The organism is Pantoea sp. KPR_PJ (genome assembly GCF_041386365.1).
Taxonomy (GTDB): Bacteria; Pseudomonadota; Gammaproteobacteria; order Enterobacterales; family Enterobacteriaceae; genus Pantoea.
In genome coordinates this window covers 57,672-115,342 of the sequence record NZ_JABMIK010000009.1, presented here as the reverse complement: position 1 = coordinate 115,342, position 57,671 = coordinate 57,672, and the positions used below count along the sequence as shown (strand labels likewise).

Sequence of the window (57,671 nt, the reverse complement as noted above, 5' to 3'; positions counted from 1 at the left end):
CCTGGGTGATGGGTCAGACAACCCATTTTGCCACGCTGTTTATCAGTCTCGGCGTGGTGGGCATGATGGCTGGCAGCACGCTGGCGAAACTGCTCACCGATCGCTGGTGCAAGCTGAAAGTCTTCTTCTGGACCAATATCGCGCTGGCGCTCTTCTCCTGTGGCTTTTACTGGATCGATCCGCACGCAACCCTGGCGGTCATCGTCGCCTATTTCCTGCTGAACCTGTTGCATCAGATTCCCTCACCGCTGCACTGGTCTCTGATGGCTGACGTTGATGACTATGGCGAATGGAAAACCGGTAAGCGTATTACCGGCATCAGCTTTTCAGGCAACCTGTTCTTCCTCAAGGTCGGGCTGGCAGTGGCAGGCGCAATGGTTGGCTTTCTACTCTCGCTTTACGGCTATGACGCGGGTGCGAAGCAGCAGTCTTCACAGGCGGTCAACGGCATTATGCTGCTGTTTACCGTGATCCCTGGCGTCGGCTATCTGATTACCGCTGGCGTAGTGCGCCTGCTGAAGGTCGACCGCACGCTGATGCAGACCATCCAGCACGATCTTGCCCTGCGCCGCGCTCACTTTCGCGAACGGCATGACAGGCCTCAGCACGACGATATGGTGACCCAACCCGGAGAAGCAAAATGACCACACCCTGGCTGAACCCATTTATTACGCAGCGAGCGGATCCCTTTATTCTGCGCCATGAACAGCACTATTACTTTATCGCTTCCGTGCCCGACTATGACCGGCTGGAGCTGCGTCGTGCCAGCACGCTAATGGATTTGCGTCGGGCCGAGCCGGTGGTGGTGTGGCGTAAGCCGGACACTGGCCCCTGTAGTGAGCTGATCTGGGCACCTGAGTTGCACCGCATCGACAACCAGTGGATCATCTATTTCGCTGCCGCGCCAACGCGCGATATCAAAGATGGCCTGTTCCAGCATCGTATGTACGCGCTGGTATGTGATAACGCCGATCCGCTGAGCGGACGCTGGCAGGCTCCGCGCCGCGTCTTTAGCCAGTTTGACAGCTTCGCGCTGGACGCAACCCACTTCGTACATCAGGGCAAAAACTGGTATCTGTGGGCGCAAAAAGATCCCGCCATTCCGGGGAATTCAAATCTCTATCTGGCAGAGCTGCTCAATCCCTGGACGCTGAAAAGCACGCCGGTCATGTTAAGTCGCCCCGAGTTTGAGTGGGAGTGTGCAGGCTTCAGCGTCAATGAAGGACCCGCGGTGATTAAGCATGGCGATCGACTGTTCGTCACTTACTCCGCCAGCGCGACGGATGAAAACTACTGCATGGGGCTGCTGTCAGTCGACGGCCATCAGGATCTGCTCAATCCCGATAACTGGCACAAATCGGCGCGGCCGGTGTTTACGTCAAACTGGGATAATCATCAGTACGGGCCGGGACACAACTGTTTTACGCAGGATGAAAAAGGTGGGGATTTACTGGTCTATCACGCGCGCAGCTACACGGAGATTGAAGGCGATCCGCTGTGGGATCCTAACCGTCATACACGGCTGAAAAACTTTGGCTGGCGCGATGACGGCACGCCCGACTTTGGCGTGCCGCCTGCGGATTACACCAGCGTCCCGTAAATGGTCAGCAGCGCCACCACCACCACCAGCACCAGCGAGATGCGCTTTGCCAGCGCTACCGCAATGCGTGGCGTTTCAACCTTATCCAGATGCGGATCGCGTTCCAGTGAGAACTGCGCCAGGCTGGTCAGCACCTGATATTGCGAGCGGTGGCGATCGGTCAGCGCAGCAAACCAGGCTGGCAGCGCCTTCTCACCGTGACCCAGCAGTGCATAGGCTACGCCAGCCAGCCGCGCCGGGATCCAGTCAATCACGTGCAGCAGGCTGTCAACGCCTGACTGTGCACGCTCAAGCGGCGTATGGTGTTTTGCCAGCCAGCTCTGCCACGCGCGCAGAAAGGCATATCCGACCAGCAGCACCGGTCCGTAAGGTCCGCCCACTACAAACCAGAACAGCGGCGCCAGATAGTAGCGGAAGTTAATCCAGATCAGTGCATTTTGCAGCTCCCGCAGGAATTCGCGCTCGCTGCACTCCACCGGCACGCCGTGGATTAAGGTCAGCTCTGCCGCCATCGCCTGATGGGCCGCCACCTCATCGCGGCTTGCTGCTTTCAGATAGGCGTGATAGTGCAGACGTACCGAACCGGCACCGATGCAGAGCAAACCGATAAGAATCCACAGCAGCAGCTGTGCGACGCCAAACAGAATGCCCTTCATGCTCCAGATCAGCAGCGCCGTTATCGCCATCGCCAGCAGGGTCATCAGCAGCGTGCGCAGCAGTGAAAAGTGGCGTCGGCGTCGGAACAGCGGCTCCAGACGATGATCGAGCTGCCAGTGCTCGCCCAGCTTAAACAGGCGTTCCCAACCTAAAACCAGTAACAAGGAAAACAACGTCATACCCACTCCGGGAAAGTCAAAATGAAGTCTGCGCCAGTAGCCGCTGATAGTGCTGCCAGTCAAAAGCGGGCCCAGGATCGCTCTTGCGTGCCGGGGCAATATCGCTGTGTCCGGTAATGCGGGAAGGCGTTAAGGGATAGTGCTGTAAAAGCAGCTGCGTGACGGTGGCCAGCGCCTGATACTGCGCCTCGCTGTAAGGCAGCTCGTCCGTCCCCTCTAATTCAATGCCAATAGAAAAGTCATTACAGTTTTCACGCCCCTGGTAGCAGGAAACGCCGGCATGCCAGGCGCGGTTATCAAAAGAGACATACTGGACGATCTCACCATCACGCCGGATGAGACAGTGCGCAGCGACTTGCAGATGGGCAATATCAGCAAAATAAGGATGCGCATCGGGCGGCAATGTGCCGGTAAAAAGCCGATCGATCCATGGCCCGCCAAATTCGCCGGGCGGCAGGCTGATATTGTGGATGACCAGCAGCGAGGGGGCCTCGTCATTGGGTCGTTGATTAAAATGCGGTGACGGCACCTGACGCGTGTCAGTCAGCCAGCCCTGTTCCAGTTTCATGCCGGTTTTTCCTTAGCGAAGTCGGGCTGAGAATAGCATGATTTATGACAATTTTTTGCAGGTTAATGCCCTGAGGGCTGCTCAGGCTAGCCATTGAGTTAAGGATACTAAACAAAACGGTCATTTCAGCTGGCGAAACGCCTTATTTACGTCTATTGTGGCTTCCTCTTTGTTCAGGTCTTCAGGAGCGAAATCGTTATGCCAACTCGTCGTTATGATGTCGACAGCCGTCGCAAGATGCTGATTGCGCGTATTGAACAGGATATCCCCGCCGCCGTCGCGCGCGCCTTGCAGGAGGATCTCGGCGGTGAGATCGATGCTGACCGTGACATCACTGCGCAGCTGCTTCCTGAAGAGAGCCAGGCGCATGCTCAGGTCATTACGCGCGAGGCGGGTGTTTTCTGTGGTAAACGCTGGGTGGAAGAGGTATTTAATCAGCTGGGCGGCCACGTTACGCTAAGCTGGCAGGTGGAAGACGGCGATAAGGTGATGCCCGATCAGCAGCTGTTTACGCTGGACGGCCCCTCTCGCTGCCTGCTGACCGCCGAACGCACGGCGCTCAATTTTGTTCAGACTTTGTCAGGCGTGGCAACCGAAACCAGCCGCTATGTAAAACTGCTGGAAGGCAGCAACACACAGTTGCTGGATACGCGCAAAACTCTGCCGGGACTGCGCACGGCGCTGAAATATGCTGTGCTATGCGGCGGCGGCGCAAACCATCGCCTTGGACTCTCCGATGCCTTCTTAATTAAAGAAAACCATATCATTGCCAGTGGTTCAATTCGCCAGGCGGTGGAAAAAGCATTCTGGCTGCATCCGGACGTGCCGGTTGAGGTGGAGGTAGAGTCGCTGGATGAGCTGGATCAGGCACTCGCGGCCGGTGCCGACATTATTATGCTGGATAACTTCACGCTCGATGAGATGCGCGCTGCCGTAACACACACTCAGGGGCGCGCGCAGCTCGAGGTTTCTGGCAACGTCACAGAAGCGACGCTGCCGCAAATTGCACAAACCGGTGTTGACTACGTCTCGGTTGGCGCTCTCACCAAGCACGTTCGCGCACTCGATCTCTCCATGCGCTTTACCACGCTGTAAACCTGAAACGCCGTGTGGCTGCACACGGCATTCTTGCGTTTCTGCTCCCATATCGTTGCTTTTCCTGCTGCAATACAGATCGTTTATTGCGACGCCTTTTCCACACGGCTGATTCGCCGCTGGGTTTATGCGCTTCCCTTTTTTACTCTGCTGCCTCTTATCCAACACGGAGGCGATGTAATGACAAATCAGCAGGGATTTACGCTTATCGAACTGATGATCGTGGTGGGGATCGTGGCAATCCTCAGCGCTATCGGCTTACCGGCTTACCAAAACTATCTGCAACGTGCGGCGCTCACCGATATGCTGCAAACCATGGTGCCGTATAAAACCGCCGTCGAGCTGTGTGCCATGGAACACGGTGGGCCTGCGCAGTGTCAGGCTGGCGAGAAGGGAATCCCGACAGCAAAAGGGTCACGCTATGTTTCCGCGCTTAGCGTCGTGAATGGCGTCATCAGCCTGACTGGTCAGGAGAGTCTGAATGGGCTGAGCGTTGAGATGACGCCGGTGTGGGACAGCGTCGACGGCAGCCTGACATGGCAACGCAGCTGCACCAGCAGCAGTGAACGCCTGCGCGACAACTGCCTGGAACAGTTCCGCTTCGGTGATAAAGGGGCTGACAATGCCAACGGCTGAATCCGCTATTCATACCCTGTGCCAGCGTTACCGGGCTCTGTTGCTGCATCACGATGCAACGCTGCTGCGCGTCGCGGTGGCAGAGCCGGTGCCTGAAGGCTTAAGTGAAGCGCTGAGTTTTGCCAGCCAGTGCCAGATTGAGATTGAGTGCTGGCCACAGGCACGTATCGATCTTTGTCTGCACGAGAGTGCGACTGCAGCGCCACCGCGTGACGTTCTGCCTGAATCCGCTGTCGAGGCGGTCAACCAGATGCTGCAACAGGCACTGCGGCGGCGAGCCTCAGATATCCATATTGAACCCCAGCGCGACGGCGTGCGGATACGGCTGCGTATTGACGGCGTTCTGCAACCGCTCACTACGGCAGTAGAAGCACCGTCCGCCGCGCTGTTAGCCAGGCTGAAGATTCTGGGCGGCCTGGATATTGCCGAACGCCGTTTACCGCAGGATGGCCAGTTTACTCTGTCGCTGGACAGCCACCTCGCCGCCTTCCGTGTGGCCACCTTGCCCGTGCAGTACGGTGAGAAAGCGGTCATTCGCCTGCTGCAAAGTGAAGAGAGCGCACTGTCGCTGGACAAGCTCGGGCTGCCAGCGGCGCAGTTCAGGCTGCTGGAGGCCGCACTGGTACAGCCGCAGGGGCTTATCCTGGTGACCGGTCCCACCGGCAGTGGTAAAACCTTTACGCTCTACAGCTGCCTGAGCAGGCTCAACCGACCTGACATCAACATCAGCAGCGTGGAGGATCCGGTAGAAATCCCGCTGGCCGGCATTAATCAGACGCAGATCAACCCTAAGTGTGGTCTGGACTGTAACCGGGTACTGCGTGCTCTGCTGCGCCAGGATCCTGACGTCATTATGGTCGGCGAAATTCGAGATGCCGAAACGGCGGAGATTGCGGTTAAGGCGGCGCAAACCGGCCATCTGGTCCTCTCGACGCTACACACTAACTCAACGGCAGAAACGCTGACGCGGCTTCGTCAGATGGGAATGCCGGGCTACCTGCTGGGCCCGGCGCTGCGTCTGATTGTCGCTCAGCGACTGGTCAGGCGGCTATGCCCTCACTGCCGTCAGCCAGCGCAGGCGGTAGCGCACTTTCCGCCAGATATCTGGCCCGGTACGCTGCAAACCTGGCGAGCGCCGGGCTGCGATCACTGCTTTTCTGGCTACTTCGGGCGGCTGGCGCTGTTTGAAATATTGCCAGTGAGCAGCAGGCTGCAAAATGCCATCGCCGCTGAGATGCCGCTCGACAGTCTGGTGGCGCTGGCAAAATCGCAGGGGATGAAAACGTTACTGAGCGCTGGACTGGAAGCCGTCAGCCGTGGCGAGACATCGCTAGAGGAGATGCAGCGCGTCACGGGTTTCGAAGATGTCCAGGCTTAGTCTCTACCGCTGGCAGGCGGTAAACAGCCAGCAGCTACTGCATGAAGGCCAGAGTCTGGCCGTCGATCAACAAAGCCTGTTGGACGAGCTGGCCGCACAGAATCTGCTGCCGGTGAGCTGGCAACGCCGCAGAGTCTGGCGTGCTTGCGACTGGACATGGCAGCACAAGATCGACTTTTTCAGACAGCTGGCCACGCTGCTCAAAGCCGGTTTGCCACTGGCTCAGGGGCTTGAACTGTTGTCGCAGGGCCATCCGCACACAGGCTGGCAGATACTGCTGCATGCGCTACGGCTGCGGGTATTGAGCGGGATGTCATTTTCCCGGGCGTTAAACCAGTGGCCGCAGATCTTTCCGCCATTGTTCGCCGCGTTAATGCAGGTTGGCGAACTGACCGGGCAGCTTGACGTCTGCTGCGCGCAGCTGGCCGAGCAGCAGAGCCGCCAGCAATATTTGTGGAAGAAAGTCATCAAAGCGCTGCGTTATCCGCTCTTTATACTGTTGGTTGCTGTCGCGGTCAGCGCAGGCATGCTGTTGCTGGTTCTGCCAGAGTTTGTTGCGATCTACGCCTCGTTCAATGCGCCACTGCCTGCTTTTACCGCGGCGGTTATGGCGCTTTCAACCGCTCTGGAGCACTGGGGTTACTGGCTGCTTTTGTTGCTTGTGCTGTCTGCCACAGGTTACCGTGCGCTGCGACAACGCTCGCCAGCATGGCAGCGGAGAGAGCAGCAATTGCTGCTGCGTCTGCCGCTACTCGCCCGTCTTTGGCGCGGCAGCCAGCTCAGCCAAATTTATGCCATTTTACACCTGACACAGCAGGCCGGTATTCCCTTGCTGCAAGGACTGCAGGCGGTTGAGGTTACCCTCACCTCGCGGCTATGGCGCGACACTGTCAGTGAGCTTCAGCAGCATATTGCGCGGGGAGAGCCACTGTATCAGGCTATGCAGCATCACGCGCTGTTTACACCGCTCTGTATACAGCTGGTACAGGTAGGAGAAGAGTCTGGAGCACTGGACCTTATGCTGGCTCGTCTGGCGGAATGGCATGAGGCACAAACGCTCTCGCTCGCCGACGCACTCGCCGCCTCGCTGGAACCCCTGATGATGGTGATAACGGGTGGCATTGTCGGCACGCTGGTAATTGCGCTCTATCTGCCGGTGTTTGGTCTGGGAAATGTAATCCATTAGGGTGCATTGCGCACCCTGATGTCAGCAAGGCCTTAACGGTTGAATACGCGGTTTTCCTGCTCGGCGACGCGAATAAAAGTGGTTCGCTTGGTTAGCTCTTTCAGTCGTTCTGCGCCAACATAGGTACAGGCAGAGCGCAATCCGCCAAGAATGTCGCGAGCGGTTGCGTCAACCGGTCCCCGCAGTGGCAGCTTCACCGTTTTGCCCTCTGCTGCGCGATACTGTGCGACACCGCCAACGTGGCGCTTCATCGCCGACTCAGAGCTCATCCCGTAAAACAGCATAAACTGTTCGCCGTTCTCTTCTACCACGGTTCCTTCACATTCGTCGTGCGCAGCGAGCATGCCGCCCAGCATGACAAAATCCGCACCGCCTCCAAATGCCTTGGCAATATCACCCGGCACCGCACAGCCGCCATCGCTGACGATTTGACCTCCCAGCCCGTGTGCGGCATCAGCGCACTCAATGACAGCAGAGAGCTGAGGATAGCCCACTCCCGTTTTTACGCGCGTGGTGCAGACCGAGCCTGGACCAATGCCCACCTTAACGATATCGGCACCGGAGAGGATCAGTTCTTCTACCATCTCGCCTGTTACAACATTGCCTGCACAGATGGTGCGATCCGGGAATCGCGCGCGCGCGCGTTGCAGAAAGGTCACGAAGTGCTCAGAATAGCCGTTCGCTACGTCAATACAGATGAATTTCAGACTGGCAGAGAGCGCCAGAATATCCGTGAGCTTTTGCAGATCGGCATCCGACGTGCCCGTTGAGACCATAATATGGTTCAGCACCGTCTCTGACGAGCGCTGGATAAAGGCGCGCCACTCTTCAACGGTGTAGTGCTTATGCACAGCGGTAAGGATACCGAAGCTGGCTAACGCCTGCGCCATGCTGAAAGTACCGACGGTATCCATATTTGCAGCGATAACCGGCACGCCGCTCCAGCTGAGGCCAGAATGTTTAAAAGTAAAGCGACGTTCCAGTTCGACGTCAGAACGGCTTTTCAGCGTGGAGCGTTTAGGGCGAATGAGAACGTCTTTAAACCCCAGCTTTAAATCTTCTTCAATACGCATAAAAAAGTCCTGGTAAGTGGCATCTAATCGTTATTCGGGTAGCGCACACGGCTCCAGTGACATAATCATACGCTCCATATGCCTGGCGACAAGACTGCGAATTTCACTTTATTTACGCTACAATCCCATAAATTTAGCTGAGAATTTTCATTGTGATCGCGCACACAGTTTCGCGCTTCGGGTGTCCAGCTGTGTTGCGTGCCTGAGAGAGTGATATGCCCTATACCGTGGCACTGACCGGTGGAATCGGCAGTGGAAAAAGCACGATTGCCAGCGCTTTCGCCGCGCTTGGCGTTCCCGTTATCGATGCGGATGTTATCGCACGCGACGTGGTCGAGCCGGGCTCGCCTGCGCTACAGCAGATCGCGGAGCGCCACGGCAACAGCATTCTGACTGAAGAAGGCATGCTAAATCGCGCCAGGCTAAGAGCGATCATTTTTCAGTCGTCGGAAGAGAAAGCCTGGCTGAATAACCTGCTTCATCCCCTGATCAATGCCCGCACGCAGCAGTTGAAAGCGCAGACGGTCGCTCCCTATTTACTGTGGGTGGTGCCGTTACTGGTCGAAAATGGCCTGCAGTACCAGGCAGACCGCGTACTGGTGGTTGACGTCGATGAAGAGACGCAGCTCAGACGCACGATTCAGCGCGACGGCATCGATCGTCTGCAGGCGCAAAATATTTTGTCCGCTCAGGCGACGCGCGACGCGCGTCTTGCCGTGGCCGACGACGTCATTAATAACAGCGGCACGCCAGATGAAGCAGTGCCGCAGGTTGCCGCCCTGCACCATCGTTATCTGGCACTGGCGGCAGCGCAACAGGATTAACACCATGAGTACAATCGTTCTGTTTGAACACCCTTTAAATGAAAAAATGCGTACCTGGCTGCGCGTTGAATTTTTGATCCAGCAGCTGCACGAAACCGTGCCTGTTACCCGCTCCTCCACGGCACTGACTTTTTTTCGCGTGATCGGCGAGCTGCTGGATATCTTCGAGCGCGGTGACATGCGCACTGAGTTACTGAAAGAGCTGGAACGCCAGCAGCAAAAATTGCGCGCCTGGGCCGATGTGCCTGGTGTGGATATGAGCGTGGTTGATGCGCTGCGTGACAAACTTAAAGCGCAGTCTGTTCAACTCAACAGCGCGCCACGTATGGGGCAGCAGCTGCGGGAAGACCGACTGATTGGGCTGGTACGCCAGCGTCTGAGTATTCCAGGTGGATGCTGTAGTTTCGACCTGCCTGGGCTACATATCTGGCTGCATCAGCCGCAGGAGATGCGTGACCGCCATGTGTCGACCTGGCTTTACACGCTTGAGCCGCTTCATCAAAGTTTGACAATGGTTCTGGATCTTATCCGCCAGTCAGCCGCATTTCGCCATCAAACCAGCCTGAATGGGTTTTACCAGGACAATGCAGAAGGGGCGGACCTGCTACGCCTGCAACTGCATCTGGAAGATGCGCTTTATCCCCAGGTTTCTGGTCATAAGAGCCGTTATGCGATTCGCTTTTTGCCGCTTGACAGCGAGCGCGGTGAAGTCCCTGCGCGACTCGACTTTGAACTGGCCTGTTGTTAGAGGTAGCTATGCAAAATGAAGTGATTACCGTTTCCTGTCCGCACTGCGGCAAAGATGTGATTTGGGATGAACTGAGCCCCTGGCGGCCGTTCTGCAGCAAACGCTGCCAGCTGATTGACCTGGGCGAATGGGCTGCCGAAGAGAAGCGTATCCCCAGCGAGGGGGATCAGAGCGACAGCGACGAGTGGAGCGAGGAACAGCGCTAACCGCAGGGGCATAAGCCCCTGCTTTTACAGCTCACTGGCCAGCAGGCGCGCAATCAGTGCATGATTAGCCGGTGGAAACTCCTCTGCCACCAGCGCGCTCTGCGCCACCCAGCGCTGCGGCTGGCCTTCCCGTCCCCACGGCTCGCCGCGCCAGCCTTCAACCAGAAAGAAGTTTAGCGTCACGCGCAGATTTTCATAGGTGTGATCCGCTGCACCAATGGCCGTTGCGTGCGTAACCTCAATACCCGTCTCTTCCATCAGCTCGCGCTTCAGCGCTTCTTCGGCGCTTTCGCCAGCCTCAATTTTACCACCAGGAAACTCCCACATATTCGCCATGTGCGACGACGCCGGGCGCTGAGCCAGGAAGATCTGTTTATCGGCGTTACGAATAATGCCAACGGCCACTTGCAGGTGCTTCATAGAATTTTTCCACGTCAGAAGGATGAGTGTGCACAAATTTTAAATCATGGGTGGTGCAAAGTTAATCCGCACCGTCAGGAGCATTAAAAAAGGAGCCGAAGCTCCTTTTTATTAGCGTCAGGCCAGTCGGCCATGGCACTGTTTATATTTTTTACCCGAGCCGCACGGGCAAGGATCGTTACGTCCCACCTTACGCTCGCCCGCCTGTGCTGCCAGTGAAGCCGCAGCGGCGGTTTCGTCGTCAACATGACTCAGCTGCTGCTGCTGTGCAAGACGTTCAGCCTCTTCGCGACGCTGCTGCTCCATCGCCTCAACCTCTTCTGGCATACGTACCTGCACCTTACTCAGCGTGCTGACCACTTCATATTTCAGAGACTCCAGCATGGCGGCAAACATGGCGAAAGATTCGCGCTTGTACTCCTGCTTCGGATCCTTCTGCGCGTAGCCGCGCAAATGGATGCCCTGACGCAGATAGTCCATGGCGGCCAGGTGCTCTTTCCATAAGGAGTCCAGCGTTTGCAGCATCACCCCTTTTTCGAAGTTGCGCATCATCTCAACGCCAACAACCTCTTCTTTGCTGGCGTAGTTTTCGCGCGCGCGCGTCATGATGCGCTCGCGCAGCGTCTCTTCGTGCAGATCTGGCTCTTTATCCAGCCATTCTGCGATGGGTAAATCGAGATCAAAATCGTTGCGCAGACGTTCTTCCAGGCCTGGCACATCCCACATCTCTTCCAGCGACTGCGGCGGAATGTAGCTGTCGATAGTGGTTTTGAAGACATCGTCGCGAATGCTGTTAATGGTTTCACTCACGTCGGAAACATCCAGCAGTTCGTTACGCTGGCTGTAGATAGCGCGACGCTGGTCGTTCGCCACATCGTCATATTCCAGCAGCTGCTTACGAATATCGAAGTTGCGGCTTTCCACTTTGCGCTGAGCATTGGCGATCGCTTTGGTGACCCACGGGTGCTCAATCGCCTCGCCTGGCTTCATGCCCAGCTTACGCATCATATTCGACACGCGATCGGAGGCAAAAATACGCATCAGCGCATCTTCCATTGAGAGGTAGAAGCGTGAGGAACCGGCATCACCCTGACGACCTGCGCGACCACGCAGCTGGTTGTCGATACGGCGGGACTCGTGACGCTCGGTACCGACGATGTGCAAACCACCTGATGCCAGAACCGCATCGTGACGAACCTTCCAGGCCGCTTTGATCTCTTCGATTTGCGCTTCGGTCGGATTCTCCAGCGCCGCCACATCGGCATGCCAGCTGCCGCCCAGCATAATATCGGTACCACGACCCGCCATGTTGGTGGCGATCGTTACCGCTCCCGGCTGACCCGCCTGCGCCACGATATCCGCTTCACGGGCGTGGAATTTGGCGTTCAGCACGTTGTGTTTGATGCCTGCGCGGGTCAGTTCGTTAGAAACCACTTCCGACTTCTCAATGGAAATGGTACCAACCAGAACGGGCTGCCCATTAGCCGTACGCTCGCGAATGTCTTCGATGATCGCATCGATCTTCTCTTTCTCGGTCATATAGACCAGATCGGGCAGATCTTTACGCACCATCGGTCGGTTGGTCGGCACAACAATGGTGTCGAGCTTATAAATAGAGCTGAACTCAAAGGCCTCGGTATCTGCCGTCCCGGTCATACCGGCCAGCTTCTCATAAAGGCGGAAGTAGTTCTGGAAGGTAATAGAAGCCAGCGTCTGGTTCTCGTTCTGGATCTCTACCCCTTCTTTGGCTTCGATGGCCTGATGCAAACCATCTGACCAGCGGCGGCCCTGCATGGTACGACCGGTGTGCTCATCGACGATAACCACTTCGCCATCTTTTACGATGTAATCGACGTCGCGGGTAAAGAGCGCATGGGCGCGCAGGGCTGCCGTGACGTGATGCATCAGCATAATGTTGGTCGGTGAATAGAGCGATTCGCCCTCTTCCATGATGTTCTGGCTGACCAGCAGCTCTTCCACTTTAACCAGACCGCGCTCGGTCATGTGCGCCTGGCGCGCTTTCTCATCTACCCAGAAATCGCCTTCGCCCTGGAAGGTGTCAGAATCTTCTTTCTCCTGACGCACCAGGTTCGGGATGATCTTGTTAACCTTGATGTACATATCAGAGCTATCTTCCGCCGGACCGGAGATGATCAGCGGCGTACGCGCCTCATCGATCAGGATGGAGTCCACCTCATCCACCAGCGCATAGTGCAGTTTACGCTGGACGCGCTCTTCCGGGCTGAACGCCATGTTGTCGCGCAGGTAGTCAAAGCCATATTCGTTATTGGTGCCGTAGGTAATATCAGCAGCGTAGGCTTCACGCTTTGCCACAGACGGCATGCCCGGCAGGTTGATACCCACGCTCAGGCCCAGGAATTCAAACAGCGGACGGTTGTTTTCTGCATCACGCTGCGCCAGATAGTCGTTGACGGTAACAACGTGGACGCCTTTGCCGCTCAGGGCATTCAGGTAAGCAGGCAGCGTTGCAGTCAGGGTTTTACCTTCACCCGTACGCATCTCTGCGATACAGCGATCGTTGAGCACCATGCCGCCCAGCAGCTGCACATCAAAGTGACGCATACCGAAAACGCGTTTGCTTGCTTCACGTACCGTAGCAAAAGCTTCCGGGATCAGACTCTCCAGCGACTCGCCCTTTTTCAGACGTTCGCGGAACTCATCAGTTTTAGCTTTCAGCTCATCGTCTGAAAGCTTCTGGAAGTCCGGTTCCATTTTGTTGATAACGTCTACCGCTTTGCGCATACGGCGCAGAGTACGATCGTTGCTGCTGCCAAAAACTTTCGTTAACAATTTGATTAACATATTAAAAACATCTCAATTCAGCCGCGTTGAGCGGACTGCGATAAAGTAAAAGGTTTGAGAAAAAAGGTATCAGACAAGCAGCGTAGACGGTCCGGCGCGAATTGCATGAATTTTGCCGCGCCAGTTGGCCAGCGAGGGGGAAGACTCGAGCGTATCGCACAGCGTCCCCGTTTCCTGTACTGGCTGATGAAGAGAAGTGTGGGTAGTCAGCAGCGCCTGGAGTGAATCGATCAGGGCCAGCTTATGTACCGCCAGCGGCAAGGCACCTGCGGTTTCCGCCTGTGGCGTCAACGTAAATGAAAGATGGCGGATAACGGTGCGGATGGCATGCTGATGCCAGTAATCGACCGTAAAGCTGGGACGGCGCACCGTTTCCTGCAGACGGATCAGATGATCGAAACGCGCGGCATTGCCAACAAAAAGGCTACTGGACGGTGATTCAGACGACGCATTCAGCTCGGCGCTTTGCGCACTGACAGGCAGGCCGAGGCTGGCCGCCACCATCCCCAACAGGAGATGAGGCCAGAAGTAGCGTCTGCCTAATTGTCGCCAGCGTAAAAAAATTCCGATCACAACTATTCCATTGCGAACCAGTATCGCGTCGTTGTTGGGGTTTACCGCCTGTACCTGACGGCGGATCAGCGTTATTTAGCGCCCTGATAGTACCATCAATATGGGATAACCACATCAGGGTTTAAAGGGCCGCTGGAATAAAACGCGCCTGATTGTTCAGCGTTTCAGCAACGTTGCAGCTATGGCTGAGAGCGCTCTTCAGGTTTGGTGTTAGCCTGTTTCAGGCAATAAAAAACGGCTGGTGCCGCTGACCGGAGAGGGTGTCAGCATTGCCAGCCGTTTCAGAGGATCTGGGGTAATTAAGCCAGAACCAGATTCGGTGCCTTGAACGCCAGCGGCAGTTCAGCTTCGTCTTCGAAGGTTGCCCATTCCCAGGCTTCCTGCTTAGCAAGAACAGCCTGCAGCAGTTTGTTGTTCAGTGCGTGGCCTGATTTGAACGCGCTAAACGCGCCGATAATATTGTGGCCGCACATAAACAGATCGCCAATCGCATCCAGCATTTTGTGACGAACAAATTCGTCCTCAAAACGCAGACCTTCTTCATTCAGCACGCGGAAATCGTCAAGACCAATAGCGCAATCCAGACTACCGCCCAGGCACAGGCCTTTGGATTGCAGATATTCGATTTCACGCATAAAACCAAAGGTACGAGCACGGCTGATCTGGCGAACAAAGGAATCCGCAGAGAAATTCAGCTGATAACGCTGAGAGCTGGAGTCGATCGCCGGGTGCTTAAAGTCGATGGTGAAATCCAGAGAAAAACCGTTGAACGGCTTGATCTCGGCCCACTTGTCACCGTCTTCTACACGAACAGCCTGCTTAACGCGCACAAATTTCTTGGCGCTGCTCAGCTGCTCGATGCCTGCATCCATCAGCAGATAGATAAAGGGCGCGGCGCTACCGTCCATAATGGGAATTTCCGGCGCATCAACCTCAACAATAATGTTGTCGATACCCAGGCCAGCCAGAGCGGCATTCAAATGTTCAACCGTCGAAATACGCACGCCTTCATCATTCACCAGGCAGGTACTCAGCATGGTGTCGCGCACGTATTTTGCATCAGCCGGGAAATCAACCGGTGGATTCAAGTCAGTGCGACGATAGATGACCCCGGTGTTAGCCGGCGCAGGGCGCAGTGTCAGCGTGACTTTTTTGCCGGTATGTAAACCGACACCCGTCGCCTGAACAATACGTTTTAATGTCCTTTGTTTGATCATCGTATTATCTCGCAATATTACCCATCCGACCGCCAGTATACGTTACCAGCGGGCGAACACTTTAGCACAAAAAGCGGAGATTCCCAATTCTCAGGTTATTCCTAGTCGGCCTGCTTACGCAGAAACGCTGGAATATCAAGATAATCAGGCTCTTTATTAGACTGCGCGCTCTGGTCGTTAACCACCTTCGCAGCAGGCTTCTGCTCCTGCGGCAGCGGCGACATACCGTGCTGCTGATAACGGTGATCCATAACCGGCTGGCTGGCTGGCTTGTTGGTCACCAGGGTGATTTCAGGACGCTTGTCCATACCGATACCCGTAGCAACAACGGTTACGCGCAGCTCATCATTCATCTCTGGATCCAGCGAGGTACCGATCACCACGGTCGCGTTGTCAGACGCAAAGGCGCGGATAGTGTTACCCACTGTTTCAAACTCATCCAGACGCAGGTCAAAGCCCGCCGTAATGTTAACCAGCACGCCGCGCGCGCCGGAAAGGTCGATATCTTCCAGCAGCGGGCTGGAGATCGCCATTTCGGCTGCTTCTTCCGCACGATCTTCGCCACAGGCAACGCCGGATCCCATCATGGCATAACCCATTTCGGACATCACGGTGCGCACGTCTGCGAAGTCAACGTTCATCAGACCAGGACGCGTAATCAGCTCGGCAATACCCTGCACCGCGCCTTTCAGTACGTCGTTTGCTGCGCCAAAAGCGTCGAGCAGGGAGATGCCGCGACCCAGCACTTTGAGCAGCTTGTCGTTCGGGATAGTAATCAGCGAGTCCACATGCTTCGACAGCTCGGCAATGCCTTGCTCGGCAAAAGCCATACGCTTTTTACCTTCGAAGTTGAACGGTTTGGTAACGACTGCAACGGTCAGAATGCCCAGGTCTTTAGCGACTTCTGCCACCACCGGCGCAGCGCCGGTACCGGTACCGCCGCCCATACCCGCAGCGATAAACACCATGTCTGCTCCATCCAGCGCAGAACGCAGTGCTTCGCGATCTTCTTCCGCTGAGGTACGCCCCACTTCCGGGTTCGCCCCAGCGCCCAGACCTTTGGTGATGTTGGTACCGATCTGGATGGTCTGGCCAACCGCTGTTTTACGCAACGCCTGCGCGTCAGTATTTACAGCGAAGAATTCTACACCTTCGATACGCTCGCGTACCATGTGCTCTACGGCGTTGCCACCGCCACCGCCGACGCCGATGACTTTAATCACCGCGTCATTGGTTAATTCCATCGGTTCAAACATGATTTCTCTCCGTTATGTGCCTGTCGCCTGGAGACCATAAACAGTGCCAGCATGGTCTCCTTTCTAAAATCAAAATTCTTTCTTCAACCAGCTATTAATGCGCTTAAACCAGTTACCCACCGATGCGCGTTTTTCCGTCTCTGCATCGCCGTTCATATGGGACTCTTTGCCATAGTGCAGCAGTCCCACTGCGGTGGAGTAATACGGCTCCTGCGCGTAATCCGTCAATCCTGTGATATTGAGCGGCTGTCCAATGCGCACCTGCGTATGAAAAACGCGTTGTGCGCAGGCGGCCAGCCCTTCAATCTGCGCGGCCCCTCCGGTCAGCACGATCCCGGCTGCCAGATGGTGCTTAACGCCCTGCTGACGCAGTTGTTCCTGGAGCTGCAAAATCTCGTCATTGACCAGATTCAGCAATTCGGTGTACCGCGGCTCAATGACTTCAGCCAGCGTCTGACGTTGCAGACTGCGCGGCGGGCGTCCGCCTACGCTCGGTACTTCTACATTTTCATCTTTGCCGACAATCGATCCCAGCGCGCAACCGTGACGCACCTTGATGGCTTCCGCGTCGGTCGGTGGTGTGCCGAAGGCGTAAGCGATATCGCTGGTCACCACATTCCCGGCATAGGGGATCACTTTGGTATGACGCAGCGCGCCACCGGTATAGACAGCGATATCCATTGTACCGCCACCGACGTCGACAACACAGACGCCGAGCTCACGTTCGTCTTCTGTCAGTACGGCGAAACTGGATGCCAGGCCAGCAAAAATCAGTTGGTCAACTTTGAGGCCACAACGTTCAACTGCTTTGACGATATTTTTCGCCATATCGTTGTGACATGTGATCAGGTGCACTTTTGCCTGCATACGCACACCTGAGAGACCCACTGGATTTTTAATGCCTTCCTGATAATCGATAGCGTATTCCTGAGGAATAACATGCAGGATGCGGTGCTCATCGCGCACGCGCACTGATTTCGCAGTGTGTACGACGTTTTCTACATCATCCTGAGTCACTTCCTCTTCGGAAATCGGAACCATCCCGATTTCGTTCTGGCAGCTGATATGTTTGCCCGATAAAGCAAGATAGACGGAGGAAATCTGGCAGTCCGCCATCAGCTCAGCCTGATCGATAGCGCGCTGCACGCACTTCACTACCGATTCCAGATCGTTTACGCCGCCTTTATCCATACCACGAGACGGACAGCTGCCCACCCCGATAATGTTGACCATACCATCGGGCAGAATTTCCCCAACCAGGGCGGCAACCTTTGCGGTGCCAATTTCGAGTCCAACTACCAGTTTTCTGTCCGTTGCCTTGATCATTGTTTAGCCTGTGCCTGGTTCTGTTGCTGATTACTGTCCTGAAGCTCTATAGGCTCCGGCGTCCAGCCCACCGCCGCGCCCGAATCGTATCGCAAATCGACATAGCTGATACGGTTATGCTCGTTCTGCCCTTGCTGCTGCAACGCCGGATAAAGCTCAATAAATCGGTTCAGACGCTTCATGGGTTCACCCCGTCCCAGTTCGATACGCACATCGTCGCTGGTGACCAACTGCCATGACCGCCGCGCCGTCATCGACGCTACCTTCAGGGTAAACTTGTTCGCCTTTAGCACGTCACCCATGCTGTGGTAACCCGCCAGCACCTCTTTTTCGCTGCCTTCTGGCCCATACAGCATTGGCAGCGCCTCTTTGCCAATATGGCTGGCTGGCAGGCTAAAAGAGACGCCGTCTGCGTCCACCATATGTACGTCATTCCAGCGGGCAACGGGCACATACTCCACCAGATGAATTTTCAGTTCGTCCGGCCACTGTTTGCGCACGCTGACCTGCTTGATCCAGGGCAAACGCTCAATCTGTTGCTGGATGATATTCACATCCTGCGACATGAAGGTGCCCGGCGCACCCAGCGACAAAATCGCCTGGCGAATATCGTCATGCGTGGTGTAGTGGGTTTCGCCCGTCACCACCAGCCGCGAAAGCGGCAGCCGTGAGGCGTCGTTCATCCACTTCAGCACCACCAGTCCGCCAAAAATCATAATGCCAATAACCATCAGCAAAAACACGATGCCGAAAAGTCTGGCTCCGTTGCTACGCCCGGTGCGCGCGCGCTCCTGGGGTTCACGGTTTCTTGCGTTCAGGGCCGCCTGTGACATATCAGTCGGCCAGTTCCAGAATGTGTGACACCAGCTGCGAGAAGCTCATTCCCGCTTCCCTGGCCGCCATCGGCACCAGACTGTGGCTGGTCATGCCCGGGGAGGTATTCACCTCCAGCAGCTGGAAATGGCCTTCGCCATCCGTCATCACGTCAACGCGGCCCCAGCCGCTACAACCCAGCGCACGCCAGGCATCCAGCACCAGCGTTTGCAGTTCTGCCTCTTTCTCCGCACTCAGTCCTGCCGGGCAGAAGTATTGAGTATCGTCAGAAATGTATTTAGCTTCATAGTCATAAAATTCACTGGCGGTCTGAATGCGTATTGCCGGCAAAATGCGATCGCCAATGATGCCCACCGTGTACTCTGCGCCGCTGAGAAAAGCCTCAATCAGCACATCGTTGTCATGACGAAAAGCCTCTTCCAGTGCGGCGGGCAGTGCATCAGGCGTATTGACGCGACTGATACCAACGCTTGAGCCCTCACTGCTGGGCTTAACAAACAGCGGCAGACCCAGCGCACTAATGGCGTCGCGCGTTTCTGCATCAAGGCCATCCTGATACTGCTGGCGCGTCAGCCAGACAAAACGTCCTGAGGGCAAACCACGTCCCTGCCACAGCAGTTTGGTGCGCAGCTTGTCCATGGTGATGGCTGAAGCCATCACGCCGCTGCCCGTGTAAGGCAGCTGCAAAAATTCCAGCACCGCCTGTAAGGTGCCATCTTCGCCGCCGCGACCGTGCAACGCAATGAAAGCGGAGTCAAAGCCCTGCGCTTTCAGGGTCAGCACTGAAACCTCGCGCGTATCAACCGCGTGCGCATCAATGCCCGCTTCACGCAGGCCAGCCAGTACGGCCTTACCCGACATCAGCGAAACCTCGCGTTCTGCGGAAGTGCCGCCCATCAGGACGGCCACTTTATTAGTCATGACGCTCCTCCGCTTTACGCTCGGGCTGTAGTTTGCATTCTGCCAGCTTGCGTGCCACTTTACCGACGTTACCCGCACCCTGCACCAGAATCAAATCGTTACCCGACAGCAGCGGCGCCAGCATTTCCGGCAGCGCGTCATGATCCGGTACCAGCACAGGATCGACCTTGCCACGACCGCGAATCGAGCGGCAGAGGGCGCGGCTGTCCGCGCCGGGAACAGGCGCTTCACCGGCCGAATAAACATCCAGCATCAGCAGCACGTCGACCTGCGACAGCACATTAGCGAAGTCATCAAACAGATCGCGGGTACGGGTATAACGGTGAGGCTGAAATACCATCACCAGCTTTTTATCCGGCCAGCCCGCGCGTGCCGCTTTGATAGTGGCGTCCACCTCCGTTGGGTGGTGACCATAATCATCCACCAGCATCGCTTTGCCGGGAGTGCCGTTTACCGGCTCCGTCGAAAACTCGCCCAGTACATCAAAGCGGCGCCCTGTTCCCTGAAAGCTCTCCAGCGCAGCGAGGATCGCATTGTCGTCGATGCCCTCTTCACTCGCCACGGCGACAGCTGCCGCCGCATTCAGCGCGTTGTGACGGCCCGGCGCGTTGAGCGTAACCTGCAAACGCGGCTTATCGTGGCGCACCAGCGTAAAGTGCCCCTGCGCGCCGCGCTGTTCGTAGTGCTCAATTCGCACGTCGGCATCGTCGCTGAAGCCGTAAGTGGTAATGTGACGCCCAACGCGCGGGAGCAGATCGCGAATGACCACATCGTCAATGCACATCACTGCGCGACCATAGAACGGCAGGTTGTGCAGGAAATTGATAAAGGTCTGCTTCAGGTTCTCAAAATCGCCCTGATAGGTATCCATATGATCGGCTTCGATATTGGTGACCACAGCGACCATCGGCTGCAGATGCAGGAAGGAAGCATCGCTCTCATCAGCTTCTGCAATCAGATAGCGGCTACTGCCAAGACGCGCATGCGTGCCTGCCGCTTTAACCAGTCCACCGTTGACGAAAGTGGGATCCATGCCACCTTCCGCATAAATGCTGGATACCATTGCCGTCGTGGTTGTCTTACCGTGCGTGCCAGCAATGGCAATGCCGTGGCGAAAACGCATCAGCTCAGCCAGCATCTCAGCGCGACGGATCACAGGAATACGCTGCTCGCGCGCAGCAACCAGCTCAGGGTTGTCCTGCGCCACCGCACTGGAGACCACAACCACGCTCGCGTCGGTGACGTTTTCCGGGCGATGGTTGAAATAGATGGTCGCCCCCAGTCCAGCCAGATGCTGCGTCACCGCGTTCGGTGCCAGATCGGAACCGCTGATGTGGTAACCCTCATTCGCCAACACTTCGGCAATACCGCCCATGCCGGCACCGCCGATGCCGACAAAGTGAATGTGCCGGACGCGACGCATCTCGGGCACAATGGAGCGCAGTTTTGCCAGTTGTTGTGTATTCATCGTTCTCAGTTACCTGTCATCTTATATCCGTGCCCTGACGGCACAGGTCAGCCATGCTGACCCGATTATTCACTTGGCGGTACGCGCCACTTCCTGTGCAACCCGTTCAGTTGCATCGGGGATCGCTACCTGACGGGCTTTTTCCGCCATGCTCAGCAGCACAGAGCGATCCCAGTGGCGCAGCGTCTCCGCTACGGCATCCGCAGTAAACTGCGGCTGCTCAAAAATTTTGGCGGCGCCCGCTTTTTCCAGCGGCAGCGCGTTCCAGTACTGCTGACGATCTTTATGCTGGAAAGGCACGAAGATAGCCGGTAAACCCGCTGCGGCGATTTCACTGACGGTCAACGCCCCCGAGCGACAAACCACGACATCAGCCCAGGCGTAGGCCGCTGCCATATCGTCAATAAATTCCGTGACTTTATGCTGTGGCTGGCCAGCCTGCTGATAAGCCTGAGTCACTTGCTGCTGTGCCCCTTTCCCGGTCTGGTGCCACAGCGTTATGCTGTCGCCCAGTGCGGCAGCGACCTGCGGCAGCGTCTGGTTGAGCACCCGCGCGCCCTGGCTTCCGCCGATAACCAGCACACGGATCGCTCCGCTGCGGTTCGCCATACGCGCTTGCGGCAGCGGCAGCGCCAGCACATCGGTGCGTACCGGATTGCCGACGACCTCAGCATGAGGAAAGGCCCCGGGAAACGCCTGCATCACTTTGCTGGCAATCTTCGCCAGCCACTTGTTTGTCAGGCCGGCAATGCCGTTCTGTTCGTGCAACACCACCGGGATACCGCAACTCCAGGCCGCCAGGCCACCCGGGCCAGAGACGTAACCGCCCATCCCCAGCACCACGTCCGGCTTCCAGGCCCGCATGATGGTACGAGCCTGACGCCAGGCATTGAAGATGCGCATCGGGGCCAGCAGCAGCGCTTTCACACCTTTGCCGCGTAGCCCGCTGATGCGAATAAAGTCAATCTCAATGCCATGCTTCGGTACCAGATCCGCTTCCATACGGTCAGCCGTGCCGAGCCAGCGAACCTGCCATCCCTGTTCCATCAGATGATGGGCAACGGCCAGACCGGGGAAGACATGTCCACCCGTTCCACCCGCCATCACCATCAAACGCTTCCCACTCATCGGGCACCTCGGGTAAACGCCTGCGCTTTAGTCAGGCGCGTTTCATAATCAATACGCAGCAAAAAGACGATAGCGGTCGACATAATCAGCAAACTGGACCCTCCGTAACTGATTAACGGCAGCGTCAGGCCTTTTGTCGGCAGCATACCCGCCGCCGCGCCAACGTTAACCAGCGCCTGGAAGCTAAACCACACGCCGATTGAACAGGCGAGGAAGCCAGAAAAACGTTGGTCAATTTCCAGCGCGCGACGGCCAATCGACATCGCACGAAAAGCCACGAAGAATACCATCAACAAGGCCAAAACCACACCGATATAACCCAGTTCTTCACCAATGATGGAGAAGATAAAGTCTGTGTGCGCTTCCGGCAGATATTCGAGTTTCTGTACTGAGTTTCCCAGCCCCTGGCCCCAGAATTCACCACGGCCAAACGCCATCAGCGACTGGGTCAGCTGGTAGCCGCTGCCGAACGGATCTTCCCAGGGGTTCCAGAACGAGGTGACGCGGCGCATACGATAAGGCTCGGCAATAATCAGCAGCACGACAGCGAAAATGCCCGAGCCGATGATCGCCAGGAACTGCCAGAGTTTTGCGCCCGCCAGGAATAACATCGCCAGCGTAGTGACAAAGAGTACGACCACGGTGCCGAGGTCTGGCTGCGCCAGCAGCAGCACTGCCAGCACGACCATTACGCCCATTGGTTTGCAGAAGCCCCAGAAGTTATTACGCACTTCCTCAACCTTACGCACCAGGTAGCTGGCGAGATAGCAAAACAGTGACAGCTTCGACAATTCCGCAGGCTGAATACGCAGCGGACCAAGAGCAATCCAGCGTGATGCACCGTTGACCGAGCTGCCGACCACCAGAACGATAAGCAGCATCACGACCGATGCCAGCAGCATGGCGTTGCTGTACCGCTGCCAGAAATCCATCGGCACGCGCAGCGTCACCAGCGCCACCCCCAGGCCCAGCGCAATGTAGAAAGCATCACGTTTAGCGAAATAAAAGGGATCGTCGTTCAGACGCTGACCGACCGGCATCGAAGCCGAAGTCACCATTACAAAGCCCACAATCGCGAGGCCAAAGGTGAGCCACAACAGCGTACGGTCATACAGCACCAGCGCAGAGTCATCGCTTTCGCGCGCACCCATCACCCAGTCTTTCAGGCGGCTGGCAATAAAAACGGAGAAGCTGGCAATCAGTCCAGCGCCAGGAATACGCATCAGCCTAACTCCTTCGCCAGCTGCGCAAAGCGATCGCCGCGCTCTTCAAAGTTGCGGAACTGGTCAAGGCTGGCGCAGGCAGGCGATAACAGCACCAGATCGCCGGGCTGAACCTGCGGCGCAATCTGCTCCATTGCCGCTTGCAGGGTATCAGTGCGTACTGCACGGTCAGGACGCAGCGCTGCCAGTGCATCGCCATCGCGACCAAAGCAGTAGAGGCGGACTTTTTCACCCTGCACGTAGCGCGCCAGCGGTGAAAAATCGGCAGACTTGCCGTCGCCTCCCAGCAGCAGCCATAGCGTGCCGTTGACCTGCAGGCCGTTCAGCGCCGCCTCGGTGCTGCCCACGTTGGTGGCTTTAGAATCATTAATCCAGCGCACACCGTTAGACTCATGCACCAGCTGAAAGCGATGGGCCAGACCGGTAAAAGCGGTCAGTGCCGCCAGGCTGGAGGCACGCGGCAGGCCAACGGCATCCGCCAGCGCCAGCGCGGCCAGCGCATTGGTGTAGTTGTGTTGGCCAACCAGTTTCATCTCGTCGGTATTCAGCACCTTTTCGCCTTTCACGCGCAGCCAGGTGGTGCCCTGCTGGCGATTCAGGTGATAGTCACCGATGTCGATGCCAAAGCTGACGCAGCGTGCGTCGACACCGCGCACCGGCATGGTCATCGCATCGTCAGCGTTTACCACACACACTTTTGCATTTTCATAGATGCGGAGCTTGGCGGCGCGATACTGCTGCATCCCAAGTGGATAGCGATCCATATGATCTTCAGTGACGTTGAGGATAGTGGCTGCTGCGGCTTTCAGGCTCCACGTGGTTTCCAGCTGGAAGCTGGACAGTTCCAGCACGTAGAGCTGTGCCGGCGACTTCAGCAGCGTCAGCGCCGGCAGGCCAATATTGCCGCCAACGCCAACCTGCCAGCCCGCCGCCTGCGCCATTTCACCCACCAGCGTTGTCACGGTGCTTTTGCCGTTCGAACCGGTGATCGCCACAATCGGCGCCTGTGCCTCGCGACAGAACAGTTCGATATCGCCGACGATCTCGATGCCAGCTTCCGCAGCCTCGCTGAGTGCCGGATGCGCCAGCGCCATGCCCGGGCTGGCAACAATCAGATCGGCCGCCAGCAGCCAGTCACTGTTGAGTCCGCCAGTATAGCGCTCAACCTGCTCAGGGAGTTTATCCAGCCCCGGCGGGGACACACGGGTATCCATCACGCGCGGCGTCACGCCATGCGCTAAAAAGAAATCAACACAGGAGAGCCCGGTCAGGCCCAGCCCGATAATGACCACTTTTCTGCCCCGATAGTCAGCCATAATTACCGTACCTTCAGCGTGGCCAGGCCAATAAGCACCAGCATCAGTGAAATGATCCAGAAGCGCACGATAACGCGCGGTTCCGGCCAGCCTTTCAGTTCATAGTGGTGGTGGATCGGTGCCATGCGGAAGATACGCTGACCGCGCAGCTTGAACGATCCGACCTGAAGGATCACCGACAGCGTTTCAACCACAAACACGCCCCCCATAATCACCAGCAAAAACTCCTGACGCAGCAGTACGGCCAGCGTACCGAGTGCGCCACCCAGCGCCAGCGATCCTACGTCGCCCATAAATACCTGCGCCGGGTAGGTGTTAAACCACAAGAAGCCCAGCCCTGCCCCAACGATAGCGGTGCAGACAATCACCAGTTCACCCGCATGACGCAGATAGGGAATATGCAGGTACTCTGCAAACTTCACGTTGCCGGTCGCCCAGGCCACCAGCGCAAAGCCAGCGGCGACAAAAACCGTAGGCATAATGGCCAGACCATCCAGACCGTCGGTGAGGTTAACCGCATTGCCGGTACCGACGATGACAAAGTAGGCCAGCACGACATAGAACAGCCCCAGCTGCGGCATAATGTCTTTGAAAAAGGGCACCACCAGCTGCGTTGCGGGCGTGTCTTTACCGGTGACATAGAGCGCAAAAGCTACGCCGAGCGAGATCACCGACATCCAGAAATATTTCCAGCGCGCGATTAGCCCCTTCGTGTCTTTCCGCACCACTTTGCGGTAATCATCGACAAAGCCAATAATGCCGAAACCGACCAGCACCACCAGCACGCACCAGACATAGGGATTGGAAGGATAGGCCCACATCAGCACCGATACGGTGATTGAGGTCAGGATCATGATCCCGCCCATGGTCGGCGTACCGCGCTTACTGAAGTGCGATTCAGGACCGTCGTTACGCACGACCTGGCCGATCTGAAGCTTTTGCAGCCAGGCAATCAGGCGTGGCCCCATCCATAAAGAAATAAATAACGCGGTCAGCAGGCTGACAATGGCGCGAAACGTCAGATATGAAAAGACGTTAAAGCCAGAATAAAAAGCGACCAGATGCTCGGCCAGCCAGACTAACATGTTCCCATCTCCTGTAAGTTCTGCACGACCTGCTCCATGGCGGCGCTTCGTGAACCTTTAATCAAAACGGTTAATTCCCGATGTTCGGACAACAGCGTCCGTAAACGTTCAATCAGTGCGGTTTTATTGCCGAAATGTTCGCCAACCCCACTGCTTTCACTTATATATCCACTCAGACTGCCCACGCTGAGTACGCAATCGACGCCGGCGGCTTTAGCCGCCAGACCCACTTCGCGGTGACACTGTTCAGCCTCGTCACCCAGCTCCGCCATGTCACCGACCACCATTACGCGATAGCCCGGCATGTCACCCAGTACCTGTGCAGCGGCTGTCATTGAGCCAACATTGGCGTTGTAGCTGTCATCCAGCAGCAACTGATGCCCGGAGAGACGAATCGGAAAGAGACGCCCGGGCACAGCCTGGAGCTTTTTCAGTCCGGCCTGAATGGCACTCAGCGGCGCATCTATCGACAGCGCCAGCGCGGCCGCAGCCAGTGCGTTAGCGATGTTGTGACGGCCAGGCAGCGGCAGCGTGATAGCAATGTCGCCGCACGGCGTCTGCATGGTGAAGTGCGTACCGTCTACGGTCAGACGAACGTCGCGAGCGGTGAAGTCGCTGTCAGCAGAGTGCGGTGAAAAACGCCATACGCGTTTGCCGTGCAGATTTGCCTGCCAGTGCGGCCAGTCATTACTGTCCGCGTTAAGAATGGCGGTGCCGCTGGCGGGCAGGCCGTTAAAGATTTCACCTTTCGCCTTCGCCACGCCAGCCAGTGAGCCAAAGCCCTCCAGATGGGCAGCCGCGAGGTTATTTACCAGCGCGCTTTCAGGACGCGTCAGCTCAGTGGTATAGGCTATTTCGCCCTGATGATTAGCGCCCAGCTCAATAACGGCATAGCGGTGTTCCGCCGTCAGTCGCAGCAACGTCATCGGTACGCCAAAGTCGTTATTCAGGTTGCCCGCGGTATAGAGCGTTTCACCGCACTCGCGCAGAATGGCCGCCGTCATCTCTTTTACCGAGGTTTTACCAGACGAACCGGTCAGCGCCACGACGCGCGCGGTAGACTGCTGGCGCACCCAGGCAGCCAGCTTGCCAAAGGCGATACGCGTGTCGGCAACAACGACCTGTGGCACAGAAACGTGTAAATGCTTACTCACCAGTAGCGCCTGTGCACCGTTGGCAATAGCATCCGTAACAAAGTCATGTGCATCAAAACGCTCACCCACCAGGGCGACAAACAGGCTGCCCTGCGTCACTTTGCGCGTATCGGTGGTGACGTCGCTGAGCGTCAGATCGCTGCCGTACAGCGTCCCACCGCTGATTTCAGCCAGGGTTTTCAGGGAAACCGGGATCATGCCGTTACTCCTAACAACGCGGCAACCGTGGCGCGGTCTGAATAATCCAGACGGCGATTGCCCACGATCTGATAATCTTCGTGACCTTTGCCCGCCACCAGTACGATGTCTTCAGGCTGCGCCTGCAAAATGGCGTTAGTAACTGCTTGCGCACGTCCCGCCATTACACGGGCACGATGCGGTTCAAGCAAACCGGTCAGAATGTCATTGACGATAGACTGAGGATCTTCACTGCGTGGGTTATCGTCAGTGATAACGACCACATCGGCGAACTGTTCAGCAATGGCACCCATCAGCGGGCGTTTGCCTTTATCACGATCGCCACCGCAGCCAAATACGCACCATAGCTTGCCCTGGCAGTGCAATCGCGCGGCTTCCAGCGCCTTTTCCAGCGCATCGGGTGTGTGGGCGTAGTCCACCACAACGGTGGGTTTGCCCGGCGCGCTAAAGACTTCCATGCGTCCGCATACCGGCTGTAGCTGTGGTGCCGTCTGCAACAGATCGGCAAGGGGATAATCCAGCGTCAGCAGCGTGGCAAATGCCAGCAGCAGATTACTGACGTTAAACGCGCCCATCAGACGGCTGTTGATTTCGCCCTCGCCCCAGCTTGAGCGAAAACGGATATGCGCGCCGTTATCGTGAAAAGTCACTTCATCTGCTTTTACCCAGCGGCCGTGACAGCCGGGCTGGAGGTTATTCTCCATCGTAACGGCAACGGCATCAGGCAACGTCGCCAGCCAGCGGCGGCCGACCTCGTCATCGGCGTTCAGGATCATTGCACCGACCTGGTGTTCCGTGAACAGCAGCTTCTTGGCCGATTCGTAGGCCTGCATATTGCCGTGATAGTCGAGATGGTCGCGGCTCAGGTTGGTAAAGACCGCCGCCGCAAACGGCAGAGCTGCCACACGGTGCTGCACCAGACCATGCGAAGAGACTTCCATCGCGGTCAGCGTGGCACCCTGCTGTGCCAGCTCGTGCAATACATGCTGCACCTCAACGGCTGAGCCGGTGGTGTTTTCGGTAGCGGTGAGTTGACCGAGCAGGCCGTTACCCACGGTTCCCATAACAGCGCTGGTTTCGCCCAGTCGCTGCGCCCACTGCGCCAGCAGCTGTGTCGTCGTGGTTTTTCCATTGGTGCCGGTCACGGCAATCAGCTTCTGCTTTTCACCCGGCTCACCATAGAAGCGACCAGCCAGCGCAGAGAGTCGCTGTGGCAGTTGTGCCAGATAAATGACCGGCACGCCGTGCATTTCGCGAATATCGCCATCGCTGGCTTCGCCTTCGGCTTCGGCAATCACGGCGGAAACGCCCTGCGCGATGGCCTGCGGAATAAAGCGCCGCCCATCGGCATGGTGGCCAGCAACGGCCACAAACAGATCGCCGGATGCCGCTTTGCGGCTGTCCAGTGTCATGTCACCCAGGGGACGCGCCGGCGCACCTGGCACCCACGGGCCCAGTAAGTCGCGCAGGTTACGATCTGTCACTTTTTTCCTCACTTCGGTTTGTCACCAGCTCGTTTTTGTCATTGGTCGGCAATGCATCCGGCTCGATGTTCATAGTGCGCAACACGCCACCCATGATGGCACCGAATACCGGTGCGGAGACCGCACCACCGTAATATTTACCGGCCTGAGGATCGTTGATCACCACCACCAGCGCAAAACGAGGATGACTGGCAGGCGCTACGCCTGCGGTATAAGCAATGTATTTATTGACGTAGCGGCCATCCGGCCCGACTTTTTTCGCCGTACCGGTTTTAATCGCGATACGATAGCCTTTAATGGCCGCTTTCACGCCACCCCCGCCCGGCAGCGCCACGCTCTCCATCATATGAACTACGGTTTTCACCAGTGATTCAGAGAAGACGCGTTCGCCTGCCACTGGCGGATCAACTTTGGTAATCGACAGCGGCCGATAAATGCCGTAGCTGCCAATCGTTGCGTAGACACGCGCTAACTGTAACGGCGTTACCATTAGCCCGTAGCCGAAAGAGAAGGTGGCCCTCTCTATGTCAGACCACCGTTGTTTTTGAGGGTATAAGCCACTGCTTTCCCCGACCAGCCCCAAATTGGTCGGTTTACCCAAACCAAAGCGCGCGTAAGTCTCTACCAGCGCTGAGGAGGGCATCGCTAACGCCAGACGTGAAACCCCGACGTTACTCGACTTCTGCAAAATCCCGGTAAGGGTCAGTTCGTTATAGCGTGCTACGTCTTTAATCTCATGACCGTTGACGCGGTAAGGGACCGTGTTCAGTACGCTGTTTTCCCGTACTACGCCGCGCTGAAGCGCCGTCATCACCACCATAGGTTTCACGGTGGAGCCAGGCTCAAAGATGTCAGTGATGGCGCGGTTACGCATCATCTCTTTGGGTGTGTTGCTGAGGTTGTTCGGGTTATAGGCCGGGCTGTTGGCCATCGCCAGTACTTCGCCGGTGTTAACGTCCACCAGCACGGCCGAGCCAGACTCGGCTTTGTTAAACGCCACCGCATTATTAAGCTCGCGGTAGACCAGCGCCTGCAGGCGTTCGTCAATGCTCAGCGTCAGGTTATGCGCTGCGCGGCTGTCCACGGAAGAAATGTCTTCGATGACGCGGCCATAGCGGTCTTTACGCACCGTACGCTCGCCGGGCGCACCGGTCAGCCACTTGTCGAAGCTTTTTTCGATGCCTTCAATACCCTGACCGTCAATATTGGTAAAGCCGATCAAATGCGAGGTGACCTGACCTGCTGGATAGTAACGTCGTGACTCTTCACGCAGGTGAATACCGGGCAACTTCAGTTTTTTGATGTAGTCGCTGATGGCAGGGCTAACCTGGCGCGCAAGATAGATAAAACGGCCTTTGGGATTGGCGTTAACGCGCGTAGCCAGCTGATCGAGCGGAATGGAAAGTGCGTCCGCAAGCGCTTTCCAGCGGCTGTCGAGGGTGACGCCACCCGCATCGTGCAGCTCTTTGGGATCGGCCCAGATAGCATTTACCGGCACGCTGACCGCCAGCGGACGACCAGCACGATCGCTGATCATGCCGCGTGCGGTAGGCACTGCCTGCACGCGCAGCGAGCGGAGATCGCCCTCTTTTACCAGCTTATCGGGGCTAATCACCTGTAGCCAGGCGACACGCGACAGCAGGCCAAACAGCGCCAGTAAAATACAGCCGCACAGCAACGCAAAACGCCAGCTTACAAAGCTGGCCTTATCTTCCTGTTTTTTTAACTTCAGCGTTTTGCTTGCGCCGCCCATTGCGATTTAGCGTTCCTTATTTCTGTACGACAATATTTTCCTGTGAAGGATCGACATGCCGTAGCTGCAGCTTCTCGGTGGCGATGCGCTCCACCCGGCTATGATCGCCTAGCGCGTTCTCTTCAAGGATCAGGTTACGCCATTCGATGTCTAGCGCGTCACGCTCTAATACCAGTTGCTCGCGCTGTGCGGTCAGCAGACGCGTTTTATGCGTCGTCGTCACCACCACCACCGCGGAAACCAGGACGGCAACCAGCAGGATCAGCGGTATTTTGCCAAACCGCAGCAGGTCGCCGCCGATAACAGCGGGCAGGCTGTGACGTTCGTTGCCGATCATGCGTCTGTTCTCTCTGCGATGCGCAGAACGGAACTGCGGGCGCGGGGGTTTTCAGCGATTTCAGCCTCGCCCGGTACCATTTTGCCGAGCAGCTTCAGATAACGTCCGCCCAGCGCCTTGAGCTGCGCTTCGGTCATAGGAATGCCCGCAGGCACCTGTGGCCCTCGGCTTTGATCGCGCATAAAGCGCTTCACCAGCCGATCCTCCAGCGAGTGGAAGCTGATAATGGATAAACGCCCTCCCGGGGCCAGCACCGTCAACGCGCCTTTGAGCGCCGTTTCGATCTCTTCCAGCTCGCTGTTAATCCAGATACGAATCGCCTGGAAGCTGCGCGTTGCCGGATGCTTGAATTTATCTTTTACCGGCGTTGCCGCCGCAATGACCTCGGCCAGCTCTTTGGTGCGTGTCATGGGCTGCTCGCGGTTGCGCTCAACAATGGCGCGCGCAATGCGCTTCGCGAAACGCTCTTCGCCATAGGTCTTCAACACAAAGGCGATGTCCGCCTCTTCCGCATTCAGCAGCCATTCAGCCGCAGAGTGTCCGCGCGTAGGGTCCATACGCATATCCAGCGGTCCGTCACGCATAAAGGAGAAACCGCGTTCGGCGTCGTCCAGCTGCGGCGATGACACGCCTAAATCAAGCAGAACACCATCAATCTGGCCGGTTAATTCCAGCGCTTCGACATAGTCGGACAGCGCTGAGAAGGGTCCGTGCACAATGGAAAAACGCGGATCGGCAATTTCCGCGGCTGCAGCGATAGCTTGCGGATCGCGATCGATGGCGATAAGTCGCCCCTGCGCGCCCAGCTGCGACAGAATTAAGCGTGAATGTCCGCCGCGACCAAAGGTGCCGTCAATGTAGATGCCGTCTTCCCTGATGTTAAGGCCGTTAACTGCCTCATCCAGTAGCACCGTGGTATGTTTAAAATTTTCCTGCATAGCTATAGCGACAAGTCCTGCAACCGCTCAGTTAGTGGTTCCTGAGCCGACTGTTCTGCGTCAATATCATCCTTGACTTGTTGATACCAGGTCTGTTCATCCCACAGCTCAAACTTGTTGAACTGGCCGACCAGCATCACTTCTTTCGTCAGGCGCGCATGCTGGCGAAGCGTGTTCGCCAGGAGTAAACGGCCTGCGTTATCCATCTGACACTCACTGGCATGTCCCAGCAGCAGACGCTGTACGCGTCGCTCAACAGGGTTCATGCTGGACAGGCGAGACAGTTTTCTTTCAATGATTTCCCATTCGGGCAGGGTATAAAGCAGCAGGCATGGCTGATGAAGGTCGATGGTACACACCATCTGCCCTTGAGATTCCCCGATCAGCGTCTCGCGATAGCGCGTTGGCACGGCCAGTCGCCCCTTACTGTCGAGATTGACTAACGTTGCTCCACGGAACATGCCAGCCTCACCCTCAGTTACCCATTTTCACCACTTTATCCCACTTTTTACCACGCCACGAGTTTACGGAGGCGATGAAATCGTTGTCAAGCCGAAGCGCGGCGGGAATATAACTATTTACAAGGGCGGATTTCACTGATTGAAAAGTAGCTAAGCGGGAAAAAGGTCAATTTTTAAAATAACCTGATGAATAATGGATTAAAAAAAAGAGCAATAAAAAAAACGCTTAAAAATAAACCTGACGGCATGCGCTAATATTGGTCACTGTTTCTGAGACGAGGGCTGCATTTTAGGGGATTTCCGAAAAGGAGCATGACCACCCCAGGCATGACAGGAGTCAGACACGCGCCAGAAATCTGGACATTTAACAAACACATCGTTGCTAATTTGTTAGACGAAATGTCGTAAATTTACGCTTTTTTACCCTGAGGATTTAGAGATATTAACCGATGAAAAATAATGCGCGGCACCGGTACCGCGCCTTTGCTATTTAACTTTTCTGCTAAGCTGGCCGCGGCGAAATAAATTTCGACGGATGCGAGTTAATCCCGGTTTCGGTTTTCGGGGCTCATCAAGAGAGGCCAGGACTAACTCCAGTACCCGCTCTGCTACATCACGATGACGCTGTCCTACAGCCAATACCGGACACTCTAGAAAGTCCAGTAATTCGTGGTCGCCAAAGGTGGCAATTGCCAGTTCGGTTGGCAGGCGCCCGTCACGTTTCAGCGTGACGTCCATAACGCCCTGAAGCAGGCCAAACGACGTGGTGTAAAGCGCCTCTGGCATATCATGATCCTCGAGGTACTTTTCAAACAGCGCGGCCGCTGCCGTACGCTCGAAGCTGTTGCAATAGATATAGTCGATGGGCCGGGTGTCCTCTTTCCAGGCGTCGCGGAAGCCCATTTCGCGCAGGAAGCTGACTGAAAGTTCAGGCAGCGCCCCCAGAAACAGGACATTTTTCACCGGGAGCTGACGCAATTCAGCCGCCAGCGTAAAAGCGTCATCCTGATCGGCACCGACCACACTGGTGAAGTGTTCACGATCCAGCGCGCGATCTAACGCAATGATCGGCAGGGAATCGTTGATCCAGCGCTGATAAAAAGGGTGTTCAGGCGGAAGCGACGTGGAAACGATGATGGCATCTACCTGCCGCTGCAGCAGATGCTCGATGCAGCGCATCTCATTATCCGGCTGATCTTCCGAGCAGGCGATAAGCAACTGGTAGCCACGCTGACGCGCCTGACGTTCCAGATAATTCGCGATGCGGGTATAGCTGGTGTTTTCCAGATCGGGGATCACCAGACCGATAGAGCGCGTACGTCCAGCACGCAGGCCAGCTGCTACCGCGTTAGGATGGTAGTTATGCTCACGCACCACCGCCATCACTTTCTCGACGGTTTTTTCGCTGACACGATACTGCCGTGCTTTACCATTGATAACATAGCTGGCCGTGGTGCGCGACACACCCGCCAGGCGCGCGATTTCATCCAGTTTCACGATAGCTCCATTACTTCACGGCAAGCTGAGTTGCTGCCGATGACCGCAACTAAGCTAAGGGTAACCTGTTTGTCACATCTAACAGCAGAAAACCGCGCTGAGCAACCGCTTTTCTTGCTGAACAGTGGTTAACGCATAAAATAAAAAAAACCCGGCATTACGCCGGGTTAGCAACAATAACCTGCCGTGATTAGCGCATAATGCGATCGCCGCGCGAGACACCAACGATGCCGGAACGTGCGACTTCAACAATCTCGGCAACTTCACGCACTGAATTAAGGAAGGCATCCAGTTTGTCACTGGTCCCCGCCAGCTGAACCGTGTACAGCGTGGGCGTCACATCAATGATCTGACCGCGGAAAATTTCCGCGCTGCGCTTCACCTCTTCACGACCGTAGCCAGTGGCCTGCAACTTGACCAGCATAATTTCACGTTCAACGTAAGCGCCCTGCCCCAGTTCGGTTACGCGCAGCACATCAACCAGCTTGTGCAGCTGCTTCTCTATCTGTTCCAGCACCTTTTCATCGCCGACCGTCTGGATAGTCATGCGTGACAGCGTAGGATCATCCGTTGGCGCTACGGTAAGGCTTTCGATGTTGTAGCCGCGCTGGGAAAAGAGCCCCACTACCCGAGACAATGCGCCGGATTCGTTTTCCAGCAGAACCGATAAAATACGACGCATAATTAAGTCCTCTCCGTTTTGCTTAGCCACATCTCATCCATCGCTCCGCCACGGATCTGCATCGGGTAGACGTGCTCGCTTCCATCGACCGTGACATCGACAAAGACCAGGCGCCCTTTCGCCAGGGTATCCAGCGCCAGCTGCAACTTCTCTTCCAGTTCAGACGGGTGCTGGATGGCGATGCCAACGTGGCCATATGCCTCGGCAAGACGCACAAAATCAGGCAGCGACTCCATATAAGACTGCGAATGGCGGCCTGAATAGATCATGTCCTGCCACTGCTTCACCATGCCAAGGAAGCGGTTGTTGAGATTCAGCACCAGCACTGGCAAATCGTACTGAAGCGCAGTGGAGAGCTCCTGAATATTCATCTGAATACTGCCGTCGCCGGTGACACAGATGACGGTTTCTTCCGGCAGCGCCATCTTCACGCCCAGCGCAGCCGGCAGACCGAAGCCCATGGTGCCCAGCCCGCCAGAGTTAATCCAGCGGCGCGGTTTATCAAAGGGATAGTAGAGCGCGGCGAACATCTGATGCTGACCCACATCCGACGTAACATAGGCGTCCCCCTGGGTGAGTCGCCAGATAGTTTCGATCACCGCCTGCGGCTTAATCGCCTCACTGCTGCGATCGAATGACAGACATTTACGGCTACGCCAGCCTTCAATGCTCTGCCACCAGTCGCGCAGGCTGTCGAGTTCCTGCTTCGCCTCGGTTTGAGTCAGCAGCTCCAGCATCTGCTGTAGCGTCTGCTTCGCATCGCCAACGATGGGAATATCCGCCGCGACGGTTTTCGAGATGGAGGTCGGATCGATATCGATATGCAGCACCGTGGCGTTTGGACAATATTTTGCCAGGTTATTGGTGGTGCGATCGTCAAAACGCACGCCCACTGCAAAAATCAGGTCGGCGTTATGCATGGTCATATTCGCTTCATAGGTGCCGTGCATGCCCAGCATTCCTACCGCCTGCCGGTGGGTACCAGGGAACGCCCCCAGTCCCATCAGCGAGGTGGTCACCGGAATATTCAGCGTCTCGGCCAGCTGCAGCAGCTCAGCTTCACATGCCGAGGTAATCGCCCCGCCACCGGCGTAAATAACCGGCTTATGCGCCGCCAGCAGCGTGTTCAGGGCGCGTTTGATTTGCCCCTTGTGCCCCTGAATGGTGGGATTGTAGGAGCGCATGCTGACAGCGTCTGGATAGTGGTACGGCAGCTTGTTGGCCGGGTTGAGAATATCTTTCGGCAGATCGATAACCACCGGGCCGGGGCGACCGCTGGCAGCCAGCCAGAATGCTTTCTTCAGCACGGTTGGAATCTCTTCGGTGCTTTTTACCAGAAAGCTGTGCTTCACCACCGGACGAGAAATCCCAACCATGTCGCACTCCTGAAAGGCGTCATAGCCAATCAGCGAGGAAGGAACCTGGCCTGATAAAATGACCAGCGGAATCGAATCCATATAGGCGGTCGCAATACCGGTGATCGCATTGGTTGCGCCAGGCCCGGACGTCACCAGCACGACGCCCACCTCACCCGTTGCGCGTGCCAGCCCGTCGGCCATATGCACCGCACCCTGTTCATGGCGCACCAGTACGTGGTCGATACCGCCAACGGTTTGCAGTGCATCATAAATATCCAGCACCGCCCCGCCCGGATACCCGAATACCTGTTTTACGCCCTGATCGATCAACGAACGGACGACCATCTCGGCTCCTGACAACATCTCCATCTTCTGCCTCCAGGCTTGAGGAACGGAATCCACTGACGCTCGCTGTTCTGGCGCGTCACTGGCATCCTGCCCCACATTCGCCAGTTAAGATCAAAACCTTATGTTTATGCGCAGACGCCGAAACGCATTTCCGGCATCCAGATACAGAGAAATCTGCTTGGTTGATTGTTTTAAGAGTTGGTCGATTACCATAACCGTAGAAAACCTGACAGGCAAACGTCAGACGCGTCGCTTATCGTTAAATCGGCTTTAAAGCCTCTACGCGATAAGTTAACTCTGCGAGGAATTATCTAATTCAACGGAATCAAGGCAGCATAAAATGCTGGATAAGAAATCATATGCAGCCGGTTATAAGAAATAACAAAAAGTTTATTCCCGGTTCATTAGCTCACAATGTTCCTGATAAATTCATTTCTGGCGTGATTAACTCCAAAATAATGCTAATGCACGACATCCTGCTAATTGCCCGGCAGAAACAACGTATTAAAACCCTTAAAAGATTGCAAATTAAAGCTTTAATTTCAAAAGGATAGCCAGGAAAAGTGCGCACTACCCCTGCCAGATCCCCTGCATTTTATTACTGCTGACGGGTTTCACCATTCAGGCCGTAAACAACAGGATTTATTTCTTAAGGTGCCGACAAAAATACCCTTTTACTTATGGTTGACATCCTCTCCTGATTCCAGTACCAATATGTGCAGCACAAAATTTACGAGGTTCGAATCCATGTTTCATTCATTCCGCCTACTTGGTCTACTACTTAACGCATTCAATTTGCGCGGTAGACTGGTGGGCAGAATCAAACACTGATTCGAACCTGCTGAAAGTTAAAAAACCCGCGCCTGGCGCGGGTTTTTTTATGCTCGTTGCACGGCGAAGTTAACGCATAAGGATGAACAGGATGAGCCAGCAAGTCATTATTTTCGATACCACTCTGCGCGACGGTGAACAGGCCTTACAGGCCAGCCTGAGTGTGAAAGAAAAACTGCAAATCGCTCTGGCGCTGGAGCGCATGGGCGTTGACGTGATGGAAGTGGGTTTTCCGGTTTCTTCCCCGGGCGATTTCGAGTCCGTGCAGACCATCGCGCGCACCATTAAAAACAGCCGCGTCTGCGGCCTGGCACGCTGCGTTGAGAAAGATATTGATGCCGCTTACGAAGCGCTGCGCGTAGCAGAGGCCTTTCGTATTCACACCTTTATCGCCACATCGCCGATGCATATCGCCACCAAACTGCGTAGCACGCTGCCAGAGGTGATTGAGCGCGCCGTGCATATGGTCAAGCGCGCCCGAAATTACACCAGTGACGTGGAGTTTTCCTGCGAAGATGGCGGCCGTACACCTATTGACGATCTGTGCCGCGTTGTCGAAGCGGCGATCAACGCCGGTGCGACCACCATCAACATTCCTGATACTGTCGGCTACACCCTGCCGGGTGAATATGCCAGCATTTTCAGCCAGCTGATCAACCGCGTACCGAATATCGACAAAGCCATTCTCTCTGTGCACACCCACGATGATCTGGGTATGGCGACCGGCAACGCGCTGGCCGCTGTGCAGGCTGGCGCGCGCCAGGTAGAAGGCACGCTGAACGGTCTGGGCGAACGCGCCGGCAACTGCGCGCTGGAAGAGGTAATCATGGCGATTAAAACCCGTCAGCAGGTCATGAATGTTCATACCGCTATCAACCATCAGGAGATCTACCGCACCAGCCAGATGGTGAGTCAGATCTGTAATATGCCGATTCCCGCCAACAAGGCCGTGGTGGGCTCCAACGCGTTTGCTCACTCCTCGGGTATCCATCAGGATGGCGTGCTGAAAAACCGTGAAAACTACGAAATCCTGACGCCAGAATCGATCGGCCTGCATAAAATCCAGCTGAACCTGACGTCACGTTCTGGTCGCGCAGCGGTAAAACACCGTATGGAAGAGATGGGCTACAAAGAGAACGACTACAGCCTGGATGCGCTGTATGACGCTTTCCTGAAGCTGGCTGACAAAAAAGGCCAGGTGTTTGATTACGATCTGGAAGCACTGGCCTTCATTAACAAACAGCATGAAGAGCCAGAGCACTTTCAGCTGAATGAATTCAACGTGCAGACCGGCTCCAGCGTGACGGCCACCGCATCGGTGCAGCTGCGCTGTGGCGACGAGGCTAAAGCCGACGCCGCCACCGGCAACGGCCCGGTGGATGCCGTCTATCAGGCTATTAACCGCATTACCGGCTTTGAAGCTGAGCTGGTGAACTACAAGTTAACGGCGAAAGGTCACGGCGAGAACGCGCTGGGTCAGGTCGACATCGTGGTGAACTACAACGGCCGTAAATTTCATGGCGTGGGGCTGGCGACCGATATTGTCGAGTCCTCCGCTAAAGCAATGGTCAATGCGCTGAACAACATCTGGCGCGCCAAAGAAGTTGAAAAAGAACTGCAGCGCAAATTTCAGAAGGAAACGGTGTAATGATGTCTACCTCCTCTCATATCGCAGTATTGCCTGGCGACGGCATTGGTCCGGAAGTCATGGCGCAGGCACTGAAAGTGCTGGACGCTATTCGTCACCGCTTTGATATGCGTATCACCACCAGCGAATATGACGTCGGCGGTATTGCCATCGACCGTCACGGCGAACCGTTGCCCGCCGCCACCGTTGCGGGCTGCGAGCAGGCCGATGCGATTCTGTTTGGCTCAGTTGGCGGACCGAAGTGGGAGCATCTGCCACCGGCCGCACAGCCAGAGCGGGGTGCGCTGCTGCCGCTGCGCAAACACTTCAGGCTGTTCAGTAACCTGCGTCCGGCCGCGCTTTATCAGGGTCTGGAAGCGTTTTGCCCGCTGCGTGCTGATATCGCGGCAAAAGGCTTCGATATTCTGTGCGTGCGCGAACTGACCGGCGGTATCTATTTTGGTCAGCCAAAAGGCCGCGAAGGCAGCGGTCCACACGAGCGCGCCTTTGATACCGAGGTTTATCACCGTTTTGAGATTGAGCGCATTGCGCGCATCGCCTTTGAGTCAGCGCGTAAGCGTCGCAGCAAAGTGACCTCAATTGATAAAGCCAACGTGCTGCAAACCTCAGTGATGTGGCGCGAGATTGTGAACGAGGTGGCGAAAGACTATCCGGATGTAGAGCTGAGCCATATGTACATCGACAACGCCACCATGCAGCTGATTAAAGATCCGTCGCAGTTTGATGTGCTGCTCTGCTCTAACCTGTTCGGCGACATTCTTTCCGACGAGTGCGCGATGATCACCGGTTCAATGGGCATGCTGCCGTCAGCCAGCCTGAATGAGGAAGGCTTTGGCCTGTATGAGCCAGCTGGCGGTTCAGCCCCCGATATCGCCGGGCAGAATATCGCTAACCCGGTCGCACAGATCCTGTCGCTGTCGCTGCTGCTGCGTTACAGCCTGAATGCCGACGCCGCGGCTGACAGCATTGAGCGCGCCATCAGCCGCGCGCTGGAAGAAGGCTATCGCACCCGAGATTTGGCCGGTGATGGCCCCGCCGTCACCACAGATGAGATGGGCAGCATCATTGCCCGCTTTATCGCCGAGGAAAAATAAAACAATGAAAACGTTATATCAGAAGTTATTTGATGCACATGTCGTTCACGAAGCGCCCAACGAGACGCCACTGCTCTATATCGATCGTCATTTGATCCATGAGGTGACCTCACCGCAGGCCTTCGATGGACTGCGCGCGCATGGCCGTAAAGTGCGTCAGCCGTCGAAGACGTTTGCGACGATGGACCACAACGTCTCGACTCAGACCAAAGACATCAACGCCTCTGGCGAGATGGCGCGCATCCAGATGCAGGAGCTGATGAAGAACTGCGCCGAGTTTGGCGTGCAGCTGTACGATTTGAATCACCCCTTTCAGGGCATCGTGCACGTTATCGGGCCAGAGCAAGGAATGACCCTGCCCGGCATGACCATCGTCTGTGGCGACTCCCACACCGCGACCCACGGCGCCTTTGGCTCGCTGGCATTTGGTATCGGCACGTCGGAAGTAGAACATGTGTTCGCCACCCAGACGCTGAAGCAGGGCCGGGCGAAAACCATGAAGATTGAAGTGCTGGGCAATGCCGCTCCCGGCATCACCGCCAAGGACATCGTACTGGCGATTATCGGCAAAACCGGCAGCGCAGGCGGCACCGGTCACGTTGTGGAGTTTTGCGGCCCGGCTATCGAAGCGCTGAGCATGGAGGGTCGGATGACCCTGTGTAACATGGCAATCGAGATGGGGGCAAAAGCAGGTCTGGTTGCACCGGATGACATTACCTTCAACTATCTGAAAGGTCGCCAGTTTGCCCCGCAGGGCGAGAAGTGGGAACAGGCCGTGGAATACTGGCGCACCCTGAAGTCAGACGACGGCGCGCACTACGATGCCGTCGTTACGCTGAATGCGGAAGATATTGCGCCGCAGGTCACCTGGGGCACGAACCCGGGTCAGGTCATCGCCGTCGACCAGCTGATCCCGAACCCTGCATCCTTCGCCGATCCGGTTGAGCGTGCCTCTGCCGAAAAAGCGCTGGCCTATATGAATTTACAGCCGGGCATCCGCCTGACCGATGTTGCCATCGATAAGGTCTTTATCGGGTCCTGCACCAACTCCCGAATTGAAGATTTGCGGGCCGCCGCAGCCATCGCCAAAGGACGCAAAGTCGCACCAGGCGTTGTCGCGATGGTGGTACCTGGCTCTGGCCCGGTCAAAGCCCAGGCGGAAGCGGAAGGTCTGGACAAAATTTTCCTGGAGGCGGGTTTCGAATGGCGTCTGCCGGGCTGTTCAATGTGTCTGGCAATGAACAACGACCGTCTGAATCCGGGCGAGCGTTGTGCCTCTACCAGCAACCGTAACTTTGAAGGTCGTCAGGGCCGTGGAGGCCGCACCCATCTGGTTAGCCCCGCCATGGCCGCCGCTGCCGCGGTATCTGGCCACTTTGCCGATATTCGTGAACTGACAGGAGCCTGATCATGGCGAAAAAATTTACACAGCACACCGGCATCGTTGCCCCGCTGGACGCGGCGAACGTGGATACCGACGCCATTATCCCTAAGCAGTTTCTGCAGAAAGTGACGCGCACCGGCTTTGGTGCTCACCTGTTTCACGACTGGCGCTTCGATGACGATGCAGGCAAGGTGCCCACTGCCAGCTTTGTGCTGAACAAGCCGGAGTTTCAGGGCACCAGCATTCTGCTGGCGCGTGAGAACTTTGGCTGTGGCTCTTCGCGTGAGCATGCTCCCTGGGCGCTGACCGATTTCGGTTTTCATGTAGTCATTGCGCCCAGCTTTGCCGACATCTTTTACGGCAACAGCTTTAACAATCAGCTGCTGCCGGTGCGTCTGAGCGATGAAGAGGTCGATGAGATGTTTAAGCTGGTTGCCGCACAGCCAGGCATCCGTTTTACCGTCGATCTTGAAGCGCAAACGGTGACGGCGGGTGACAAGGTTTACGCGTTCGAAATCGACAGCTTCCGTCGCCACTGCATGCTGAATGGCCTGGACAGCATCGGCCTGACGTTACAGCACGAAGCGGCGATTACCGATTATGAACAGCGCCAGCCCGCGTTTCTGAATTAAGGCTGACAACGCGCGATCCCAGGCAGCCTCAGCGTTAACACGTCGGTATCCTGGGCCAGGGGCAATGCGTCCCGCGGCAGCTATGTCGCGGGCCGAGTGCGCCTGAAGGCGCTGAGCGACAGTGTGATGGCCCCCTGCCCTGTGCGCTCGCCAGATACCACTCAGGGTGGAGGGCAGCGCGTCTTTTTACGCGTTCTTCACGCGCGCCGACATAGCAAAGGCCACCACAGCCAGCCCCAGCGACAGCCAGTACACCGCAATATGGCCGAAGCGCTCACTCAGCGTTCCCTGGATCACGCCGGCCAGAATCATGCCGGTAGAGATTGAATTGGTAAACATCGTGGTGGCTGCGCCCGGCCTGCCCGGCATCAAATCCTGAAACCACAGCATGCCGATCCCGGCGATAATGCCGATAAAAACCGCGTTAAATAGCTGTAGCGCCATCAGCGCCGTTTGCGATGCAAACATCACCAGCCCGGCGTAAAACAGAATGCCCGCCGCCAGCGCAATCAGCATCAGATTCCGTTTGCCAGTATGTTTCGCGTAGTGACCGGCCAGCAGCATTACCGGGATCTCCAGCCCCGCCGCCGTCCCCATCAGCAAGCCTGCCAGCTTTTCAGGCAGTCCCAGTGTGACGCTGATATAGAGCGGCATATCAATAATGTACATGGTGTTGCAGGTCCACATGGTTACCGACGCGATAAACAGCAGGCGTACGTCGCGGTCGCGCCAGCCGCTAAGCGGCATACCGCCACTCTGCATCAGCGGCGCACTCCGCGGCACCGACGGCAGCGTAAACTTAATCAACAGAATACAGATCAGAAACAGCGCCGCGGCCACCAGGAACAGCGTCACGAAGCCAAAGTTAAGCGCCAGCGCAAACGACAGCGGTGGACCAATCACCCAGGCGAGCGACAGCTGCGCACGCATGACCGAGCTGAACATCACGGCCTCACGCGCAGACTGATCGGCATACTCCCGTGCCAGTGCAAAAATCTGCGGCATCGAAACGCTGGCCAGTGCTGAAAGCAGCACGCCCAGCGTAATCAGCGTCAGGTAGTGCCGGGTAAAAGCGAACAGCAGCGCGTTGCAGAGCGCCATCAGGCAGCAAAACAGAATTAAGGTCCGGCGGTCGCCCCGGCTGTCGGAGCGCTTCGCCACCAGCATACTGACTACGATACCCGCGATGGCGTTAACGGTAAAAAAAAGCCCAACCCAGAATGGCCGTGCCTGCACTTCTCGCGTCAGAAACAGGCTCAGCGTAGGAGCCTGTAGTGCCCCTGCTACGCCGATCATAAAAGAGGCCGCCATAAAGGCGAGAAAGACCGGATTGATACGGCGCTTCCGGGTTAACAGCGACTTCATAGCGAAATCCCTTTGAGATGGTGAAAGCAGGACAAAAGAGAGTGGATTCTAGCGCAACAGAAAAAAGCCAGCAGGAAAATCGCTGCTGGCGGTGTAATTGCACCCTACTCAGAAATGATCCGCCGCAGCGGAACCCTGGTTGAGCGCCATTCCAGAGAGAATGCCTCCCGCTCTTCCAGTTGTTCCGATTTTGCCCTTAATATAGGGCAGGAAAAACTGAGCGCTTTTCGCAGGGAGTTCCTCTTTTATGTCCTCGTCACGCCTTAAACAACAGTTCATCCGCCTGTGGCAGAGCTGCCAGGGTGAAAGCCAGCAGGCGACGCTAGGCGAGCTGGCGGAGCGACTGCACTGCTCACGCCGCCATATGCGCAATCTGCTTAATACCATGCAGGAGGCAGGCTGGCTCACCTGGCAGGCTGAAGCAGGACGCGGTAAACGCTCGCAGCTAACCTTTTGCTACACTGGCCTGGCGCTCCAGCAGCAGCGCGCGGAAGATTTGCTGGAGCAGGATCGTATCGATCAGCTGGTGCAACTGGTCGGTGACAAAGCGGAAGTGCGCCAGATGATCCGTGCCCATCTTGGCCGCAGCTTTCGCCAGGGCAAGCATATCCTGCGGGTGCTCTACTATCGGCCACTGGTTAATCTGCTGCCCGGCTCAGCGCTGCGCCGTTCGGAAACGCATCTGGCACGCCAGATCTTTAACGGACTCACGCGAATAAATGAGGAAAACGGGGAAGTCGAAGCCGATATTGCCCATCACTGGCAGTCGCTGTCGCCACTGCACTGGCGTTTCTATCTGCGCCCGGCGATCCGCTTTCACCACGGGCGCGAGCTGGAAATTGCCGATGTGATCGCCTCGCTGCAGCGCCTCCAGCCGCAGCCGCTCTTTTCCCATATCAGCGCGGTTGATTCTCCTGCTGCGTGGACGCTGGATATCCATCTTAAAGAGCCGGACAGCTGGCTTCCCTGGCTGCTCGGCAGCGTCAGCGCGATGATCCTGCCGCGCGAATGGCCACAGATGCGTGACTTTGCCCGCCAGCCGATCGGCACAGGCCCCTATCGCGTCGTGCGAAACCAGCAGAGCCAGCTAAAAATTGAAGCCTTTGACGACTACTTCGGCTTCCGTGCGCTGATTGACGATGTCTCTATATGGGTGCTGCCGGAGATCAGCGACGAGCTGGTTTTTTCGGGCGTGCGTCTGCAGGGCGCTGAAGACGATGAGAAGTCGGAGGAGAGCCGGCTGGAAGAGGGCTGCTATTTTTTGCTGTTCGATCAGCGCTCGGCAACAGGGCGCGACGCCGCAACCCGGCGCTGGCTCGCCCAGCTTTTTAATCCCGTTGCGCTGCTGAACCAGGCTGACAGGGGATACCAGCGCTACTGGTATCCCGCTTACGGATTGCTGCCGCGCTGGCATCACCGCCGCGATCTGACACCGGTAGACAAACCGGCGGGCCTGGAAAGCCTGACGCTGACGTGGTACAGCCAGCATGTCGAACATGAGGGCATCGCCAACGCGCTGCGCCCGCTGCTGGCGCAGCATAACGTACGGCTGCTAACGCGTGCGGTTGATTATGACACCTGGCATCGGGGGGAGGCGGAGAGCGATATCTGGCTTGGCAGCGTTAACTTTACGCTGCCGCTGGAGTACGCCCTGTTCGCCCAGCTCTACGAAATTCCGCTGCTGCATCACTGCTTGCCTGTCGACTGGGAAAAGGATGCCGCTCGCTGGCGGCGCAAAGCATTGCCGCTGGCGGAATGGAGCAAACGCCTGCTCGATACAGACGTTTTGCATCCGCTGTTCCATCACTGGCTGCTGCTTGAAGGCCAGCGCAGCATGCGCGGCGTAAGACTCAATACGCTAGGCTGGTTCGACTTTAAGTCCGCCTGGTTTGCGCCACCGACGCTGTAAGCCTTTCGCCTTGCCGATGAAATGTCTAGAATGAGCCGTTCTCAACGGGGTGCCTGCAAAAGGCTGAGAGAAACCCGTCGAACCTGATTCGGTTAGTACCGACGTAGGGATTTGAGAGGCTGCTACGCTCAGATCCTTTGCGACTCATAACAATTCTCCCTAAGGAGCGCAAAGTGGTTAAACAGATCCTTCCTCTGCTGCTGTTGCTGTCTGTCCCGGCACTGGCCGCGAAACCTCTTCTCACCGTCTATACCTACGACTCTTTCTCTGCTGAATGGGGGCCAGGACCAGCCGTCAAAAAAGCGTTTGAAGCCCAGTGCGGCTGCGAGCTGAAATATGTGGCGCTGGAAGATGGCGTATCGCTGCTTAACCGCGTGCGCATGGAAGGCAAAAACAGTAAGGCTGACATCGTTCTGGGTCTGGATAACAATCTGCTTCAGGCTGCGCAGCAGACCGGGCTGTTTGCCAGAAGCAGCGTCGACCTCAGTAAAGTGACGCTGCCGGATGGCTGGCAGGATCAGACCTTTATCCCGTTTGACTACGGCTATTTCGCCTTCGTCTATGATAAAAATCGCCTGAAGAACCCGCCGACCAGCCTGAAAGAGCTGGTGGAAAGTCCGCAAAAGTGGCGCGTAATTTACGAAGATCCACGCACCAGCACGCCTGGCCTGGGCCTGCTGCTCTGGATGCAGAAAGTCTATGGCGACAAGGCACCCGATGCCTGGCAAAAACTGGCGCAGAAAACCGTTACCGTGACCAAAGGCTGGAGTGAAGCCTATGGCCTCTTTTTAAAAGGGGAAGGTGATCTGGTGCTGAGCTATACCACCTCACCCGCCTATCACCTGATTGAAGAGAAGAAAGAGAACTACGCCGCCGCATCCTTTAGCGAAGGCCACTATTTGCAGGTCGAGGTCGCCGCTCAGCTCGCCAGCAGCAAACAGCCCGCGCTGGCCCAGCAGTTTATGCAGTTTATGCTGACCCCCGCATTTCAGCATGCGATTCCGACCGGCAACTGGATGTATCCGGCGATCAAAAGCGATCTGCCTGCTGGCTATCAGACGCTGACCGTGCCGCAAACCGCGCTGCAGTTTACGCCGCAGGAAGTGGCGCAGCAGCGCGCCAACTGGACTGGTGCATGGCAACGCGCCGTCAGCCGCTGATCCCGCTGTGGATCGTGCCAGGCGGCGGCGCGGCGCTACTGCTGTGCGCCGTGGCGCTGCTGGCATTTGGCGCGCTCTGGGTTAGCGCGCCTGCCGTTGACGGACAGGCGCTGCTGCACGACGACTATCTGCATCACGTCGTGCTCTTCTCGTTTATGCAGGCGCTGCTTTCTGCCCTGCTCTCTCTGCTGCCCGCCATTCCGCTGGCGCGCGCGCTCTACCGACGCCGCTTTCCTGGCCGCCAGCTCCTGCTACGCCTGTGCGCTATGACGCTGGTGCTGCCGGTGCTGGTGGCCGTGTTTGGGCTGCTGACGGTGTATGGTCGCGTCGGCTGGCTGGCTCAGCTCTGTCAGCTGGTGGGTATCCCTTACCGCTTTTCGCCCTATGGACTGCAGGGCATCCTGCTGGCACATCTCTTCTTTAATCTGCCACTGGCCACCCGCCTGATGCTACAGGCGCTGGAGAGCATTCCCGGCGAGCAGCGCCAGCTTGCCGCCCAGCTTGGGCTACGCGGATGGCACCGGTTTCGTCTGCTGGAGTGGCCCTGGCTACGCCGTCAGCTGCTGCCCACTGGCGCGCTGATTTTCATGCTCTGCTTTGCCAGCTTTGCTACCGTACTGTCGCTGGGCGGCGGCCCGCAGGCGACCACCATTGAGCTGGCGATTTTTCAGGCGCTGAGTTACGACTACGATCCCGGTCGCGCCGCGCTGCTGGCGCTGATCCAGCTCGCGTTCTGCCTGACCCTGGTGCTGCTGAGCCAGCGCTTCAGCAAGGCGATCCCCGCCGGAAGCGCTCCACTGCGCGGCTGGCGCGATCCGCAGGATTCACCGGGCGCACGCCTGGCCGACTCGCTGATTATCGGCCTGGCCCTGCTGTTGCTGCTGCCACCGCTGCTGGCGGTCATGGTTGACGGACTACGCGGTGGCGTCAGTGGTGCGCTGGTACAGCCAGCCCTGTGGCAGGCGACCTTCACTTCGCTGCGCATTGCCATCGGTGCGGGCATACTCTGCGTAATACTTACCTTGATGCTGCTCTGGAGCAGCCGCGAGCTGCGCTTGCGCCAGCGCCTTCTGCCAGCCCAGATGATGGAAACCAGCGGTATGCTGATCCTGGCCATGCCGGGCATTGTACTGGCGACCGGCTTTTTTCTGCTGTTCAACGCCACAACGGGCCTGCCTGACTCGCCAGCCGGGCTGGTGATGTTCGCCAACGCCCTGCTCGCCATTCCCTATGCGCTCAAAGTGCTGGAAAATCCGATGCGCGATATTGCCGAGCGCTACGCCTTTCTCTGCGCCTCACTGGGCATTACAGGCTGGAACCGTCTGCGGCTGATTGAGCTGCGTGCGCTGAGGCGTCCGCTGGCGCAGGCACTCGCCTTCGCCTGCGTTCTGTCGATCGGTGACTTTGGGGTGGTGGCTCTCTTTGGCAGCGCTGACTTTCGCACGCTGCCGTTTTATCTCTATCAGCAGACCGGATCTTATCGCGGTGCAGACGGTGCGATCACCGCCCTGCTGCTGCTGCTGATCTGCCTGCTGCTTTTTACCCTGATGGAAAAATTACCGGGCCGCCATGCTGACGCTGACTAATCTGACTTATCTGTATCAACATCTGCCGATGCGCTTCAGCTTTCACGCTGATCGCGGCGAACGGCTGGCGGTGCTGGGCCCAAGTGGCGCCGGCAAAAGCACGCTACTCAGCCTGATTGCCGGTTTTCTGCCGGTCAGCCAGGGGACGCTGACCATTGATGGCACAGACCATAGCCATAGCGTGCCTTCCCAGCGGCCAGTGTCGATGCTGTTTCAGGAAAACAACCTGTTTCCGCATCTCAGCGTGCAGCAGAATATGGCGCTGGGCCTGCATCCGGGATTAAAGCTGAACGCGGCCCAGCAGCGGCAGTTGCTGGAGATTGCCGAACAGACAGGGTTAAGCGATCTGCTGACGCGCCTGCCAGGCCAGCTCTCTGGCGGCCAGCGGCAGCGCGTGGCGCTGGCGCGCTGTCTGCTGCGTGACCGTCCACTGCTGCTGCTGGATGAGCCTTTTTCAGCACTCGATCCGGCGTTGCGCAGTGAAATGCTGCAACTGGTGCGTCGCGTCTGTGAGGCGCGGGCGATTACCCTGTTAATGGTGTCGCACAGTCTGGAGGATGCGCAGCAGATTGCGCCGCGCAGTCTGGTGATTGTTGATGGCCGCGTTTACTGGGACGGCGCGACCGACGCGCTGCTGTCTGGCAGCACGCACGAAGCCGATGTGCTCGGTATTGCGCGTGCGTCAGGCTCAGGCAAAGAATACGCGCCATAGCAGCTGGCGAAACATCGGCATCATGGGATGGAACTGGATAGCAGCCAGGGCGGCAACGCCAACGATCATCCCCAGCGGCGCCAGCCAGCGCAAACGCTCAGGTGGCAGATACGGCGTAGCCCAGTCGCGGCTTTTACCGCTGCGCCACCAGCGCCAGCCCAGCCAGCCGCCCAGCCACACCAGCAGCGCCACCAGCAGAAGTAGCCATTTAAATGCGCCGCTCTGCGCGTCTTTCGGTACGTCAATCGCGACGCCTGCCAGAATGCCCGGCAGCAGATAGAGCGGCGGCCACAGAACGCAGCCGATAAGATTCGGCGGCAGAAACTTCCGCACCGGCAGCTCCAGCATGCCTGCCGCCAGCGGGATCAGCGGACGCGTCGGCCCAACAAAACGCCCGACCAGAATAGTGAACATGCTGTGCTGATGGAGGGCGTGCTCGGTTTTGTCCAGCAGTCCCTTATACTTTTGCAGATATTTCCAGCGGTGCAGCGGCCCCTGAAACTTCCAGCCGATACCGTAAGAGATCCAGTCACCCAGTAAACAGCCGACGAAGCCCGCCGCCCATGCGGGATAGAGCCCAATCTGGCCGCTGCCTACCAGCGCGCCCAGGCTCGCCATCATTACGGTACCGGGCAGCAGCAGCCCGACAAAGGCCAGCGACTCCAGAAAGGTCACCAGCGCAACAGCGATAAGCGCGTACTCCAGCGATTGCGTAAACAGGTGTTGAATCCAGGCTTCCATAACCTTCCTTATCAGACGTGGGATGCTGGATTGTCCAGAGGTAGCGCAACAGCGTCAAGGTAAGAATTGTAGGCCAATATTGACAAAAGCGCACCGCGAGCACTGGATAAATAACCATGTTATACTCTGGCTGTTTTTTCATCTGGAGCTGATGTGAATAAGCCACGTGCAGGATACCTGCTTACCCGCCACTGGCGCGACAGCCCTCAGGGCATTGAAATCATTCTCTGGCTGGCGACAGACAGCGGTCCCCAGCGGCTGGTGCTGCCAGCCCAGGAATCTGTGGCGTTTATTCCCTGCGACTACCAGCCGCAGGTAGAAGCGCTGTTGCGCGATGAGCGTCAGCTGCGGCTACAGCCGCTGGCGCTGAAAGATTTCCGTCGTCGCCCCGTTTTCGGTCTCTATTGTCGCCAGCACCGCCAGCTTCAGCGTATTGAAAAGCTGCTGCGCGAGCAGGGTATTCCAGTCTATGAAGCGGACATTCGGCCACCTGACCGTTTCCTGATGGAACGCTTTATCACTGCGCCGGTCTGGTTTAGCGGTGAAGCACAGGGCGAGGCATTGATTAACGCGCGGCTGAAGCCCCATCCCGACTACCGGCCGCCGTTGAAATGGGTGTCGCTGGACATTGAAACCACCCAGCACGGCGAGCTTTACTGCATCGGTCTGGAGGGGTGTGGCCAGCGCCAGGTTTTTATGCTGGGCCCGCCCAACGGTGACGCCAGCGCGCTCGATTTTGACCTGATCTATGTTGATACCCGGCCACAATTGCTGGAGGCGCTTAACGCCTGGTTTGCGCAGCACGATCCCGACGTGCTGATCGGCTGGAACGTCATCCAGTTCGACCTGCGCGTATTGCAAAAACATGCCGACCGCTACGCCATTCCGCTGCGGCTGGGCCGCCAGAATGCCCCGCTGGAGTGGCGTGAGCATGGCTTCAAGCCTGGCGTATTCTCCGCCAGTGCGCCGGGTCGGCTGCTTATCGACGGCATTGAGGCACTGAAATCCGCCTTTTGGGACTTTCCCTCCTTTAGTCTGGAATCGGTGTCGCAAAACCTGCTGGGAGAAGGCAAAGCTATTGATAATCCGTGGCACCGCATGGAGGAGATCAACTGGCGCTTCGCGAACGATAAGCCCGCCCTGGCCCGTTACAACCTCAAAGACTGCGAGCTGGTGACGCGCATCTTCCATAAAACTGAAATTATGCCGTTCCTGCTGGAACGTGCGGCAGTTAACGGCCTGGCCGTCGATCGGCATGGCGGATCGGTGGCGGCGTTCAGCCACCTCTATATTCCCCGCATGCATCGCGCGGGCTTTGTGGCCCCTAACCTCGGCGAGATCGCACCGGAAGCAAGCCCCGGCGGATACGTGATGGATTCGCGCCCCGGCCTCTATGACTCGGTGCTGGTGCTCGACTATAAAAGCCTTTATCCCTCTATCATCCGCACTTTTCTGATCGATCCGGTTGGGCTGGTGGAAGGCCTGGCACACCCTGATGATGCCGATTCGGTGCCCGGCTTTCGCGAGGCGCGTTTTTCGCGCACCACGCACTGTTTGCCCGCTATGGTTGAGCAGATCTGGCAGGGACGTGAAGCCGCCAAAAAGCAGGGCAATAAGCCGCTGTCGCAGGCACTGAAAATCATTATGAACGCGTTTTATGGCGTGCTGGGCACCAGCGCCTGCCGCTTCTTTGATCCGCGTCTCGCCTCATCCATTACGCTGCGCGGCCACGCCATCATGCAGCAGACGCGCGAGCTGATAGAAGCAGAGGGCTTTGACGTAATTTACGGCGACACCGATTCTACCTTTGTCTGGCTGAAAGCGCCGCACAACGAAGCGGAAGCCGAAGAGACGGGCCGCCGGCTGGCGGAACGGGTTAACCGCTGGTGGCGCGAACATCTGCAACAGCAGTATGGCCTGACCAGCGCGCTTGAGCTGGAGTATGAAAATCATTTTAGCCGCTTTCTGATGCCGACCATTCGCGGTGCCGAACAGGGCAGCAAAAAGCGTTACGCCGGGCTGATCCGCGACGGCGTAAACGAGCGGCTGGTCTTTAAGGGGCTGGAGTCGGTACGCACCGACTGGACACCGCTGGCGCAGCAGTTCCAGCAGGCACTCTATGGCCGCATCTTTCGTAATGAGCCCTGGCAGGATTACGTGCGCGACACGGTGACGAAGCTGCTGGCGGGCGAGCTGGACGACCAGCTGGTGTATAAAAAGCGACTGCGCCGCCCACTGGCTGAATATGAACGCAACGTGCCGCCGCACGTGCGCGCCGCGCGGCTGGCAGACGATCAGAACCGCAAGCTGGGCCGTCCTCTCCAGTACCAGAAAGGCGGCTCGATTCGCTACGTCATTGCCACCGCCGGACCTGAGCCGCTGGAAGCGCGCGTTACGCCGCTTGACTACGATCACTACGTCAGCAAGCAGCTTCAGCCCGTGGCTGACGGCATTTTGCCGTTCGTTGACGGTGATTTTGCTACACTGATTACGGGGCAGCTGGGGCTTTTTTGACAGGTGACGAATGGCCTGCCTTCCAGTACCATAGCGCCCTTCCCTTACCTCACCGCTCTTAAAACCTGACCAGACCTCTTTTTGTCTGGCGAAAAGGTATTGCCTGTGGCTGGGAAACCTCTCCAAAAACACATTAAAAATTCGAGCTAACAAGATATGGTTTTTACATTAGGTCAACGCTGGATTAGTGACACTGAAAGTGAACTGGGACTGGGAACGGTGGTCGCGGCGGATGCCCGTATGGTTACGCTGCTGTTTCCGGCTACAGGTGAAAACCGTCTGTATGCCCGTAACGACTCCCCGGTGACTCGCGTTATCTTTAATCCGGGCGATACGGTAACCAGCCACGAAGGCTGGCAGATGCGCGTCGATGAAGTCCGCAATGACAATGACCTGATGACCTATATCGGCACGCGTCTCGATACTGACGAGACCGGTGTCGTGCTGCGCGAAGTGATGCTCGACAGCAAGCTGGTGTTCAGTAAACCCCAGGATCGCCTGTTTGCTGGACAGCTTGACCGTATGGATCGCTTCGCCCTGCGCTTTCGCGCCCGCAAATATCAGAGTGCCCAGTATCGCCTGCCGGTCAGCGGCCTGCGCGGCATGCGCACTAACCTGATCCCCCACCAGTTACATATTGCCCATGACGTGGGCCGTCGCCATGCGCCGCGCGTGCTGCTGGCGGATGAGGTAGGACTGGGTAAAACCATTGAAGCCGGCATGATCATCCAGCAGCAGCTGCTGGCCGGACGCGCCGAGCGCGTGCTGATTATCGTGCCGGAAACGCTACAGCATCAGTGGCTGGTTGAAATGCTGCGCCGCTTTAATCTGCATTTTGCGCTGTTCGACGACGACCGCTACGCCGAAGCGCAGCACGACAGTGATAATGCGTTTGAAACCGAACAGCTGATTATCTGCTCGCTCGATTTTGTCCGTCGCAACAAGCAGCGCCTTGCGCTCCTGGCGGAAGCAGAGTGGGATTTGATGGTGGTAGATGAAGCGCATCATCTTGCCTGGAGCGAAGGCGAGCCGAGTCGTGAATATGCGGTTATTGAGCAGCTGGCGGAGCAGATCCCCGGCGTGTTGCTGTTGACCGCGACGCCGGAGCAGCTGGGGATGGAGAGCCACTTTGCGCGCCTGCGCCTGCTCGATCCTGATCGTTTTCATGACTTTGCTCAGTTTGTTGAGGAGCAGCAGCATTTCCGCCCGATTGCCGATGCGGTCTCTTCCCTGCTGGCAGATAAAGCCATCTCGCAGGACGAGATGAATATGATTAACGATCTGGTTGGTGAACAGGATATTGAGCCGCTGCTCCAGGTCGCTAACAGCGATCGCGACGGCAAGCAGGACGCCCGTAAAGAGCTGATCACCATGCTGATGGATCGCCACGGCACCAGCCGCGTGCTGTTCCGCAATACGCGTAACGGCGTAAAAGGCTTTCCGAAACGTGAGCTGCACCAGATCCGCCTGCCGCTGCCTGCCCAGTATCAGACCGCCATCAAGGTCTCGGGTATTATGGGCGCGCGCAAAAGCGCTGAAGAGCGCGCGCGCGATCTGCTCTATCCGGAACAAATTTATCAGGAATTTGAGGGCGATACAGGCACCTGGTGGAACTTCGATCCGCGCGTTGAGTGGCTGCTCGGCTATCTGACCAGCAACCGCAAAGAGAAAGTGCTGGTGATCTGTGCGAAAGCGGCCACCGCGCTTCAGCTGGAACAGGTGCTGCGCGAGCGAGAAGGCATCCGTGCAGCGGTGTTCCATGAAGGCCTGTCGATTATTGAACGCGACCGTGCGGCGGCATGGTTCGCTTCGGAAGAGAACGGTGCGCAGGTGCTGCTCTGCTCTGAAATTGGTTCCGAAGGCCGCAACTTCCAGTTCGCCAGCCGTCTGGTGATGTTCGATCTGCCGTTTAACCCCGATTTACTTGAGCAGCGTATCGGCCGACTCGACCGTATCGGTCAGGCGCACGACATTCAGATTATGGTGCCCTGGCTGGAGAAAACCGCTCAGGCGGTACTGCTGCGCTGGTATCATGAGGGGCTCGACGCCTTCGAACATACCTGTCCGACCGGCCGCACGATTTATGACAGCGTGCATCAGCCGCTGATTAACTTCCTTGCCGCGCCGGAAAACAGCGAAGGCCTGGACGCGTTTATTGTCGAGTGCCGCAAGCAGCATGAGGAGCTGAAGTCACAGCTGGAGCAGGGCCGTGACCGCCTGCTGGAGCTGAACTCTAACGGCGGCGAAGCGGCGCAGGCGCTGGCGGCAGAGATTGCTGCGCAGGATAACGACACTGAGCTGGTGAACTTTGCCCTGAATCTGTTTGATATCGTCGGTATCAACCAGGAAGATCGCAGCGATAACCTGATCGTGCTGACGCCGTCCGATCATATGCTGGTGCCCGATTTCCCCGGTCTGCCGGAAGATGGCTGTACCATTACCTTCAACCGTGACCAGGCGCTTTCGCGTGAAGATACCCAGTTCATCACCTGGGAACATCCGCTGATCCGCAACGGCCTGGATCTGATCCTCTCCGGCGACACCGGCAGCTGTGCGCTGTCGCTGCTGAAAAACAAAGCGCTGCCGGTCGGCACGCTGCTGGTAGAGATGATCTATGTCGTAGAGGCGCAGGCGCCGAAGCATCTGCAGCTGACTCGCTTCCTGCCGCCAACGCCGATCCGTATGCTGCTGGACCGTAATGGCACGAACCTGGCGGGCAAGGTGGAATTTGAAAGCTTCAACCGCCAGCTTAACGCGGTAAACCGCCATACCGGCAGTAAACTGGTGAATGCGGTACAGCAGGATGTGCATGCGATTCTGGTACAGGCCGAAGAGAAAGTGGTGGCGGAAGCACAAGCCTTGATCGCAGCGGCGCGCACCGAAGCTGACGAGAAGCTGGGCGCAGAGCTGTCGCGTCTGGAAGCGCTAAAGGCGGTGAACCCGAACATCCGTGACGATGAGGTCGAGGCGCTGGAGAGCAACCGTCAGCAGGTGCTGGAAAGCCTGAGCGAAGCTAACTGGCGTCTGGATGCGCTACGCCTGATCGTGGTAACGCATCAGTAGCCTCTTTCAGACGGTTAAAAGGCCTGCAGGCAGGTAAGCGGGACCGGGAAGCAAAGTGTCTCGCGTCAGGGATGACGCGGGGCGAGCGGGCAACAAGGCCGCCTTTTGCGCCTTTGCGATCGGGCCCGCTCACTTGCGCTGGCACAGAGTGAACAAACGCCGGGATCATCCGGCTCCTTTTCTTCGATCAATAAGCAGAATAAACCATGGAACCCTACAATCCGCCGCGCGAACCCTGGCTGCACATCCTCTATCAGGATGCGCACATTATGGTGGTCAACAAGCCGAGCGGGTTACTGTCGGTGCCTGGCCGCCTGGAAGAGCACAAAGACAGCATCATGACGCGCATTCAGCGCGACTATCCGCAGGCGGAATCGGTGCATCGTCTCGACATGGCCACCAGCGGCGTGCTGGCGGTCGCCTTAACCAAGGCAGCGGAGCGCGAGCTAAAGCGCCAGTTTCGCGAGCGCGAGCCGTCAAAAAGCTATGTGGCGCGCGTCTGGGGCCATCCGGCAGCGGAAAAAGGGGTTATTGATCTGCCGCTGATCTGCGACTGGCCGAACCGGCCGAAACAGAAAGTCTGCTTTGAAACCGGCAAAGCGGCGCAGACCGAGTATGAAGTGCTGGCCTGGCTGGACGACAACAGCGCGCGCGTGGCGCTGAAGCCGATCACCGGCCGCTCGCATCAGCTGCGCGTCCATATGCTGGCGCTGGGCCATCCGATCCTGGGCGACGGCTTTTACGCTCATCCGGACGCAAAAGCCCGCGCGCCGCGCCTGCTGCTGCATGCCGAATCGCTGACCATCACGCATCCGGTATTTGGCAACAGCATGACGTTTCGTCAGCCCGCCGATTTTTAAGTGAACCCGCGCGCTACTTAAAGCCTTTCTCGCGGCGAATCAGATCGTAAGCCGCCTGAATTTCCTGCGCCTTCTGCTTCGCCATCTCCATCATTTCCGGCGGCAGGCCTTTCGCCACCAGCTTGTCGGGATGATGTTCGCTCATGAGTTTGCGGTAGGCGCGCTTAATGGTGGTCGCGTCGTCGCTGCTTTTAACGCCCAGCACGCTACAGGCATCTTCCAGCGTCGGCCCACGCTGCGCCTGCTGAAAGCCGCCGCTCTGGCCACCGCCAAACTGCTGGCCGCCCTCCATCATGCGTAAAAACTGATCGAACTGAACGCGCGAAATTCCCAGCTCTTCTGCGATAACGTAGAGTACCTGGCGTTCATTCGGGTGCAGCGATCCGTCAGCGAACGCGGCCTGGATCTGAATTTCCAGAAACATCCGAATAAGATCAAAACGCCCAAAACAGGCGCTGCGCAGCTCGCGCAGTTTCGTGCGTAGCGGATAATCGCCCTGCTTGCCCTCGCGGAAGGCGCGCTGCGCAGCCGTACGTGCCTCGCCATGAAGCTGCATGCGATCCATTAATAAGGAAGCAATTTGAATATCGGCTTCGGTGACGCGCCCTTTCGATTTGGTCAAATGGCCCATCACCTGAAAGGTGGTCTGAAAAAACAGCGTCTGACGCGTCTGATTATTGGCAAACCAGGCCTGTCCTTTGGCGCTGCGAACCTTGTCGATGAGATGGCCAATCAGCAGGCCGAGCACGATACCCCAAAAACCCGCGCCGGAAAGTAACCCCAGCACCAGCCCAATAACTTTTCCCCAGTAGCGCATAAACTCCTCAATTCGCCATGCTTGCGGCTGAAAATTGCATTATCATACCTGTCATTTATCCCAGCGCCTAACGGCAACGCGGACAGACACGGATTAACACTGGCACAACGCCGGGCAGTACGTTAGTCTCTGAGCCGATTGTCGGCATGATGCCAGTTTTCATGGAATTCTCGATACCGCGTATGAATAAACGACTACCTACCCTGCTGGCCACCATGATTGGCGCAGCACTTTCCAGTCAGTCTGCTCTGGCCGACGATCTCATGTCGCAGTGTATGCTGGGCGTGCCGAGCTATAATCGCCCGCTGGTCACTGGCCAGACAAACCAGCTGCCGGTGACAATCCACTCCGACGCAGCAAAAGGGAACTATCCAGACGACGCGGTATTCACGGGGAATGTGGATGTCCAGCAGGGCAACAGCCGCCTGCAGTCGGACGAGATGCAGCTGCATCAGCGCCAGCAGGAGGGGCAGACCACCCCGGTTCGTACCGTCGATGCGCTGGGTAACGTGCAGTATGACGATAATCAGGTCATTCTCAAGGGCCCTAAAGCCTGGTCAAATCTGAACAGCAAAGACACCAACGTCTGGAACGGTAACTACCAGATGGTGGGACGTCAGGGACGCGGCGACGCCGAGCTGATGAAGCAGCGCGACAGCAACCGCTACACCATTCTGGAAAACGGCACTTTTACCTCCTGTCTGCCCGGCTATAACAGCTGGAGCGTGGTGGGTTCTGAGGTTATTCAGGATCGTCAGGAAGAAGTTGCTGAAATCTGGAACGCCCGCTTTAAACTGGGCGCGGTGCCGGTCTTTTATAGCCCCTATTTGCAGTTGCCGATTGGCGATCGTCGTCGCTCCGGCTTCCTGATCCCGAACGCAAAATATGGCAGCAGTAAAGGGTTTGAATTTGTTCTCCCCTACTACTGGAACATCGCGCCGCAGGCGGATGCCACTATTACGCCGCATTACATGTCGAAGCGCGGCATGCAGCTGGAAAACGAATTTCGTTATCTGACGCAGTTTGGTGCGGGTCTGATGGAGTTTGATTATCTGCCGTCAGACGATCAGTACGATAAAGATAAAGCGGTGCGTGGTATCGCAGAGGACAAGAGCAGCGACCGCTGGCTCTTCTACTGGCAGCACGCGGGCGTTTATGAACAGCACTGGCGTTTTAGCGCCAACTATACCAAGGTCAGCGATCCATATTACTTTAACGACCTCGACTCCAAATACTACAGTTCCACCGACGGCTATGCGACGCAAAAATTCAGCATCGGCTACGCCGACACAAACTGGGATGCCACGCTTTCGAGCAGGGATTTCCAGGTCTTTGGCGACACCAGCAACAGCAACGTATATCGTGCGCAGCCACAGCTGGATGTAAACTTCTACCAGAACGATAT

Annotated in this window: 49 protein-coding genes and 1 riboswitch (2 of these 50 cut by a window edge); of the genes, 21 read left to right on the top strand and 28 right to left on the bottom strand. The window is 57.0% G+C overall.

Translation table 11 applies throughout. The annotated features are described in order from the left end of the window. Together HP564_RS17370 and HP564_RS17365 are read left to right on the top strand one after the other, a co-directional pair. Window positions 1-644, top strand: the 3' end of a protein-coding gene (locus HP564_RS17370) for a glycoside-pentoside-hexuronide (GPH):cation symporter (RefSeq protein WP_371245082.1). Its footprint begins 769 nt before the window's first position; the window shows 644 of its 1,413 coding nt (coding positions 770-1,413); its start codon lies off the left edge, out of view; the stop codon is at window positions 642-644. Continuing rightward, window positions 641-1,600, top strand: coding sequence for a family 43 glycosylhydrolase (locus HP564_RS17365; protein ID WP_371245081.1), 960 nt, complete (start codon window positions 641-643; stop codon window positions 1,598-1,600). The genes HP564_RS17370 and HP564_RS17365 overlap by 4 nt, the downstream gene beginning before the upstream one ends. Here the strand turns inward: HP564_RS17365 and ampE are convergent. Beyond that, complete coding sequence (ampE, locus tag HP564_RS17360; RefSeq protein ID WP_371245080.1) at window positions 1,582-2,436, bottom strand: beta-lactamase regulator AmpE; 855 nt, start codon at window positions 2,434-2,436, stop codon at window positions 1,582-1,584. The genes HP564_RS17365 and ampE overlap by 19 nt on opposite strands. A gap of 16 nt (window positions 2,437-2,452) precedes the next feature. Next, the gene (gene ampD / locus HP564_RS17355) at window positions 2,453-3,004 is read right to left on the bottom strand and encodes a 1,6-anhydro-N-acetylmuramyl-L-alanine amidase AmpD (RefSeq protein ID WP_371245079.1); all 552 of its coding nucleotides are present in this window, start codon (window positions 3,002-3,004) and stop codon (window positions 2,453-2,455) included. 198 nt (window positions 3,005-3,202) lie between these two features. Here ampD and nadC point away from each other — a divergent pair, with 198 nt between their 5' ends. From nadC to hofC, 4 genes are all read left to right on the top strand, one after another. Beyond that, window positions 3,203-4,099, top strand: a complete 897-nt coding sequence (nadC, locus tag HP564_RS17350) for a carboxylating nicotinate-nucleotide diphosphorylase (protein ID WP_371245078.1) — start codon at window positions 3,203-3,205, stop codon at window positions 4,097-4,099. A gap of 180 nt (window positions 4,100-4,279) precedes the next feature. Beyond that, window positions 4,280-4,735 (top strand): prepilin peptidase-dependent pilin, encoded by a 456-nt coding sequence (gene ppdD / locus HP564_RS17345; protein WP_371245077.1) that lies wholly within the window; start codon window positions 4,280-4,282, stop codon window positions 4,733-4,735. Further along, on the top strand, window positions 4,722-6,113 hold the full coding sequence (gene gspE, locus HP564_RS17340; RefSeq protein WP_371245076.1) for a type II secretion system protein GspE: 1,392 nt from the start codon (window positions 4,722-4,724) through the stop codon (window positions 6,111-6,113). The genes ppdD and gspE overlap by 14 nt, the downstream gene beginning before the upstream one ends. Next, window positions 6,100-7,299 (top strand): protein transport protein HofC, encoded by a 1,200-nt coding sequence (gene hofC / locus HP564_RS17335; RefSeq protein WP_371245075.1) that lies wholly within the window; start codon window positions 6,100-6,102, stop codon window positions 7,297-7,299. Before gspE ends, hofC begins: the two co-directional genes overlap by 14 nt. Before the next feature lie 32 nt (window positions 7,300-7,331). Here hofC and HP564_RS17330 read toward each other — a convergent pair whose 3' ends face one another. Then, complete coding sequence (locus tag HP564_RS17330) at window positions 7,332-8,372, bottom strand: GMP reductase (protein ID WP_371245074.1); 1,041 nt, start codon at window positions 8,370-8,372, stop codon at window positions 7,332-7,334. Window positions 8,373-8,587: 215 nt separating this feature from the next. Here HP564_RS17330 and coaE point away from each other — a divergent pair, with 215 nt between their 5' ends. The 3 genes from coaE to yacG are packed head-to-tail and all read left to right on the top strand — an operon-like array spanning window position 8,588 to window position 10,150. After that, a complete protein-coding gene (gene coaE, locus HP564_RS17325; protein WP_371245073.1) occupies window positions 8,588-9,196 on the top strand; it encodes a dephospho-CoA kinase in 609 nt (202 codons plus the stop codon). Window positions 9,197-9,200: 4 nt separating this feature from the next. Continuing rightward, entirely contained in the window at window positions 9,201-9,944 is a 744-nt protein-coding gene (zapD, locus tag HP564_RS17320) for a cell division protein ZapD (RefSeq protein ID WP_371245072.1), read from the top strand. An 8-nt stretch (window positions 9,945-9,952) separates the two neighbouring features. After that, on the top strand, window positions 9,953-10,150 hold the full coding sequence (yacG, locus tag HP564_RS17315; RefSeq protein ID WP_371245071.1) for a DNA gyrase inhibitor YacG: 198 nt from the start codon (window positions 9,953-9,955) through the stop codon (window positions 10,148-10,150). Window positions 10,151-10,174: 24 nt separating this feature from the next. On the opposite strand, the gene mutT is transcribed toward yacG, so the two are convergent. From mutT to ilvI, 22 genes are all read right to left on the bottom strand, one after another. Beyond that, window positions 10,175-10,570 carry an 8-oxo-dGTP diphosphatase MutT gene (gene mutT, locus HP564_RS17310; RefSeq protein ID WP_371245070.1) on the bottom strand — a complete coding sequence of 132 codons (396 nt, stop codon included), beginning with the start codon at window positions 10,568-10,570 and terminating at the stop codon, window positions 10,175-10,177. Window positions 10,571-10,687: 117 nt separating this feature from the next. After that, window positions 10,688-13,393, bottom strand: a complete 2,706-nt coding sequence (gene secA / locus HP564_RS17305) for a preprotein translocase subunit SecA (protein WP_371245069.1) — start codon at window positions 13,391-13,393, stop codon at window positions 10,688-10,690. A gap of 69 nt (window positions 13,394-13,462) precedes the next feature. Next, window positions 13,463-13,966, bottom strand: a complete 504-nt coding sequence (gene secM / locus HP564_RS17300) for a secA translation cis-regulator SecM (protein WP_371245068.1) — start codon at window positions 13,964-13,966, stop codon at window positions 13,463-13,465. A 299-nt stretch (window positions 13,967-14,265) separates the two neighbouring features. Then, a complete protein-coding gene (lpxC, locus tag HP564_RS17295) occupies window positions 14,266-15,183 on the bottom strand; it encodes a UDP-3-O-acyl-N-acetylglucosamine deacetylase (protein ID WP_371245067.1) in 918 nt (305 codons plus the stop codon). 101 nt (window positions 15,184-15,284) lie between these two features. Further along, window positions 15,285-16,439 carry a cell division protein FtsZ gene (gene ftsZ / locus HP564_RS17290; protein ID WP_371245066.1) on the bottom strand — a complete coding sequence of 385 codons (1,155 nt, stop codon included), beginning with the start codon at window positions 16,437-16,439 and terminating at the stop codon, window positions 15,285-15,287. Between the two features lie 69 nt (window positions 16,440-16,508). Next, the gene (gene ftsA / locus HP564_RS17285; RefSeq protein ID WP_033749492.1) at window positions 16,509-17,765 is read right to left on the bottom strand and encodes a cell division protein FtsA; all 1,257 of its coding nucleotides are present in this window, start codon (window positions 17,763-17,765) and stop codon (window positions 16,509-16,511) included. Continuing rightward, window positions 17,762-18,598 carry a cell division protein FtsQ gene (gene ftsQ / locus HP564_RS17280; protein WP_371245065.1) on the bottom strand — a complete coding sequence of 279 codons (837 nt, stop codon included), beginning with the start codon at window positions 18,596-18,598 and terminating at the stop codon, window positions 17,762-17,764. The genes ftsA and ftsQ overlap by 4 nt, the downstream gene beginning before the upstream one ends. 1 nt (window position 18,599) lies before the next feature. Further along, a complete protein-coding gene (locus tag HP564_RS17275) occupies window positions 18,600-19,520 on the bottom strand; it encodes a D-alanine--D-alanine ligase (RefSeq protein WP_371245064.1) in 921 nt (306 codons plus the stop codon). Beyond that, entirely contained in the window at window positions 19,513-20,988 is a 1,476-nt protein-coding gene (gene murC, locus HP564_RS17270; protein WP_371245063.1) for a UDP-N-acetylmuramate--L-alanine ligase, read from the bottom strand. Before murC ends, HP564_RS17275 begins: the two co-directional genes overlap by 8 nt. Window positions 20,989-21,057: 69 nt before the next feature. Continuing rightward, window positions 21,058-22,116, bottom strand: a complete 1,059-nt coding sequence (gene murG / locus HP564_RS17265) for an undecaprenyldiphospho-muramoylpentapeptide beta-N-acetylglucosaminyltransferase (RefSeq protein ID WP_371245062.1) — start codon at window positions 22,114-22,116, stop codon at window positions 21,058-21,060. Next, complete coding sequence (ftsW, locus tag HP564_RS17260; RefSeq protein ID WP_371245061.1) at window positions 22,113-23,339, bottom strand: cell division protein FtsW; 1,227 nt, start codon at window positions 23,337-23,339, stop codon at window positions 22,113-22,115. Before ftsW ends, murG begins: the two co-directional genes overlap by 4 nt. Further along, complete coding sequence (gene murD, locus HP564_RS17255) at window positions 23,339-24,655, bottom strand: UDP-N-acetylmuramoyl-L-alanine--D-glutamate ligase (RefSeq protein WP_371245060.1); 1,317 nt, start codon at window positions 24,653-24,655, stop codon at window positions 23,339-23,341. The genes ftsW and murD overlap by 1 nt, the downstream gene beginning before the upstream one ends. Before the next feature lie 2 nt (window positions 24,656-24,657). Continuing rightward, a complete protein-coding gene (gene mraY, locus HP564_RS17250; RefSeq protein WP_371245059.1) occupies window positions 24,658-25,740 on the bottom strand; it encodes a phospho-N-acetylmuramoyl-pentapeptide-transferase in 1,083 nt (360 codons plus the stop codon). Next, window positions 25,734-27,092 carry a UDP-N-acetylmuramoyl-tripeptide--D-alanyl-D-alanine ligase gene (gene murF, locus HP564_RS17245; protein WP_371245058.1) on the bottom strand — a complete coding sequence of 453 codons (1,359 nt, stop codon included), beginning with the start codon at window positions 27,090-27,092 and terminating at the stop codon, window positions 25,734-25,736. The genes mraY and murF overlap by 7 nt, the downstream gene beginning before the upstream one ends. Then, the gene (gene murE / locus HP564_RS17240; RefSeq protein ID WP_371245057.1) at window positions 27,089-28,576 is read right to left on the bottom strand and encodes a UDP-N-acetylmuramoyl-L-alanyl-D-glutamate--2,6-diaminopimelate ligase; all 1,488 of its coding nucleotides are present in this window, start codon (window positions 28,574-28,576) and stop codon (window positions 27,089-27,091) included. Before murE ends, murF begins: the two co-directional genes overlap by 4 nt. Continuing rightward, window positions 28,563-30,329, bottom strand: coding sequence for a peptidoglycan glycosyltransferase FtsI (locus HP564_RS17235; protein ID WP_371245056.1), 1,767 nt, complete (start codon window positions 30,327-30,329; stop codon window positions 28,563-28,565). The genes murE and HP564_RS17235 overlap by 14 nt, the downstream gene beginning before the upstream one ends. A gap of 16 nt (window positions 30,330-30,345) precedes the next feature. After that, window positions 30,346-30,666: a cell division protein FtsL gene (gene ftsL / locus HP564_RS17230; protein WP_371245055.1), complete on the bottom strand. Its 321-nt coding sequence runs from the start codon at window positions 30,664-30,666 to the stop codon at window positions 30,346-30,348. Then, entirely contained in the window at window positions 30,663-31,604 is a 942-nt protein-coding gene (gene rsmH / locus HP564_RS17225) for a 16S rRNA (cytosine(1402)-N(4))-methyltransferase RsmH (protein ID WP_371245054.1), read from the bottom strand. The genes ftsL and rsmH overlap by 4 nt, the downstream gene beginning before the upstream one ends. A 2-nt stretch (window positions 31,605-31,606) precedes the next feature. Then, a complete protein-coding gene (gene mraZ, locus HP564_RS17220; RefSeq protein WP_371245053.1) occupies window positions 31,607-32,065 on the bottom strand; it encodes a division/cell wall cluster transcriptional repressor MraZ in 459 nt (152 codons plus the stop codon). Between the two features lie 486 nt (window positions 32,066-32,551). Further along, window positions 32,552-33,562: a catabolite repressor/activator gene (gene cra, locus HP564_RS17215; RefSeq protein ID WP_371245052.1), complete on the bottom strand. Its 1,011-nt coding sequence runs from the start codon at window positions 33,560-33,562 to the stop codon at window positions 32,552-32,554. 190 nt (window positions 33,563-33,752) lie between these two features. Continuing rightward, a complete protein-coding gene (gene ilvN / locus HP564_RS17210) occupies window positions 33,753-34,244 on the bottom strand; it encodes an acetolactate synthase small subunit (RefSeq protein WP_371245051.1) in 492 nt (163 codons plus the stop codon). 2 nt (window positions 34,245-34,246) lie between these two features. After that, the gene (gene ilvI, locus HP564_RS17205) at window positions 34,247-35,971 is read right to left on the bottom strand and encodes an acetolactate synthase 3 large subunit (RefSeq protein WP_371245050.1); all 1,725 of its coding nucleotides are present in this window, start codon (window positions 35,969-35,971) and stop codon (window positions 34,247-34,249) included. A 901-nt stretch (window positions 35,972-36,872) separates the two neighbouring features. On the opposite strand from ilvI, the gene leuA reads away from it, so the two are divergent. Genes leuA through leuD form a run of 4 tightly spaced genes read left to right on the top strand, consistent with a single transcriptional unit; the run spans window position 36,873 to window position 41,539 of the window. Continuing rightward, window positions 36,873-38,429 carry a 2-isopropylmalate synthase gene (gene leuA / locus HP564_RS17200; protein ID WP_371245049.1) on the top strand — a complete coding sequence of 519 codons (1,557 nt, stop codon included), beginning with the start codon at window positions 36,873-36,875 and terminating at the stop codon, window positions 38,427-38,429. Between the two features lie 2 nt (window positions 38,430-38,431). Then, on the top strand, window positions 38,432-39,523 hold the full coding sequence (gene leuB / locus HP564_RS17195; RefSeq protein WP_371245156.1) for a 3-isopropylmalate dehydrogenase: 1,092 nt from the start codon (window positions 38,432-38,434) through the stop codon (window positions 39,521-39,523). A 4-nt stretch (window positions 39,524-39,527) separates the two neighbouring features. Further along, complete coding sequence (gene leuC / locus HP564_RS17190; RefSeq protein ID WP_371245048.1) at window positions 39,528-40,931, top strand: 3-isopropylmalate dehydratase large subunit; 1,404 nt, start codon at window positions 39,528-39,530, stop codon at window positions 40,929-40,931. A 2-nt stretch (window positions 40,932-40,933) separates the two neighbouring features. Further along, a complete protein-coding gene (leuD, locus tag HP564_RS17185) occupies window positions 40,934-41,539 on the top strand; it encodes a 3-isopropylmalate dehydratase small subunit (protein WP_371245047.1) in 606 nt (201 codons plus the stop codon). 186 nt (window positions 41,540-41,725) lie between these two features. On the opposite strand, the gene HP564_RS17180 is transcribed toward leuD, so the two are convergent. After that, window positions 41,726-42,904 (bottom strand): MFS transporter, encoded by a 1,179-nt coding sequence (locus tag HP564_RS17180; RefSeq protein ID WP_371245046.1) that lies wholly within the window; start codon window positions 42,902-42,904, stop codon window positions 41,726-41,728. 247 nt (window positions 42,905-43,151) lie between these two features. On the opposite strand from HP564_RS17180, the gene sgrR reads away from it, so the two are divergent. The 4 genes from sgrR to thiQ all read left to right on the top strand — a co-directional run bounded on the left by sgrR (window position 43,152) and on the right by thiQ (window position 48,271). Further along, a complete protein-coding gene (gene sgrR / locus HP564_RS17175; protein ID WP_371245045.1) occupies window positions 43,152-44,813 on the top strand; it encodes an HTH-type transcriptional regulator SgrR in 1,662 nt (553 codons plus the stop codon). A gap of 35 nt (window positions 44,814-44,848) precedes the next feature. Beyond that, a riboswitch (TPP riboswitch) is annotated at window positions 44,849-44,941 on the top strand. Between the two features lie 45 nt (window positions 44,942-44,986). Next, window positions 44,987-45,973 carry a thiamine ABC transporter substrate binding subunit gene (gene thiB, locus HP564_RS17170; RefSeq protein ID WP_371245044.1) on the top strand — a complete coding sequence of 329 codons (987 nt, stop codon included), beginning with the start codon at window positions 44,987-44,989 and terminating at the stop codon, window positions 45,971-45,973. Beyond that, window positions 45,949-47,559 carry a thiamine/thiamine pyrophosphate ABC transporter permease ThiP gene (gene thiP, locus HP564_RS17165; RefSeq protein ID WP_371245043.1) on the top strand — a complete coding sequence of 537 codons (1,611 nt, stop codon included), beginning with the start codon at window positions 45,949-45,951 and terminating at the stop codon, window positions 47,557-47,559. The genes thiB and thiP overlap by 25 nt, the downstream gene beginning before the upstream one ends. Further along, window positions 47,543-48,271 (top strand): thiamine ABC transporter ATP-binding protein ThiQ, encoded by a 729-nt coding sequence (thiQ, locus tag HP564_RS17160; RefSeq protein ID WP_371245042.1) that lies wholly within the window; start codon window positions 47,543-47,545, stop codon window positions 48,269-48,271. Before thiP ends, thiQ begins: the two co-directional genes overlap by 17 nt. On the opposite strand, the gene HP564_RS17155 is transcribed toward thiQ, so the two are convergent. Then, a complete protein-coding gene (locus HP564_RS17155) occupies window positions 48,248-49,012 on the bottom strand; it encodes a DedA family protein (protein ID WP_371245041.1) in 765 nt (254 codons plus the stop codon). The two genes, thiQ and HP564_RS17155, sit on opposite strands and share 24 nt — an antisense overlap. A gap of 153 nt (window positions 49,013-49,165) precedes the next feature. Here HP564_RS17155 and polB point away from each other — a divergent pair, with 153 nt between their 5' ends. From polB to rluA, 3 genes are all read left to right on the top strand, one after another. Then, on the top strand, window positions 49,166-51,526 hold the full coding sequence (gene polB / locus HP564_RS17150; protein ID WP_371245040.1) for a DNA polymerase II: 2,361 nt from the start codon (window positions 49,166-49,168) through the stop codon (window positions 51,524-51,526). Window positions 51,527-51,682: 156 nt separating this feature from the next. Further along, window positions 51,683-54,589 (top strand): RNA polymerase-associated protein RapA, encoded by a 2,907-nt coding sequence (gene rapA / locus HP564_RS17145; protein WP_371245039.1) that lies wholly within the window; start codon window positions 51,683-51,685, stop codon window positions 54,587-54,589. A 206-nt stretch (window positions 54,590-54,795) separates the two neighbouring features. Beyond that, window positions 54,796-55,449 carry a bifunctional tRNA pseudouridine(32) synthase/23S rRNA pseudouridine(746) synthase RluA gene (rluA, locus tag HP564_RS17140; protein ID WP_371245038.1) on the top strand — a complete coding sequence of 218 codons (654 nt, stop codon included), beginning with the start codon at window positions 54,796-54,798 and terminating at the stop codon, window positions 55,447-55,449. Window positions 55,450-55,462: 13 nt separating this feature from the next. On the opposite strand, the gene djlA is transcribed toward rluA, so the two are convergent. Beyond that, window positions 55,463-56,266, bottom strand: a complete 804-nt coding sequence (gene djlA / locus HP564_RS17135) for a co-chaperone DjlA (RefSeq protein WP_371245037.1) — start codon at window positions 56,264-56,266, stop codon at window positions 55,463-55,465. Between the two features lie 182 nt (window positions 56,267-56,448). On the opposite strand from djlA, the gene lptD reads away from it, so the two are divergent. Continuing rightward, window positions 56,449-57,671: the 5' portion of an LPS assembly protein LptD gene (gene lptD / locus HP564_RS17130; RefSeq protein ID WP_371245036.1), read on the top strand. It continues 1,156 nt past the right edge of the window; 1,223 of the gene's 2,379 nt are visible here — the first part of the coding sequence; its start codon is at window positions 56,449-56,451; the stop codon falls past the right edge of the window.

What these genes read in the sequence shown, in the direction of transcription:
- ilvI (WP_371245050.1), bottom strand. Translation starts at nt 35,971, where the DNA reads ATGGAGATGTTGTCAGGAGCCGAGATGGTCGTCCGTTCGTTGATCGAT.
- murD (WP_371245060.1), bottom strand. Translation starts at nt 24,655, where the DNA reads ATGGCTGACTATCGGGGCAGAAAAGTGGTCATTATCGGGCTGGGCCTG.
- HP564_RS17180 (WP_371245046.1), bottom strand. Translation starts at nt 42,904, where the DNA reads ATGAAGTCGCTGTTAACCCGGAAGCGCCGTATCAATCCGGTCTTTCTC.
- murF (WP_371245058.1), bottom strand. Translation starts at nt 27,092, where the DNA reads ATGATCCCGGTTTCCCTGAAAACCCTGGCTGAAATCAGCGGTGGGACG.
- murC (WP_371245063.1), bottom strand. Translation starts at nt 20,988, where the DNA reads ATGAATACACAACAACTGGCAAAACTGCGCTCCATTGTGCCCGAGATG.
- leuC (WP_371245048.1), top strand. Translation starts at nt 39,528, where the DNA reads ATGAAAACGTTATATCAGAAGTTATTTGATGCACATGTCGTTCACGAA.
- djlA (WP_371245037.1), bottom strand. Translation starts at nt 56,266, where the DNA reads ATGCGCTACTGGGGAAAAGTTATTGGGCTGGTGCTGGGGTTACTTTCC.
- nadC (WP_371245078.1), top strand. Translation starts at nt 3,203, where the DNA reads ATGCCAACTCGTCGTTATGATGTCGACAGCCGTCGCAAGATGCTGATT.
- secA (WP_371245069.1), bottom strand. Translation starts at nt 13,393, where the DNA reads ATGTTAATCAAATTGTTAACGAAAGTTTTTGGCAGCAGCAACGATCGT.
- zapD (WP_371245072.1), top strand. Translation starts at nt 9,201, where the DNA reads ATGAGTACAATCGTTCTGTTTGAACACCCTTTAAATGAAAAAATGCGT.
- lpxC (WP_371245067.1), bottom strand. Translation starts at nt 15,183, where the DNA reads ATGATCAAACAAAGGACATTAAAACGTATTGTTCAGGCGACGGGTGTC.
- ftsW (WP_371245061.1), bottom strand. Translation starts at nt 23,339, where the DNA reads ATGCGTATTCCTGGCGCTGGACTGATTGCCAGCTTCTCCGTTTTTATT.
- rapA (WP_371245039.1), top strand. Translation starts at nt 51,683, where the DNA reads ATGGTTTTTACATTAGGTCAACGCTGGATTAGTGACACTGAAAGTGAA.
- ampE (WP_371245080.1), bottom strand. Translation starts at nt 2,436, where the DNA reads ATGACGTTGTTTTCCTTGTTACTGGTTTTAGGTTGGGAACGCCTGTTT.
- ilvN (WP_371245051.1), bottom strand. Translation starts at nt 34,244, where the DNA reads ATGCGTCGTATTTTATCGGTTCTGCTGGAAAACGAATCCGGCGCATTG.
- mraY (WP_371245059.1), bottom strand. Translation starts at nt 25,740, where the DNA reads ATGTTAGTCTGGCTGGCCGAGCATCTGGTCGCTTTTTATTCTGGCTTT.
- thiQ (WP_371245042.1), top strand. Translation starts at nt 47,543, where the DNA reads ATGCTGACGCTGACTAATCTGACTTATCTGTATCAACATCTGCCGATG.
- mraZ (WP_371245053.1), bottom strand. Translation starts at nt 32,065, where the DNA reads ATGTTCCGTGGAGCAACGTTAGTCAATCTCGACAGTAAGGGGCGACTG.
- thiP (WP_371245043.1), top strand. Translation starts at nt 45,949, where the DNA reads ATGGCAACGCGCCGTCAGCCGCTGATCCCGCTGTGGATCGTGCCAGGC.
- ftsA (WP_033749492.1), bottom strand. Translation starts at nt 17,765, where the DNA reads ATGATCAAGGCAACGGACAGAAAACTGGTAGTTGGACTCGAAATTGGC.
- rluA (WP_371245038.1), top strand. Translation starts at nt 54,796, where the DNA reads ATGGAACCCTACAATCCGCCGCGCGAACCCTGGCTGCACATCCTCTAT.
- leuD (WP_371245047.1), top strand. Translation starts at nt 40,934, where the DNA reads ATGGCGAAAAAATTTACACAGCACACCGGCATCGTTGCCCCGCTGGAC.
- HP564_RS17275 (WP_371245064.1), bottom strand. Translation starts at nt 19,520, where the DNA reads ATGACTAATAAAGTGGCCGTCCTGATGGGCGGCACTTCCGCAGAACGC.
- HP564_RS17235 (WP_371245056.1), bottom strand. Translation starts at nt 30,329, where the DNA reads ATGGGCGGCGCAAGCAAAACGCTGAAGTTAAAAAAACAGGAAGATAAG.
- ftsL (WP_371245055.1), bottom strand. Translation starts at nt 30,666, where the DNA reads ATGATCGGCAACGAACGTCACAGCCTGCCCGCTGTTATCGGCGGCGAC.
- murG (WP_371245062.1), bottom strand. Translation starts at nt 22,116, where the DNA reads ATGAGTGGGAAGCGTTTGATGGTGATGGCGGGTGGAACGGGTGGACAT.
- ppdD (WP_371245077.1), top strand. Translation starts at nt 4,280, where the DNA reads ATGACAAATCAGCAGGGATTTACGCTTATCGAACTGATGATCGTGGTG.
- HP564_RS17330 (WP_371245074.1), bottom strand. Translation starts at nt 8,372, where the DNA reads ATGCGTATTGAAGAAGATTTAAAGCTGGGGTTTAAAGACGTTCTCATT.
- gspE (WP_371245076.1), top strand. Translation starts at nt 4,722, where the DNA reads ATGCCAACGGCTGAATCCGCTATTCATACCCTGTGCCAGCGTTACCGG.
- sgrR (WP_371245045.1), top strand. Translation starts at nt 43,152, where the DNA reads ATGTCCTCGTCACGCCTTAAACAACAGTTCATCCGCCTGTGGCAGAGC.
- leuA (WP_371245049.1), top strand. Translation starts at nt 36,873, where the DNA reads ATGAGCCAGCAAGTCATTATTTTCGATACCACTCTGCGCGACGGTGAA.
- ampD (WP_371245079.1), bottom strand. Translation starts at nt 3,004, where the DNA reads ATGAAACTGGAACAGGGCTGGCTGACTGACACGCGTCAGGTGCCGTCA.
- ftsQ (WP_371245065.1), bottom strand. Translation starts at nt 18,598, where the DNA reads ATGTCACAGGCGGCCCTGAACGCAAGAAACCGTGAACCCCAGGAGCGC.
- leuB (WP_371245156.1), top strand. Translation starts at nt 38,432, where the DNA reads ATGTCTACCTCCTCTCATATCGCAGTATTGCCTGGCGACGGCATTGGT.
- coaE (WP_371245073.1), top strand. Translation starts at nt 8,588, where the DNA reads ATGCCCTATACCGTGGCACTGACCGGTGGAATCGGCAGTGGAAAAAGC.
- rsmH (WP_371245054.1), bottom strand. Translation starts at nt 31,604, where the DNA reads ATGCAGGAAAATTTTAAACATACCACGGTGCTACTGGATGAGGCAGTT.
- mutT (WP_371245070.1), bottom strand. Translation starts at nt 10,570, where the DNA reads ATGAAGCACCTGCAAGTGGCCGTTGGCATTATTCGTAACGCCGATAAA.
- HP564_RS17365 (WP_371245081.1), top strand. Translation starts at nt 641, where the DNA reads ATGACCACACCCTGGCTGAACCCATTTATTACGCAGCGAGCGGATCCC.
- ftsZ (WP_371245066.1), bottom strand. Translation starts at nt 16,439, where the DNA reads ATGTTTGAACCGATGGAATTAACCAATGACGCGGTGATTAAAGTCATC.
- yacG (WP_371245071.1), top strand. Translation starts at nt 9,953, where the DNA reads ATGCAAAATGAAGTGATTACCGTTTCCTGTCCGCACTGCGGCAAAGAT.
- hofC (WP_371245075.1), top strand. Translation starts at nt 6,100, where the DNA reads ATGTCCAGGCTTAGTCTCTACCGCTGGCAGGCGGTAAACAGCCAGCAG.
- HP564_RS17155 (WP_371245041.1), bottom strand. Translation starts at nt 49,012, where the DNA reads ATGGAAGCCTGGATTCAACACCTGTTTACGCAATCGCTGGAGTACGCG.